General features: G+C 50.5%; 55 protein-coding genes and 1 pseudogene (2 of these 56 running past the window's edge). 44 read left to right on the top strand and 12 right to left on the bottom strand.

Annotated elements, in window-relative coordinates:
* Both thrC and HH215_RS17825 read left to right on the top strand, forming a co-directional pair.
* Positions 1–73 carry the final stretch of a threonine synthase gene (gene thrC, locus HH215_RS17830; RefSeq protein WP_169281139.1) on the top strand. Its footprint begins 1,331 nt before the window's first position, so the window shows 73 of its 1,404 coding nt (coding positions 1,332–1,404); the start codon falls outside the window, past its left edge; it ends in the stop codon at positions 71–73.
* A gap of 43 nt (positions 74–116) precedes the next feature.
* A complete protein-coding gene (locus HH215_RS17825; protein ID WP_169281138.1) occupies positions 117–1,007 on the top strand; it encodes an ROK family protein in 891 nt (296 codons plus the stop codon).
* A 356-nt stretch (positions 1,008–1,363) separates the two neighbouring features.
* On the opposite strand, the gene HH215_RS36085 is transcribed toward HH215_RS17825, so the two are convergent.
* The gene (locus HH215_RS36085; RefSeq protein WP_217362302.1) at positions 1,364–1,882 is read right to left on the bottom strand and encodes a hypothetical protein; all 519 of its coding nucleotides are present in this window, start codon (positions 1,880–1,882) and stop codon (positions 1,364–1,366) included.
* A gap of 54 nt (positions 1,883–1,936) precedes the next feature.
* Between HH215_RS36085 and HH215_RS17820 the strand changes: the two genes are divergently transcribed.
* From HH215_RS17820 to HH215_RS17810, 3 genes are all read left to right on the top strand, one after another.
* Positions 1,937–2,785: a cation diffusion facilitator family transporter gene (locus tag HH215_RS17820; protein WP_217362301.1), complete on the top strand. Its 849-nt coding sequence runs from the start codon at positions 1,937–1,939 to the stop codon at positions 2,783–2,785.
* Between the two features lie 139 nt (positions 2,786–2,924).
* On the top strand, positions 2,925–3,398 hold the full coding sequence (locus HH215_RS17815; protein WP_169281137.1) for a DinB family protein: 474 nt from the start codon (positions 2,925–2,927) through the stop codon (positions 3,396–3,398).
* A 188-nt stretch (positions 3,399–3,586) separates the two neighbouring features.
* On the top strand, positions 3,587–4,063 hold the full coding sequence (locus tag HH215_RS17810) for a C40 family peptidase (RefSeq protein ID WP_169281136.1): 477 nt from the start codon (positions 3,587–3,589) through the stop codon (positions 4,061–4,063).
* A 68-nt stretch (positions 4,064–4,131) separates the two neighbouring features.
* Here HH215_RS17810 and HH215_RS36430 read toward each other — a convergent pair whose 3' ends face one another.
* The 4 genes from HH215_RS36430 to HH215_RS17790 all read right to left on the bottom strand — a co-directional run bounded on the left by HH215_RS36430 (position 4,132) and on the right by HH215_RS17790 (position 8,035).
* A complete protein-coding gene (locus tag HH215_RS36430; RefSeq protein ID WP_254450524.1) occupies positions 4,132–4,896 on the bottom strand; it encodes a DUF4358 domain-containing protein in 765 nt (254 codons plus the stop codon).
* 92 nt (positions 4,897–4,988) lie between these two features.
* Complete coding sequence (locus tag HH215_RS17800) at positions 4,989–6,143, bottom strand: DHHW family protein (protein ID WP_254450523.1); 1,155 nt, start codon at positions 6,141–6,143, stop codon at positions 4,989–4,991.
* An 11-nt stretch (positions 6,144–6,154) separates the two neighbouring features.
* Positions 6,155–7,543: an MBOAT family O-acyltransferase gene (locus HH215_RS17795; protein WP_169281135.1), complete on the bottom strand. Its 1,389-nt coding sequence runs from the start codon at positions 7,541–7,543 to the stop codon at positions 6,155–6,157.
* Between the two features lie 6 nt (positions 7,544–7,549).
* Entirely contained in the window at positions 7,550–8,035 is a 486-nt protein-coding gene (locus HH215_RS17790; RefSeq protein ID WP_254450522.1) for a DUF4358 domain-containing protein, read from the bottom strand.
* Between the two features lie 259 nt (positions 8,036–8,294).
* Here HH215_RS17790 and HH215_RS17785 point away from each other — a divergent pair, with 259 nt between their 5' ends.
* The 18 genes and pseudogenes from HH215_RS17785 (at position 8,295) to HH215_RS17700 (ending at position 24,936) form a co-directional block, all read left to right on the top strand.
* Positions 8,295–8,879, top strand: a complete 585-nt coding sequence (locus HH215_RS17785) for a TerD family protein (protein ID WP_169281134.1) — start codon at positions 8,295–8,297, stop codon at positions 8,877–8,879.
* 47 nt (positions 8,880–8,926) lie between these two features.
* Entirely contained in the window at positions 8,927–9,502 is a 576-nt protein-coding gene (locus HH215_RS17780) for a TerD family protein (protein ID WP_169281133.1), read from the top strand.
* Between the two features lie 76 nt (positions 9,503–9,578).
* A complete protein-coding gene (locus HH215_RS17775) occupies positions 9,579–10,157 on the top strand; it encodes a TerD family protein (RefSeq protein WP_169281132.1) in 579 nt (192 codons plus the stop codon).
* Positions 10,158–10,170: 13 nt separating this feature from the next.
* Positions 10,171–10,752 (top strand): TerD family protein, encoded by a 582-nt coding sequence (locus tag HH215_RS17770; protein WP_169281131.1) that lies wholly within the window; start codon positions 10,171–10,173, stop codon positions 10,750–10,752.
* A 28-nt stretch (positions 10,753–10,780) separates the two neighbouring features.
* On the top strand, positions 10,781–12,076 hold the full coding sequence (locus tag HH215_RS17765) for a TerD family protein (RefSeq protein WP_169281130.1): 1,296 nt from the start codon (positions 10,781–10,783) through the stop codon (positions 12,074–12,076).
* 107 nt (positions 12,077–12,183) lie between these two features.
* A complete protein-coding gene (locus tag HH215_RS17760) occupies positions 12,184–12,930 on the top strand; it encodes a DUF475 domain-containing protein (protein WP_169284448.1) in 747 nt (248 codons plus the stop codon).
* Between the two features lie 149 nt (positions 12,931–13,079).
* Positions 13,080–14,287, top strand: a pseudogene (locus tag HH215_RS17755) (HpcH/HpaI aldolase/citrate lyase family protein).
* Positions 14,226–15,632: a phosphoribosyltransferase family protein gene (locus HH215_RS17750; protein WP_169281129.1), complete on the top strand. Its 1,407-nt coding sequence runs from the start codon at positions 14,226–14,228 to the stop codon at positions 15,630–15,632. Before HH215_RS17755 ends, HH215_RS17750 begins: the two are co-directional and overlap by 62 nt.
* Positions 15,633–16,781: a cysteine protease StiP family protein gene (locus HH215_RS17745; RefSeq protein ID WP_169281128.1), complete on the top strand. Its 1,149-nt coding sequence runs from the start codon at positions 15,633–15,635 to the stop codon at positions 16,779–16,781. It begins immediately after the preceding gene.
* Complete coding sequence (locus HH215_RS17740) at positions 16,778–17,590, top strand: HAD hydrolase family protein (RefSeq protein ID WP_169281127.1); 813 nt, start codon at positions 16,778–16,780, stop codon at positions 17,588–17,590. Before HH215_RS17745 ends, HH215_RS17740 begins: the two co-directional genes overlap by 4 nt.
* Entirely contained in the window at positions 17,587–18,609 is a 1,023-nt protein-coding gene (locus HH215_RS17735) for an ATP-grasp domain-containing protein (RefSeq protein ID WP_169281126.1), read from the top strand. Before HH215_RS17740 ends, HH215_RS17735 begins: the two co-directional genes overlap by 4 nt.
* A 105-nt stretch (positions 18,610–18,714) precedes the next feature.
* Positions 18,715–19,455, top strand: a complete 741-nt coding sequence (locus HH215_RS17730; protein WP_169281125.1) for a DUF456 domain-containing protein — start codon at positions 18,715–18,717, stop codon at positions 19,453–19,455.
* A gap of 21 nt (positions 19,456–19,476) precedes the next feature.
* A complete protein-coding gene (locus tag HH215_RS17725; RefSeq protein ID WP_169281124.1) occupies positions 19,477–20,574 on the top strand; it encodes a toxic anion resistance protein in 1,098 nt (365 codons plus the stop codon).
* A 366-nt stretch (positions 20,575–20,940) separates the two neighbouring features.
* Positions 20,941–21,528 (top strand): hypothetical protein, encoded by a 588-nt coding sequence (locus HH215_RS17720; RefSeq protein ID WP_169281123.1) that lies wholly within the window; start codon positions 20,941–20,943, stop codon positions 21,526–21,528.
* Positions 21,529–21,590: 62 nt separating this feature from the next.
* Positions 21,591–22,271 (top strand): TIGR00266 family protein, encoded by a 681-nt coding sequence (locus tag HH215_RS17715; protein ID WP_169281122.1) that lies wholly within the window; start codon positions 21,591–21,593, stop codon positions 22,269–22,271.
* A gap of 101 nt (positions 22,272–22,372) precedes the next feature.
* A complete protein-coding gene (locus HH215_RS17710; RefSeq protein WP_169281121.1) occupies positions 22,373–22,915 on the top strand; it encodes an RNA polymerase sigma factor in 543 nt (180 codons plus the stop codon).
* A 180-nt stretch (positions 22,916–23,095) separates the two neighbouring features.
* Entirely contained in the window at positions 23,096–23,899 is an 804-nt protein-coding gene (locus HH215_RS17705; RefSeq protein ID WP_169284447.1) for an alpha/beta fold hydrolase, read from the top strand.
* Between the two features lie 32 nt (positions 23,900–23,931).
* Complete coding sequence (locus HH215_RS17700) at positions 23,932–24,936, top strand: sensor domain-containing diguanylate cyclase (RefSeq protein ID WP_169281120.1); 1,005 nt, start codon at positions 23,932–23,934, stop codon at positions 24,934–24,936.
* A 32-nt stretch (positions 24,937–24,968) separates the two neighbouring features.
* Here HH215_RS17700 and chrA read toward each other — a convergent pair whose 3' ends face one another.
* From chrA to HH215_RS17680, 4 genes are all read right to left on the bottom strand, one after another.
* Complete coding sequence (gene chrA / locus HH215_RS17695) at positions 24,969–25,508, bottom strand: chromate efflux transporter ChrA (RefSeq protein ID WP_169281119.1); 540 nt, start codon at positions 25,506–25,508, stop codon at positions 24,969–24,971.
* The gene (chrB, locus tag HH215_RS17690; protein WP_169281118.1) at positions 25,505–26,110 is read right to left on the bottom strand and encodes a chromate efflux transporter ChrB; all 606 of its coding nucleotides are present in this window, start codon (positions 26,108–26,110) and stop codon (positions 25,505–25,507) included. The genes chrA and chrB overlap by 4 nt, the downstream gene beginning before the upstream one ends.
* 1 nt (position 26,111) lies before the next feature.
* Complete coding sequence (gene chrS / locus HH215_RS17685; RefSeq protein WP_169281117.1) at positions 26,112–26,564, bottom strand: chromate efflux transcriptional regulator ChrS; 453 nt, start codon at positions 26,562–26,564, stop codon at positions 26,112–26,114.
* 248 nt (positions 26,565–26,812) lie between these two features.
* Positions 26,813–30,166: a DEAD/DEAH box helicase gene (locus HH215_RS17680; protein WP_169281116.1), complete on the bottom strand. Its 3,354-nt coding sequence runs from the start codon at positions 30,164–30,166 to the stop codon at positions 26,813–26,815.
* Between the two features lie 162 nt (positions 30,167–30,328).
* On the opposite strand from HH215_RS17680, the gene HH215_RS17675 reads away from it, so the two are divergent.
* On the top strand, positions 30,329–33,067 hold the full coding sequence (locus tag HH215_RS17675; RefSeq protein WP_169281115.1) for a hypothetical protein: 2,739 nt from the start codon (positions 30,329–30,331) through the stop codon (positions 33,065–33,067).
* Between the two features lie 525 nt (positions 33,068–33,592).
* Here the strand turns inward: HH215_RS17675 and HH215_RS17670 are convergent.
* Positions 33,593–33,913, bottom strand: coding sequence for an ArsR/SmtB family transcription factor (locus HH215_RS17670; protein ID WP_254450521.1), 321 nt, complete (start codon positions 33,911–33,913; stop codon positions 33,593–33,595).
* Positions 33,914–34,643: 730 nt separating this feature from the next.
* Positions 34,644–35,804: an ROK family transcriptional regulator gene (locus HH215_RS17665; protein ID WP_169281113.1), complete on the bottom strand. Its 1,161-nt coding sequence runs from the start codon at positions 35,802–35,804 to the stop codon at positions 34,644–34,646.
* A gap of 163 nt (positions 35,805–35,967) precedes the next feature.
* Between HH215_RS17665 and xylA the strand changes: the two genes are divergently transcribed.
* From xylA to HH215_RS17615, 10 genes are all read left to right on the top strand, one after another.
* On the top strand, positions 35,968–37,284 hold the full coding sequence (gene xylA / locus HH215_RS17660; protein ID WP_169281112.1) for a xylose isomerase: 1,317 nt from the start codon (positions 35,968–35,970) through the stop codon (positions 37,282–37,284).
* Positions 37,285–37,378: 94 nt separating this feature from the next.
* Positions 37,379–38,875, top strand: a complete 1,497-nt coding sequence (gene xylB, locus HH215_RS17655; RefSeq protein WP_169281111.1) for a xylulokinase — start codon at positions 37,379–37,381, stop codon at positions 38,873–38,875.
* 189 nt (positions 38,876–39,064) lie between these two features.
* Positions 39,065–39,847: an ABC transporter ATP-binding protein gene (locus HH215_RS17650; RefSeq protein WP_169281110.1), complete on the top strand. Its 783-nt coding sequence runs from the start codon at positions 39,065–39,067 to the stop codon at positions 39,845–39,847.
* Complete coding sequence (locus HH215_RS17645; RefSeq protein WP_169281109.1) at positions 39,844–41,142, top strand: ABC transporter permease; 1,299 nt, start codon at positions 39,844–39,846, stop codon at positions 41,140–41,142. Before HH215_RS17650 ends, HH215_RS17645 begins: the two co-directional genes overlap by 4 nt.
* 69 nt (positions 41,143–41,211) lie before the next feature.
* Entirely contained in the window at positions 41,212–41,586 is a 375-nt protein-coding gene (locus HH215_RS17640) for a hypothetical protein (RefSeq protein ID WP_169281108.1), read from the top strand.
* Positions 41,587–42,227: 641 nt separating this feature from the next.
* Positions 42,228–43,247, top strand: a complete 1,020-nt coding sequence (locus HH215_RS17635) for a LacI family DNA-binding transcriptional regulator (protein WP_169281107.1) — start codon at positions 42,228–42,230, stop codon at positions 43,245–43,247.
* A gap of 136 nt (positions 43,248–43,383) precedes the next feature.
* Positions 43,384–45,486, top strand: a complete 2,103-nt coding sequence (locus tag HH215_RS17630) for an amylo-alpha-1,6-glucosidase (RefSeq protein WP_169281106.1) — start codon at positions 43,384–43,386, stop codon at positions 45,484–45,486.
* Between the two features lie 155 nt (positions 45,487–45,641).
* A complete protein-coding gene (locus HH215_RS17625; protein WP_169281105.1) occupies positions 45,642–46,955 on the top strand; it encodes an ABC transporter substrate-binding protein in 1,314 nt (437 codons plus the stop codon).
* Positions 46,956–47,119: 164 nt separating this feature from the next.
* Entirely contained in the window at positions 47,120–48,016 is an 897-nt protein-coding gene (locus HH215_RS17620) for a carbohydrate ABC transporter permease (protein WP_169281104.1), read from the top strand.
* A gap of 13 nt (positions 48,017–48,029) precedes the next feature.
* Positions 48,030–48,854 carry a carbohydrate ABC transporter permease gene (locus HH215_RS17615; protein WP_169281103.1) on the top strand — a complete coding sequence of 275 codons (825 nt, stop codon included), beginning with the start codon at positions 48,030–48,032 and terminating at the stop codon, positions 48,852–48,854.
* A gap of 58 nt (positions 48,855–48,912) precedes the next feature.
* On the opposite strand, the gene HH215_RS17610 is transcribed toward HH215_RS17615, so the two are convergent.
* Entirely contained in the window at positions 48,913–50,169 is a 1,257-nt protein-coding gene (locus HH215_RS17610) for a BaiN/RdsA family NAD(P)/FAD-dependent oxidoreductase (protein ID WP_169281102.1), read from the bottom strand.
* A gap of 202 nt (positions 50,170–50,371) precedes the next feature.
* Between HH215_RS17610 and HH215_RS17605 the strand changes: the two genes are divergently transcribed.
* The 10 genes from HH215_RS17605 to HH215_RS17565 form a co-directional block, all read left to right on the top strand.
* A complete protein-coding gene (locus HH215_RS17605) occupies positions 50,372–52,048 on the top strand; it encodes an ATP-binding protein (RefSeq protein ID WP_169281101.1) in 1,677 nt (558 codons plus the stop codon).
* A gap of 55 nt (positions 52,049–52,103) precedes the next feature.
* Positions 52,104–52,229: a spore protein gene (locus HH215_RS36080; RefSeq protein WP_217362300.1), complete on the top strand. Its 126-nt coding sequence runs from the start codon at positions 52,104–52,106 to the stop codon at positions 52,227–52,229.
* 42 nt (positions 52,230–52,271) lie between these two features.
* A complete protein-coding gene (locus HH215_RS17600; protein WP_169281100.1) occupies positions 52,272–52,655 on the top strand; it encodes a DUF3905 domain-containing protein in 384 nt (127 codons plus the stop codon).
* Positions 52,652–52,795, top strand: a complete 144-nt coding sequence (locus HH215_RS17595) for a hypothetical protein (protein WP_169281099.1) — start codon at positions 52,652–52,654, stop codon at positions 52,793–52,795. Before HH215_RS17600 ends, HH215_RS17595 begins: the two co-directional genes overlap by 4 nt.
* A gap of 60 nt (positions 52,796–52,855) precedes the next feature.
* Positions 52,856–53,290, top strand: coding sequence for a BrxA/BrxB family bacilliredoxin (locus HH215_RS17590; protein WP_169281098.1), 435 nt, complete (start codon positions 52,856–52,858; stop codon positions 53,288–53,290).
* Positions 53,291–53,367: 77 nt separating this feature from the next.
* Positions 53,368–54,177, top strand: coding sequence for an NAD(+) synthase (nadE, locus tag HH215_RS17585; RefSeq protein WP_169281097.1), 810 nt, complete (start codon positions 53,368–53,370; stop codon positions 54,175–54,177).
* Positions 54,178–54,186: 9 nt separating this feature from the next.
* Positions 54,187–54,576, top strand: a complete 390-nt coding sequence (gene acpS / locus HH215_RS17580; protein ID WP_169281096.1) for a holo-ACP synthase — start codon at positions 54,187–54,189, stop codon at positions 54,574–54,576.
* A gap of 154 nt (positions 54,577–54,730) precedes the next feature.
* Positions 54,731–55,600, top strand: coding sequence for a helix-turn-helix domain-containing protein (locus HH215_RS17575; RefSeq protein WP_169281095.1), 870 nt, complete (start codon positions 54,731–54,733; stop codon positions 55,598–55,600).
* A gap of 38 nt (positions 55,601–55,638) precedes the next feature.
* On the top strand, positions 55,639–56,721 hold the full coding sequence (gene mutY, locus HH215_RS17570) for an A/G-specific adenine glycosylase (RefSeq protein ID WP_169284446.1): 1,083 nt from the start codon (positions 55,639–55,641) through the stop codon (positions 56,719–56,721).
* Positions 56,722–57,157: 436 nt separating this feature from the next.
* Positions 57,158–57,671, top strand: partial view of an S-layer homology domain-containing protein gene (locus tag HH215_RS17565; RefSeq protein ID WP_169281094.1) — the beginning only. It continues 5,375 nt past the right edge of the window; 514 of the gene's 5,889 nt are visible here — the first part of the coding sequence; the start codon lies at positions 57,158–57,160; its stop codon lies off the right edge, out of view.

Raw genomic sequence — 57,671 nt, 5'->3', positions numbered from 1 at the left:
TCAAGTCGTCGTAGAGAATGCGAAAGCGGAAATCGCGACGCAATTGGAAGGCTTCTATCGGGTAACCCAGTAGGTTTTGAATTTCGGATTTCGTTAAAGATCAGGAGGAAAACAAGTTGTTAATCGGAGCTGTCGAAGCGGGCGGAACAAAGTTTGTTTGCGGGTTAGGGAACGAAAAAGGCGAAGTGTTGGATCGAGTCAGCTTCCCGACGGAAAATCCGGAGAAGACGCTGGCGCGAGTCATTGAATATTATCGGGATAAGCAAGTCGAAGCGCTTGGAATCGGCTCGTTCGGTCCGATCAATATCGATCGGAGCAGTCCGCAGTACGGTCACGTCACGACGACTCCGAAGCCGGGCTGGGTGAACTATCCCGTGTTATCCGAACTTAAGAAATCGTTCGATATTCCGATTGGATGGGATACGGACGTTAATGCGGCGGCATTAGGCGAAGCGACTTGGGGAGCGGCCAAAGGGCTTGATAGCTGCTTGTATTACACGATCGGAACGGGAGTTGGCGTGGGCGTATTCGCGGAAGGCCGCATGGTTCATGGACTAGTGCATCCCGAGGGTGGTCATGTGTTAACTCGTCGTCACCCTGACGATACCTATGAGGGTAAATGCCCTTATCACGGAGATTGCTTGGAAGGGATGGCGGCGGGACCGGCGCTCGAGGCGAGATGGAAGGTTAAAGGAAGCGAGCTTCCGGCCGATCATCCGGCTTGGGAGATGGAGGCTTTCTATATCGGACAAGCTCTCGTGAGCGCAATACTGCTGCTATCGCCTAAGAAAATCATTCTAGGCGGAGGCGTCATGCATCAGTTGCAATTGTTCCCGCTTATCCGGGAGCAAGTCAGAGCCAACTTGAAGGGCTATGTGGCTACTCCCGCGCTGGAAATCGGAGGCATCGACGAGTACATCGTTCCGCCGACTCTAGGGGACAATGCAGGTTTATGCGGTTCGATCGCGCTCGGGTTAAGGGCTTACGAGGAAGCGCGGCAATCATAATCGGCATGATTAGGCTCAATACACCAAACGGTAACTTGATGAAGCTGTCCCATAAGGATTTATGGGGCCGCTTCTTTTTTATGCAATCCCGGCCGCCTCCTTACCCATCAACTTCCTTTCAACACCGACACTAAGTGTAAAAAAGGCATTTAGATTGAGATGAGTTTTACCGGAAAAATAAGTAAGTGTAAATCATGCAACTAGTTTGAACGATAGCTCGGAAAAAGCTCGATTAACCGCCTACTAGTTGTATATTTTACATTTAGATTTGGATAAAGCACAGTTTATGTGAATCTAAGTGTACATTTTCCACTTCGTGACTAAATAACGTGCCTTCATACTTAGCTGATAGATCGCTACAGGGATTTACCGTCGTATAAACGAGGATTGGTTCGTATAGTCGTGTCTCCATGACAGATCACCTCCAAATGCCCACAACATATTATGGGAATGTTATTGACAACGGAGTGAAAATATAACAATATAATATATGAGCATGTATTCATATGTATGAGATAAGCGAGGTTGATCACATGAATAACAATCGAAAACCCGGATACTCGAGCGACAAAGCTGACAGCAGCAGACACGATAATGATCACATCGACCACGATCACGCCAGCCACGATCACGCCAGCCACGATCACACCGACCACGATCACGCCAGCCACGATCACGCCAGCCACGATCACGCCGATCATGATCATGCCAGTCACGATCACACCGATCATGACCACGAACACGATCACGCCGATCACGATCACAGCCAAAAGCACGGTCACGCCGATCACGATCACAACCATTCGCACGAGCATTCTCGCGGCAGACACGCCCATTCCCACGCTGGGCACGACCATAGCCATCATCATCATCATGGGCTAGGAGGCCATCATCACCATGATGCCGGCCGCGAGGGGAACAAACGGGGGTTGACGATCGCCCTTATCATAACGGCAGGTATCATGTTGCTTGAGTTCTTCGGCGGACTTATTACGAACAGCTTGGCTTTATTATCCGATTCCGGTCACATGCTTAGCGATGCCAGTTCGTTGGCGTTGAGCTTGGTCGCCATTTGGTTCGCGACGAAGCCGGCTTCGCCAAGCAAAACTTACGGATTTTACCGGTTCGAAATTTTAGCCGCTCTATTCAACGGAGTTACGCTATTCGTCATTGCGGGATTTATCATGTGGGAAGCCGTTCAGCGGTTTAACGCTCCTCCGGAGGTGTCGAGCCTATCGATGATCTTAATCGCGTCGGTCGGGCTTATCGCGAATCTAGCGAGCGCGTTCGCGTTAATGAAACAAGGCGACGTCAAGAACAACGTAAATCTAAGAAGCGCTTATCTTCACGTCATCGGGGATGCGCTCGGTTCCGTCGGAGCGGTATTGGCCGGCATTATCATGCTTGCATTCAATTGGTATGTGGCCGATCCGATTATTAGCGTGCTGGTGTCTTTGCTGATCCTAAAGAGCGCTTGGGGGGTCATCAAGCATACGGTGCATATCCTCATGGAGGGAACGCCGATTACGGTGAACCAGGAGGAAGTGAAATCGACGTTAACCGAAATCAAGGGCGTCATAGACGTACACGATCTCCACATCTGGACGATTACTTCGGGTTTGGATTCGCTGAGCTGCCATCTTCTTGTTGAAGATGATACGGATAATCAGCATATTTTGCAGCAGGCTATTCGCCTCGTCGAGGAACGGTTTAAGATTCAACATACGACGATTCAAATCGAAACCTCGATGATCAATCATACTGAGCTAAAGGTATAGCGGCCAACCGGCAACCGGCCAGCCGACCAACCATTCGACGATCCAAAGCTCGAAAGCCCGCAAAATCCTTGTTTGAATAAGAAGCCGATGATTATACAATGAAGGTAAGCAGGTATCTCTTTATTCAGGGGGAATCGGGTTGAAAATGATGTTCGAATATAATTGGCAGGTTCGGGAAGAGTGGTACGAATGGTGCAAGAACATCACGGAGGAAGAACTGCTGAAGGTTCGCACGGGCGGAGTCGGAGGCATTTTGCATACGTTATTTCATATTGTCGACGTAGAATGGAGCTGGATTCGGGAAATTCAAGGGCTTCCCGATTTTCAAGAAAGCTTCGAGGAATATAGCAGCTTGGAGAGGATACGACAGCTGGACGAATCGTTCAGGAAAGAGGTTCGTCCGTTCATCGAGTCGTGGGACGGAAGCTTGGAAAACCGGATTCACATGGAACGCTTAAGAGACGGATCGGAGTTCCGACTAACCTGGGGAGAAGTACTGAGACACGTCATCGCGCACGAAATCCACCATGTCGGACAGCTATCCGTATGGGCTCGAGAAATTGGCGGAATCCCCGTGTCAGCTAACCTGATTAGGCGCGGGTTAAGCGGATAAGTACCCCTTTGCGGCTCGGATGTAACAAAATTAACGTTTTCTAACTTAATTCTAAGAAAGCCGAAAATGCACGATGGAGTCAACGTTTGCGTTCTCCTTGGAAAATTATCGGCGATTCCGAGTGTGATATATTAATCTCCGACAACGATGGATCGCATGCATCCAGAGAAGCAGGAGGATACGCACTCATGAATAAGAAACTTACGATAAAATTATTGCTCGCTTGCAGCTTGGTCGTTACCGGTTTGTTCGGCTCCATGATCGCCGCTTCGCCGAAAGCAAGCGCGGCTACGCAACAGTCGTTGGATTTGGTCGCGTACGGCAAAGAACATCTCGGAACGCCTTATCAATACGGAGCCGAAGCGGGCGTTACATATGCTTTCGATTGCTCCTCGTACGTTCAGTATGTGTTCGATCAATTCGGAATCGAGTTGCCTCGCACTTCGATATCTCAAGCCTATACCGGCGAGAAGGTCGACAAGGCTTATCTGAGCGTTGGAGATCTGGTGTTCTTCAGAACGGGCGGTAACGGAATCAGTCACGTGGCGATCTACGCGGGCGACGGTAAAATCCTTCATGCTAGCAGCAGTCAAGGCGTGACCGTATCGAACATGAATTCGAGCTATTGGACGAAAAATTACGTGACGGCGCGTCGCGTACTATAGCGGAAAAAGCAAGCGGGATCCGAGCATAATCGGATCCCGCTTTTTTAATGGTCAGCTATGAAAATAGCTCATTTCTTATCGAAGGCGGCTTGGAAAGCTTTCTCCAGATCGTCGGCGCTTTCGGAGATCACGAACAATACGTAATTGCCTTTCGTGGCGACTTTATAGTTTTTGGCGTTTTCGTACTGGTCCGGCAGGTATTGCTCAAAGCTTTTTTGGACAGCCTCCGCGCGTTTCTTGATCCCCTTTTTAACGGCGGCGATATCTTTGGCGTTCTTTACTTTGAAGATGGCGATTTCGTTTGTTTTGACGTTCATCATAGGCATCTTGGCTGAGAATTCCGCGAGAATCTTCGTATCTATGCCGTACAATTCTTTTAGTTGGTCTGCATCGATATCCATCAGGGACGGTTGTTCGACCTGCTTCAGCATTCCGTCCAAGAGATCCTTCGTTGCCGGTGCCGGATCTTTGCTCGGTTCCGGTTTTTTGCTCGGTTCGGGTTTCTTGCTCGGTTCAGGTTTCTTGGTGGGTTCTGGCTTTTTAGTAGCTTCAGGCGCCTTGCTGGCTTCAGGTGTCTTAGTTGGCTCCGGAGATTTGCCGGCTTCCGCGCTTTCGCTTGGTTCAGGGCTTCCGCTCGCTTCCGAGCTAGGACTCGCGGATTCGCTTGGACTTGCTTCCGGACTAGAGCCAGGACTTGATTCGCCGCTATGGGTTGCTTCGCTAGTCGAAGTAGGTACGTTGTTGTTATTGTTGGCTGAATTGCCGGAGCAAGCCGTTAGCAAGCTCCCGAGTAGTGCGGTAACTAGAAGGAATGTCATGGCGCTTTTTTTCATGGCGTAAAATCTCCTTGGTGTCTATGCGTTATCGTATTACTTATTTTCAGACGGAGCTTGTCTCCGAAATGTTGCAGTAGGAACCCGATTCATTAATCGTCGATTTTTAGAATTTCGCCGTTCTCGACGAAGGTGGCAGTATTGAACATCATCAATACGTCCGTAATTCCGTTCTCTTTCATATAATCGCCGATATTGCCGTTGTAATAACGAATGTCTATCATATCGATTTGCGATACGTGTTGAGTAAGGAACGGAATAAAGCTGTGAGCGTAAGAGTCTTTCAAAACGAGCAGTTTCCCTTGGTCGGCGGTTTGCGGGTCGAGACTTGTCTTGATCGTGGTAAGGGCATGTACCCCGCCGAGGAAATACGAATACTGGTCTTTCTTCCCTAGGAAGCTATCATCGTATAAACCCGTCACCGTCGTGTCCGTATCGGCGATGTAAATTTCCGTGCTTACAGGTTTCTTCGGGATATAAGCTTGGATCGAATCCGGCTTTAATCCGCTAAATTGACTACGGGTATGATAACTTCCCAAGAACGATTCGCTCACGGTTTCGATCCTGAACTGATCTTTGCTCAGCGGCTGCCACCCCATCTGCTCAGCGTAAGCTGCATAGGCATAATAAGCGCCGAGCGTTGTCCAATGGTGATCCGTCCGGTAATAGAGATCTTCCGAAGCATGCGGACGAAGAAAATCGAAGCCGTCCATGAACGTGACGTCTTGCCCGATACGGTCGGCAATCCAATGATTTACCTTAGCTTCGGAGTAGAACGGAGCTTTCCACGGCAATCGTTCCGGATACATGCCGATAGATGTTGGAGCGAGCATGAACGTCATGTCGACTTCAGGATGGCTTGCGGCGAATCGTTTTACGGCTTCGGCATATTTTTGAAGCTCCGCATAGTCCGGCTTAGCGAATTTTTCGAACAAGTATCCGTCTTCGCCTTTATAAATCCCGTTGTTCTCCTGCTGCAGGCGCAGCTGTTCCAACGAGGACTTCACCCACACCCAATCGTCGCGATAAGGAAAATGATCCGTTACGTACTTCTCGGCGTCTTCCGCGAATGCCTTGGATACCAGGTTGTCCCAAGTAAAACGGGGAGCATTCTGCAAGTATCGATTCTCGAGCTCCGAGAACTTAACGGTAGGGTGCAGAAGAAAGGCGGCGGACATCAGAAACAGCACGGAGACGAATCCCCCGACGAGTAAGCGGTCAGTCCTCCGATTATTGTTCATCATCATCGTTAAACCCCTTAAAAACGGAAATATAAGAACGGATTAAAGGTCGCATCGACCAAGTAAGCGACGGATAGGAAAAACAAGACTCCGCACCACGCGAGATTCAGCATCGGATTTCTGCCTCCCGGTTCTGAAGCGGATTTCCTAGGCAACGAAGCAACGATGAGCACGATGATCAAGATCGCGTTCGTGTAAGCGAAATATATCGTGACATCGTCCCAAAGCGGCCGACCTGACAGCCCGATCATCGCTTGCAGATAGCTTCCTACTTTAGGAAGCTCTTCGAAAGCGAACAGCACCCATCCGATAAGGATCAACACGATCGCGTAGGCATGTCTGACCCAACGAGGCATGCGGTCGAGTCGCTTCAGCACCCACCATTTCTCGAGAATCAGAATGACGCCGAAGTATAAGCCCCACAATAGGAAATTCCAGCTCGCCCCGTGCCAGATGCCGGTAAGCAGCCAGACGATGAGGATGTTCCGCAGTTGAACGCCTAGACCTCGCCGGTTACCTCCTAGCGGGATGTAGACGTAATCCCGGAACCAACTGCTGAGCGAAATATGCCATCTCCGCCAGAAGTCCGTAATACTCTGCGCGGTATAGGGCTTGTTAAAGTTCTCGTTAAATCGGAAACCGAACATCATTCCCAGGCCGATCGCCATGTCCGAATAACCGCTGAAATCGAAATAAATCTGAAACGCGAACGCGATAATGCCTAGCCAAGCCGTTAATACGGCCAAAGAACCGGTATCCGTACTCGAGATGGAATTCCACAGCAAACCGATATTGTTCGCCAGTAATACCTTCTTTGCCAATCCGATGATGAACCGTCGAACGCCTTCGGCGAATATCTCGATGTTGACGGAACGCTTGCGCAGTTGTTCGGACACCGTCTTGTAATGAACGATAGGCCCCGCGACCAATTGCGGGAACAAGGCGACGAACGTAGCGAAGTCGATCCAATTGCGCTGGGCTTTAGCCGTTCCTCTATAGATATCTACGATGTAGGACATGGATTGAAATGTGTAGAAAGAGATTCCGATCGGGAGAGCAAGCTCCGTTAACGGAATACTTGAGCCGAACAGATCGTTCACGTTGTTAATGAGAAAATCCGCGTATTTGAAATAAGACAACAACGCAAGGTTAATCGCAATGGAGAACACGACGATCGCTTTGCGTTGAATCGCGCTCCGTTTCGGGTTGCTAAGAAGCAACCCGAAAACGTAATCCGTTACGGTGGATATGAGCATAATAACGATGTACACCGGTTCGCCCCATGCGTAGAAGACGAGGCTAGTTAAGAATAGGACGAGATTCTTGATTCTCCACGGCGATACGTAATACAGCAGCAGGACGGCGGGCAAGAATAAGAATAGGAACAGCAGGTTGCTGAATACCATGTTCGCTTACTTGGACCCGAAGAAGCTTTCGAAGGCTTTGACGAAATCGTCCGCTTTATCGGAAATAACGAAGAATACGTAGTTTCCTTTGGTTACCAGCTTGTAATTTTGAGCGATTTCGTACTGGTCCGGGAGATAAGTTTCGAAATGTTTTTGCACGTCCGCCGCGCGCTGTTTGATCGCCATTTCGACTTTGGCAACGTCTTTGGCATTCTTGACTTTAATAATTGCGATTTCATTCGTCTTCACGTTCATAAGCGGCGTTCTGATCGAGTAGGCCTCGAGCAATGCCGGGTCCAAGCGATATAGCTGTTCCACGAGACCGGATTCCAACTCCATCAATTTCGGTTGTTCGATTTGCTGCAGCATTTGATCGGCCATTGCTTTGGGAGGAACCTTGGATTCGATCGCGGCTTGGTTATCGTTACTCGAGCATGCGCTCAAGGCCAAACTTAGTACGACGGTTATAATAAGAACGAACGTTCTTTTCATGATTTTGCACTCTCCTAGAGGTTTTGTGGCGCGAATTCGACAAGTGTACTGACGCAACGATCGACAAGAAGGTTACAGTTCGATTGCGATTCCCAATTATTGATAGGCTAGGTGGAATTGGTTTATAATTTAGTTGTCCGCTTTCTTGAAACCTTTTTGTCGGATTGTCGTAAATTATGTTAGTCGGTGGATGATAGATTCATAGAATCCATTACGAAGAAGCAACACGATCGAATTATTGAAGGGAGACCCCATTGAAATGACGATTTCTCTAGTAAAAGGACAGAAAATCGATTTAACGAAGGGCAATGCCGGACTTAGCAAGCTAATCGTTGGTCTCGGATGGAATCCAGTGGAGAAGAAGAGTTTCTTCGGCTCCAAGAAAGTGGATATTGACTGCGATGCTTCCGCCCTCCTGCTGGACGAGAACGGCAAGCTTCAAGGGAAAAACCTTGTTTGCTTCCACAACTTGAAGAGTCCGGACGGCTCGGTCGTTCACTCGGGCGATAATCGCACGGGAGAAGGCGACGGAGACGACGAGCAAATTCATATCGATCTGGTTCGCCTTCCCGCGAATATCCACAAGATCCTTATGGTCGTTAACATTTACGATTGCGTTAATCGCAAGCAGGATTTCGGAATGATCTCCTCCGCGTACATTCGCGTGCTGAATCAATCGAATGAACAAGAGCTCGTTCGCTTTAACTTAACGGACAACTATTCCGGTAAAACGGCGCTCGTCGTCGGAGAAATTTACCGTCATGGCGGCGAATGGAAGTTTAACGCGATCGGCGAAGGCACGGATGCGCCGCACATTGATATATTGGCTCGCAGTTACCAATAATAATTCGTCGAATGACGATAAAAAAATCATGAGAAGAGGTAGTTAACATGTCAATCAGCTTATCTAAAGGTCAGAAAATCGATTTAACGAAAACAAACCCGGGCCTTACTAAAGTTCTAGTCGGACTAGGTTGGGATACGAACAAGTATGATGGAGGAAAAGCGTTCGACTTAGACGCTTCCATCTTCTGCCTGAATTCTGCCGGCAAAGCGGCTTCCGAAAAAGATTTCGTATTCTACAACAACACCCAGAACCCAAGCGGTTCCGTCATTCATACCGGCGATAACTTGACGGGCGAAGGCGATGGAGACGATGAGCAAGTTAAAGTAAATCTTGCGACCGTGCCTCCGGAAACGGAAAAAATCGCATTCTGCATTACGATCCACGAAGCTGCGGAAAGATCGCAAAACTTCGGTCAAGTGACGAACGCTTTCGTTCGTATCGTTAACGAAGACACGGGAGCGGAATTGATCCGTTACGACTTGGGAGAAGATTTCTCCGTTGAAACGGCTGTCGTCGTAGGCGAATTGTATCGCCATAGCGGCGAATGGAAATTCAACGCTGTCGGCAGCGGCTACAAAGAAGGTCTTGCCGGATTGTGCAAAGATTACGGTTTGATGTAATTTGTAAAACGCTGAGCGTGGAGGACCGCTTTTCATTCGGATTGCGGTCCTTTTTTAATTAGAGGAGGAACGTCCCATGGCTGTAAATTTGTCCAAAGGTCAGAAAGTCGATTTAACCAAAACCAATCCGGGTCTCGTTAAAGTGAAAGTCGGTCTAGGCTGGGATACGAACAAATACGACGGCGGAAGTTCCTTCGACCTAGATGCGACCGCCTTTTGCTTGAATGGTTCCGGTAAAGTGAACTCGGATAGCGATTTTATTTACTATAATAACAAGAGCAATACGAACGGAGCGATCCAGCTATCCGGCGATAATCAAACCGGCGAAGGCGCGGGAGACGACGAGTCCCTGACGATCGATCTGAATCAAGTTCCCGCCAATATCGAGAAGGTAGCTTTCTGCATCACGATCCACGATGCCGCGTCGCGCAATCAGAATTTCGGACAAGTAGCTAACGCATTCGTCCGTATTCTCAAGGACGGAACGAACGAAGAGCTTATTCGGTACGATCTGGGAGAAGATTTCTCGATCGAGACTGCGGTCGTCGTAGCGGAATTGTATCGCCATAACGGAGAATGGAAATTCAGCGCCGTAGGAAGCGGCTATCGGGACGGATTAGCGGGTCTTTGCCGCGATTTCGGAGTACAAGTATAGGAGGGTTTACATCATGACGATCAGCTTATCCAAAGGCCAAAGAATCGATTTGACGAAAACGAATCCAGGTCTGCAGCGCGCGGTTATCGGACTTGGATGGGACACTAACAAATATACGGGCGGAGAAGCGTTCGATTTGGACGCATCGGCTTTCCTGCTTAACCAGAGCGGAAAAGCAAGCGGGATCGAGGATTTCGTATTTTATAATAACTTATCCGTATATTCCGGTGCAGTCGTGCACACCGGCGATAACCGCGACGGTCTGGGAGACGGGGACGACGAGCAAATCAAGCTCGACTTCGGTAAAATTCCTCAAACGGTGCATCGCATAGGAATTACGGTTACGATTCACGACGCGAATCAGCGCAGCCAAAATTTCGGACAAGTGTCCAACGCGTTCGTGCGTTTAGTGGACGAGCAAACCGGCACCGAAATTCTTCGGTACGACCTTGGCGAGGACTTCTCGGTGGAGACGGCCGTCGTCGTCTGCGAGCTTTACCGTCACGGACCGGATTGGAAATTTCAAGCGGTCGGCTCGGGTTTCTCGGGCGGATTAGCGGCGCTGGCCGCCAACTACGGTCTTGATGCCAAGTAAGTAAAACCCAAATGGAGGATTTGAACCGATGTCTTTATCCATCATCAAAGGTCAGAAAACGGATATAACCAAAAATAACCCGTCTTTAAGCCGAATTATTGTCGGGATGGGTTGGAATTCTACATCAGGAGTCGACTTGGATTTCTCTGTTTTCGTACTTCAAGCAAATGGAAAAGTAAGATCGGATCAGGATTTGATCTTTTATTCCAATCCGTCCGGAGCGAACGGCTCGGTTCAAATCGTTGGAGAAGGCCGAAAAACTTATGGGAATCAGGCAGACAAAGAGCAAGTGAATATCCAACTGGGAAGTATTCCGAAGGAGGTCGAGCGGGTTCCCTTCACTTTAACGATCTACGAGGGCGACACTCGCAGGCAAAATTTCTCTCTCGTGAACGATGCTTATATCCGGGTTGTCGACGAAACATCCGGAAATGAATTGTTTCGATATGAACTCGGAAAAAACTTTCCTGTCGAAACGGCGATTGTCGTGGGGGAATTATATAGATATAACAACGACTGGAAGTTTAACGCGATCGGTTCGGGGTACTCTGGCGGTCTGAGCGCCCTATGCAGAAGCTTCGGCGTAGACGTCTCCGAAGATGCCGCGCCGTCCCCATCGGCGCAAGCGGCATCCAAGCCTCCGGTGGTACAAGCCCCGCCGCCTACACCGCCGCCAGCAACAGTGACGCCACCTACGCCACCTACGCCTCCGCCGTCTTCGATTCGACTGGATAAGATCGAGCTTCGCAAGAAGGGCGAGGTCATTAACCTTCAGAAGAACGCCGGTTCACTGGGGGAGATTCTGGTTAACTTGAACTGGAATCGCAAGAAAACCGGAGGCGGATTATTCAAAGCCGCAACCGGTATCGACCTGGATTTAGGCTGTTTGTACGAACTGAAGGACGGTACGAAAGGCGGCGTTCAAGCGCTGGGCAACGCTTTCGGTGACTTGAACCGTCCGCCGTACGTCTCGCTTGACGGCGATGATCGAACCGGGGCATTGGCCGGGGGCGAGAACCTGCGAATAAACGGCTCGAAGGTGGCCGAGATAGAAAGAATCGTCATCTTCGCCTTTATTTATGAAGGGGTAGCGAATTGGTCGCAAGCGGATGGGGTCGTCACCATTAAGCAATCCGGCGGGCCGGACATCGAAGTGAGGATGGACGAGTACAACAACAGCAAGGGCCTATGCGCGATTGCGATGATCAAGAACGTGAACAATCAAACGTTTAGCATTGAGAGATTGGTTCAATTTTTTGATGATCAGCAAAAGCTGGACGTAGCCTATAATTGGGGTTTACGTTGGGCGAAGGGCAGGAAGTAAGGCGCTTCAAGCATTTAATCTAGCAAAACTTGGCAGGGGGAGCTTTCATCGTGGATTTTTTTAGTAGTATTTATGATAGTTTTGCCAGTTTCTTTGACTGGAACCATATGAGCGAGCTCTTGTCGCAACCGGAAACATGGGGCGTTATCGGTACGCTGATCATTATTGAAGGCTTGCTCTCCGCCGACAATGCGTTGGTATTAGCCGTAATGGTTAAACATCTCCCGAAAGAACAACAGAAAAAGGCATTGTTCTACGGTCTTCTGGGAGCTTACGTATTCCGGTTCATTGCGATCGGCATAGGGATATATCTTGTAAAAATAACGTGGGTTTCCATACTCGGCGGACTTTACTTGCTCTGGATCGCGTGCAGCAACCTGTTCGACTTACAATTCGCTATGGCTAGAGTCGGCGGCGTTCCGCTTATTCCTTACATTAGACGGAAGCCGAAAGCGGAAGATGAAGAAGAGGAAGGCAGCAACAAAGGTTACGGCTTCTGGCGCACTGTACTTGCCGTAGAGATGGTAGATATTGCTTTTAGTATCGATAGCGTTATCGCGGCTTTCGGTATCAGCCAAGAAGTGTGGGTATTGCTCTTGGGGGGTATGCTCGGAGTATTAATGATGAGGGGCGTAGCGCAAATCTTCCTCAAATTAATCGAGAAGTTCCCTGAGCTTGAGAAAGCGGCATTTATTCTGATTATCGTTATTGGATTGAAGATGATCGCTTTCGCGTTCGGCGTTCATGTTCCGAAAGCGTTGTTCTTCTCCAGTCTCATTGCCATATTGGGCGGCGCGGTGCTTCTAAGCATTTACAGAAGGAAGAAACAAGAAGCGGCAAGTTCGGCCAAGTAAATATTATCCCGTCCGCAATGAATAATCGTAGGAACAGGAATATCCCTCATGAACGAATGGGGGATATTTTTTAGAACTATTTCTGGGATTATTTTCTAGAACCGGAAAGTCCGTAATCTCGTGCAAGAAGCATTAAGGAGGGTGAGTCGATGCGATATTTTGACTATCTGAGCCCAGAACAGGAAAACGATATTTTTCACTACGTTCCAATGGAGTTCAGCAATCGTGATGATAAGGAGATGCTCTCCTACGCGGTCGGAGCGGCGCTGTATATGCCGGCGATCAGGCCGACCATTGCGGAGGACATCGTCAATAAGAAAATCAAAGGGCTCGTATCCATGGTAATCGATCTGGAAGACGCCGTGGGCGACAACGAAGTTCATCAAGCGGAGATCAGCTTGAGCCAGACGATGGTTAAGCTGGAATCCTTCATAGATAGAGGCGTGCTGCTGCTTCGAGAGCTGCCGCTCATCTTCGTTCGAGTGCGCTCGGCCGAACAATTCGCGAGATTGCTTCATGCATTGGAGGAGCAATTGCCGCTCATTACGGGCTTTGCGTTTCCTAAGTTCACGGCAGCTTCGGGCGAAGTTTATTTTCGGATATTGGAACAGTACAATAGGGGAAGTCTCCGGATGCTCCAATGTTATACGGGATGCCGATCTTGGAAACGACCGACGTTATTTTCAGAGAAAGCCGCCTGAACTCGTTGCTGGACATACAATCTCTATTGACGAAATACAAGCCTTACGTGCTTAACGTCCGAATCGGGGCGACCGATTTTTCCAGCATATTCGGCTTACGTCGAAATCCGGATATGACGATCTACGATATCGGCGTGATCCGCGACTGCATTTCGGACATCATCAATATTTTCGGAAGAGAAGGCAATAGCTTCGTGATCTCGGGCCCGGTTTGGGAATATTTCAAGAGCGGTCGGGTTCTGAAGCCTCAATTAAGGGAAACTCCCTTCGAGGAAATGATGGGCGAAGACGGCTTGCGATTGCGAATGTCCTATATCGATCGATATGTTGATGGATTGATCCGCGAAGTCGCGTATGATAAGGAAAACGGCATTATCGGCAAGACGATTATCCACCCGACCCATCTGTTGCCGGTTCAGTCGCTCTACGTCGTGACCCACGAAGAATACATCGATGCCGTGAGTATTATCTCGAACAGCCAAGGCGACCGCGGGGTCATGAAAAGTCAGTACGAGAACAAAATGAACGAAATCAAGCCTCATCTTAACTGGTCTAACCGGATTATGAATCGATCAAAGATTTTCGGGGTGCTACATGAAAAACACAACTTCACATGCTTACTCGCAGACACGCAAAGAACCGGAGCGCTTGTATAAAATATTGGACGAGCTGCAAGTCGGAGTGACGGTCACTTCGAATCCTTATGGCCTGGAGCTCGATCATCTGTTTCGGATGGCGGCTAGAATCAATAAGAAACGCGGATTCTTATTCGTCAGTAAGTTGCTTGGCAAACATTTGCCGGTTCAGCCCTCTCTTTCGCTCGCTTCGGGAGCGGTATTGGGATGCTTGTACGAGTCTATGATTCTCGGGCGGGAGTCTGCCGCGGTTTCCGTGCAACTATTGCAAGAGGCATTCCAAGATTCCGAGAAAGCAGATGCTTTGTACGAGCGATTAATGGATAATAAAATCAACGTCGACGAACCTACTTTGTTCATCGGCTTCGCGGAGACGGCGACCGCTCTTGGTCATAGCATGTTCGATGCTTTTAAGGGAAACGTATCCTTCCTTACGACGACGAGGGAGCAGATCGAGCACTTGTCCTCGCTAATCAATTTCGAAGAAGAGCATTCCCATGCCATGTCGCACCGGTGTTATGCCTTAGATCCGGAACTGTTCCGTAAGGCGGATCGAATCGTACTTGTCGACGACGAGATTACGACGGGCAATACTTCCTTGAATATTATTAAGGAGTTATTCGAACAATTCGGTCACGAAGACTATGTCGTAGCCAGTTTGTTGGATTGGCGATCCGAGGCGGACAGGAATCGGTTCGCGAAGCTGGAGCAGGAGCTCGGCATTCGAATCCGCTGCTTGTCTCTTATCGAAGGATCGATAACGATTGAAGGAAGTCCACTGGACGAGCAAGCCCGATTGCCGGCTTCGGTGGTTCAAGATACGGAAGTTACGATACGTAAGTTGGATGTTTCCCGATATTTTATGCATCTTGATCGTCCCCCTGTTGCGGACAATAAAGACGTTTCTTATCTATCGAACACGGGCCGGTTCGGTATGACCGCTGCGCAAGGAGAGTTACTCGATCGGGAAATCGAGCAGGCCTCGAAACAATTGGTGGCGCAGAGAACGGGTAAGAGAGTTATTTGCATGGGTACCGGCGAGTTTATGTATATTCCGATGCGGATTGCCGATCTCATGGGCAACGAGGTCTATTATCAATCAACGACGAGGAGTCCGATTCATCCGATGCAGAGGGAGCAATACGCGGTTTCCTCCGCTTATAAGTATGAATCCGTGGATGATGCGTCGGTCGCGAATTATATGTACAATTTATCGCCCGGACAATACGATGAAGCATTTGTTTTCGTCGAACGGGAGTATGACGAGGAGAAGGGGAAATCATTCGAACAGGCGCTCGCCCGAATCGGCATTCCCATCGTCAACCTTGTTTTCTTCAGCAAGTCGCAATCCGAGGAGGGCATGTAAATGAGTACCTCGCAACCGATATTCGCAGGACATCTAGCCTCGCCTTCTTCGATGGGCAGTTACAAGCCCGATGACGCCATCTTCCTCTTAAAAGATTTGAGCAGCTTAGCTTTGGAACGCGGTACGGAAGACCGGGAAGAAGCCATTCAGTCGGGCACTCACTATTCGGAGATGCTCCCGACGGAATATCGCCCCTCGGAGGCATATATCCGGCTCTTTCATGAATCGCTTGAAGCGACGGCGAAGAGAGTCGCGGAAGCGGTGGCCAGCGTGGCCGAGCAGATCGTGGCCAAGAGGGGGACGGCAATCGTCCTCGTATCGTTAGCCAGAGCGGGAACGCCGATCGGCGTGTTGATTAAACGATATATTAAAGCGTATTTCGGCGTTGATCTTGCCCACTATAGCATTTCGATCATAAGAGGCAAAGGAATCGACGAGAACGCCCTAAAATATATTTTGCGTACCCATCCGCAAGCGGAAATTCAATTCATAGACGGTTGGACGGGCAAAGGCGCGATTCGCAAAGTGCTCATCCAAGCTTGCGCCACCTTTCAAGACAAACTCGGCATGAAATTGAACGATGACCTGGCCGTGCTCGCGGATCCAGGTAGCTGCTCGGCGACTTACGGAACGCGCGAAGATTTTCTGATTCCGAGCGCTTGCCTGAACGCGACCGTGTCGGGATTGATCAGCCGGACCGTCTTGCGGGACGACTTGATCGGGCCTGACGATTATCATGGCGCGAAGTATTATCGGGAATGGGAGAAAGACGATTTATCGAATGCGTACATCGAGGCGATCATTCCCTATTTCGATGAGGTAAAGGAAGCGGCGCGGGCTCATGCCAACCGTCTTCTAGCTGCGGAAGGAGATCCCGTCACTTGGCAAGGAGAGCAGGACATTCGTAGAATTCAGAAGGATTACGGCATTGCCGATATCAATCTGATCAAGCCAGGCGTAGGGGAAACGACTCGCGTGCTCTTGCGAAGGGTACCTTGGAAAATACTCGTTAACGATCCGAACAACCCGAATCTGGCTCCGATTCTTCACCTAGCGAGAGAACGCGGCGTGCCGGTCGAGGCGTACCCGGATTTAACTTATTCGTGCTGCGGGATCATCAAGCCTTTGGCGAAGGGAGAATCGGAATGATTTTTGCCTGCGATTTGGACCAAACGCTTATCTATTCCCGCAATTCTATGGGGCCTATCGAGGAGGATGAACTCGTTCCCGTAGAAACCTATGACGGCGACTATCGTTCGTTCATGACCCGCACCGCCAATCTTTATCTTCAGCGTCTCAGCCAGAACATTCTATTCGTACCGACAACGACCAGAATTTACGAGCAATACAACCGAATATTCGGGTTGACCGAAGCTTATTCGATCCCATCGCGATATGCCATCGTTAGCAACGGAGGCAAAGTGCTTGTCGACGGGAAGCCGGATGCGGACTGGGAGCATCGGGTACGTCAAGCGGTACTTGCCAAATGCGCTCCTCATCTAGAGGTCAAAGCAATATTCGACCGATTGGTTTCCGAGGATTGGGTATTGAAGGATCGCTATTGCGATGACTTGTTCTATTCCGTGATCGTAAGGCGCGATCTTCTCCCCGCGGAATTAATGGAAGAGCTTGAATCGCGATTGCGAGATTTGGGGTGGAGTAGTTCGCTCCAAGGCCGTAAAATCTATCTCGTTCCGGATCATGTCAGCAAAGGCTCGGCGGTTCGATACGTGAAGGAGTTGTCCGGCTCGTCGTTCGTGTTCGCGGCAGGGGATAGCTTGCTCGATGAAAGCATGCTAGAGTTAGCCGATGAAGCCATGGCTCCGAACCATGGCGAGCTCTATCGGAAATACGGCGTTCATAAGCATATCGGCTTTACGGAAAACTCCGGGATACGGGCTTCCGACGAGATACTGGCTAGGCTGACGAATCGAATGGAGGTAAGGAAGGCGTTATGACGAACATTTACTTAAACCGCTGGTTTTCCGTTTCCTACCACTACATGAACATGATCCGCGACAATCCGGACGGCGGGCAATTCAAATTTTACGGCACGCATCCGGACACGAATCATCTGAGCTTGCAGGCATGCGATTACTCCGAGCAGGAACCTGTTCTGCACGGCACCGAATACGTCGATTACGCCGTAGATTTTTGCCGTCGCCATGAAATCGATATTTTTATCCCGCGTCTCAAAATGCTCGAAATCGCTAAGGAAGCCGAGAGGTTCGACGCGATCGGAACGAAGGTTATGGTCTGCCGCGATATTCCGTTGCTGGAGAGCATGCTGGATAAGGATAAATTTTATGAGACGTTGGAAGGAACGGGCGTCGTTCCGATTCCGGAATATGATGTCGTGGAGACCGCTCAGCAGTTCAAGGATGCCTATGAGGCTCTCGTCCGGAACGGACATCGGGTATGCTTCAAGCCGACGAATTCCGAGGGGGGCCTTGGCTTTCGCATCATCGACAATCATATGAACGCTCTTGATAACCTCTATGGATGGGTTAGTTTATCTATTCCGTTCGATCAGGCTTATAACACATTGTCCGCGGTAGAAAAGTTTCCGAAGCTGATGGTTATGGAATTGTTGGAAGAAGACGAATTCAGCATCGACTGCCTATCGGATTCGAATGGCAAGCTGATCGTGGCGGTCCCGAGAAGAAAGTCCACGGGAAGAATTTACGTGCTGGACGAAGTTCCCGAGCTGAACGAGATTGCGGAACGAATCGCGGAACAATGCAAAATTCCTTACGTATTTAATATTCAGGTAAAATATAACAAGGGCGTTCCCAAGCTGCTGGAGATTAATCCGAGAATGTCAGGAGGACTATTCATTACATGCCTGACCGGGGTGAACATGCCTTATCTCGCGGTGAAGACGATTCTCGGACAACCGTTCGAGCGTCCGAAACCCGTGTGGGGAATCCGAGCGAGTTATTTGGAACTTCCCATCGTTATGAAGGATAGAAGCTAACTTCCGAGATTAAATTGACGTACGCGATTGAAAACCCTAAACTTAAAGGGAATATTCAAAAGTGAAACAAGCCAATTTGATCGCATGACAGGAGGTACGTGTAATTTGCTTCGTTCGAAATGGGGGCTAGCCTCCGTAATCGTCGGTTATGTAGCGGGTCTAGTGTCGGATATTTTTCTTCCCGTCGCGGTTGCTTTGATTTTCCCGGTTCTTGGAACGATGCTCGGGTCGGTCATTCGACAGGCCGAACTTAAGGCGGCCAAGCGTTCCGCGGAGAGAGACGCCGCCATAGCGGCGGCAGCGGTTGAAGCCGCGACTAGCAATCAGCGGGTCGATCAACCGAATTCGGCGGGTCATCGGATTGCCGAAGCTTCATCGCAGTCGTCTTCATCTCAGCCTTCTTCGTCGCATCCGGATAGAGGACATGCTCACCGTGCTTCTAATCTGGGGCCGGAGTGGGATTCCGTAATGGAATATATCGGGACGATCGAGGATATGGTGTTGATCGAGGGGGAGAAGAACAACCTCGATAATGAAATCGTTCAACGTACGTTGTCGTTGCTTGTCAGGTTAAACCGTATTATTCCTCAACTGGTCGAGTTCAACAACGGGGATATCAATCATAAGATTCAGCGGCTCGTGTTGAGAGATTTGAACGGAACGATTACGCCATTCCTTAATCTGAGCGGTGAAGCCAAGCGACAGAACCGCCGGATTTTATTGAATAGCCTTAAGGACATCGACAATCAAATTACGACATACACGAGCTTTATCGAACAGAAGGATCTTATGGAATTGAAGAACAAGGCCGAGCTCATTCACCAGCGCTACGGCGCAGGCAACTAAACACTAGGGGAGGATTTACGCATGAGTACGCAAGCTATTCTGCTTAAGGATTCAGACGCGGCAAGAGTTCAACAGGAAGCGCAAGCTACGATTCAACGCATATCTTCGACCGATCCGATGCAATTGGATTCCCTGATGGACGAAATCGGAAGAATGGGTCAGAAGACGATGGAGAAAGCCGGGGCTAATCTGACCTTGCTGGAACGTCCTCTGAACGACCTGTTAGGCGGCAAACGTTCGGAAATCGCCGGCAATATCTTGAAGCTGCGCAACGAAGTCGACGACCTGAACCGCAGCAAGGATCTGTCTCTGATGCAGAAGATTCTGCGCAAGACGCCGATGAAGAACTACATTATGAAATATCAGTCGGTCAAGACCAACGTGCAGGCGATCATCTCTGCGCTGCGCAACGGCAAAGACAACTTGGAAGAAAACATCGTGCACATGCGCAACCTGAAGCAAATGTGCCTTCAAGAAATGTATAACGTGCAGCAGCGGATCGAGTTAGGCAATCAGTTGAAGTCGCTGTTCGAGCTGGAAATCGCGAAGCCGGAGAACGAAACGAGAAAAGCTCAGTTGGAGCGGGGACTGCGTAAAGTCGTAACCCGGATTCAAGCTTTGACCGAGATGATCATGCTCTACCAGCAAGCGATCGCCGGTTCGGATATTATTAACGACAATAACGACAAGCTGATCGATTCGGTAGACGCTACGATCGACAAGACGCAGCATCTGATTACCGTTTCCGCGATGATCGCGACGGCGTTGGACGACCAATTGAAGGTTATCGATGCGGTTAACGCGACCAATGACATGCTGGGCAAGCAATTCGCGGAAAATGCTCGTCTGCTGAACGAGACGACCCAGAAGACGACGGAAGCGATGACGAAGTCTTCCATGTCCATGGAGCAAATTACCCAAGCGATGAACGATCTGACATCCGCGCTTAACCGTTGCGAGGAATCGAACCGTACGATTATCGCTTCCGCGACGGAACAAACGACGCGCTTGAACGAGATCAATAAGCAAATGGGACAGCGTCTGGGCTTACCGTCAGGGACAAGCCCAGCAGCTCCGGCCGCGATTCAACAGCCGTCGGTGTCAAGCTTATTGGATTAATCCATATTTCGCGTGAAACATGCGCCGCCAGCCTCTAGCAGGGATGGCGGCTTCTTGTTTAACTGGCCATAGTCGAAAAAACAGCGAACAGGGAAGCAATGCCAGATCGGTTGTCATAAATCTCCTATCTGCCGGATAGACTATGAATATCTTTGTAAATCCGGTTTGATAGAGAGGAAGATCGATATGGTCATGAACTGGGTCATCGGAATCGGCATCCTTGTTCTTATCATCGTTGCGAGCAGCGAGAAAACGGAATCGATCATGGAGCTTGCCGAAGGAGCGGAACGGTAAAAGATTTTCAAATGCCCCCCGATTTGGTACTATACCAGTAGGTCACATCGCAAATCGGGAGGAGCAGTCTGCTTGGATTTTACTTTTGAAATCTTGGATCCCACCACGATTAATATTCGCTTTAATTACGGGGGCGAATGGTTCGAGTTTAATTTGTTTATGAGACAGAATCAGTGGATTCTTCATCCTTTCGATGCGAGTTTGCTAGGGAATCCTGATATGTGCCGTCTCGTCGTAGCGGATCTGCTGGCTCACAAGCCGTTCCAGGTCATGCTGGCGAAAGAGCGGATTATGTTATCCCAATTAAGGAGCTCGGTCGACGTGTCCGGTAACGAGGGTGCGGAACGGGTTCGCGGCGGTAGATTCGAGGACTTGGACGATGAGATAGATAAACCGGCGGATTCAATGGACGACTGGATCAGGAACCATACGTTCGAGGAAATACTCGCCATAGAGCTGCATGGAGTCGAGGATCGGCTTCGGCATTATCAGGCGTTGTTGCAGAAAATGTTCTATGAAAACTTGGGTCCGGGAAACGTAGAGTTCGATAAGGTGCAAGAGATTACGCGAATTTACAAGGATGCTGCCGGAAGACTAACCGAATTAATCGACCCGGATAGCTTTCTAAGAGATCGAAATAAGGATGGACGTCGTTTCTAAGGCAAGACGGGCTCATCTCGAGATAAATAATTTTCAGCATTCCAACGACCGGAGGACTAACGATGAAACACGAGGTAATGTACCAAGGAGCATTCGCGATGCTCAAGATTCACCTGACCGCCGGAGAAAGCGTTAAAGCCGAATCGGGCGCGATGGTATCGATGTCGCCTAATATCGACGTTAAAGGTACCGCCGATGGAGGCATCATGGCAGGGTTAGGAAGAATGCTGAGCGGAGAGACGTTCTTCTTCCAAGAGTTGTCCGCGAACAGAGGCGGAGGAGAAGTCTTGCTAGCACCGGCATCCATGGGAGATATTCAATCCGTTGAACTCGACGGGTCTTATCGTCTATTCGTGCAGAAAGACGGGTTCCTCGCAGGATCGAGCGGAATTAAGGTCAATACGAAGATGCAAAATCTGAGCCGCGGGCTGTTGTCCGGCGAAGGGTTCTTTATTATCGAGATCAGCGGAACGGGTACCGTGTTCCTATCCTCCTACGGTTCGATACATGCGATCAACCTCGAACCGGGCGAAGAGCGAATTATAGATAACGGACATTTGGTCGCTTGGCCGGATTACGTCCACTATTCCATCGAGAAGGCTTCCAAAGGCTGGTTCTCGAGTATTACGAGCGGCGAAGCGCTTGTATGTCGATTCCGAGGAGAAGGAATCGTACTCATTCAAACCCGTAATCCGGCCGGTTTCGGAAGCTGGATTAAGAAATTCATACCGGGAGCTCGCTAAACGTGTAGTTTTTGCGAAATTTTCTGTGAATTCTTTAGCAGACATGCTCACATTTGATATAATAGGGGAAATCGAGGTTCGCAGAATAGAGGTGTAGACCTATGGATATGCAGCATTCCGTGAACAGAGGGATCCCTGTTGTCTCCTATGAGCAATTATTCGAGCATTACAAAGATAAAATATTCAGTTTCGCCTGGAAAATTTTGCGCAGCAAAATGGATAGCGAAGAGGCCGTGCAAGAAACTTTTCTCAGGCTGTACGTGAACTTCGAGCGTCTAGATCCGGGGGGATCGGTATCTTCCCTCATCTTCACCACGACGAAAAATATATGCTTCGACATTCTGCGGAAGAGGAAAACGAAGCTCACGCTTGCTCATCCGATGATGAAGCACGAGGGCTGGGAGGATCAAGCGGCGGATGCGATGCGTCCCGAGGATGCGCTGATCTTGAAGGAAGCGTCCGAGAGTTTGCTGGCGGCTATCAGCAAGCTGCCCAAGGCATACCGGCTCATGGTTTATCAGCGTTACGTGCTCGACATGTCCATGGAGGAGATCGTGGAGATCAACCATGTGAAGATGAACACGGTGAAATCGCGGCTTAAGAGAGGCCGGGATTTGCTAAAGAAGCATATGGAGAAGATTTAATCGGAAGCCGTGAATTTCCGGAGTTAGCTCTGGATATTCTCGGCTTTGTTATTTGGAGCGCGTAAGAGGAAGAATCTGACGTTTTCGTGCAGAATTCGACTTTTACTGTAGATACGTTGGGGATTATGTTATAGATTAGTAGTATGTTGGCAGGGTGCTGGACAACGAGAGGTGAAGGATATTAATAAGAGCATTTTATCCCGGAACAACGTTACGATAGTGGGCAAGGGAGAGCGGCCGATGGTATTCGCGCACGGCTTCGGATGCGATCAAGAGATGTGGCGGCACGTCGCTCCGGCTTTCGAGGAGGATTACAAGGTGATCTTGTTCGATTACGTAGGCTCGGGAAAATCAAACTTGAATGATTACGATCCGGGAAGATACGGACACTTGAACGGATATGCGCAGGACGTGCTGGAGATTGCGGAATCCTTGGATCTTCGCGATGCGGTATTCGTAGGACACTCGGTGAGCGGCATGATCGGAACGTTGGCATCGATCCGTAATTCCGATTACTTCGGGCAATTGATCATGCTCGGGCCGTCGCCTCGTTATCTTAACGATCTACCCGATTACTTGGGGGGATTCGATCGAAACGATATTTTAGAGCTGCTTACGATGATGGAGATGAATTTCACGGGCTGGGCGAGTTACTTGGCGCCGATCGTCATGAATAATCCGGAGCGGGGGGAATTGGCGGTGGAACTCGAACGAACCTTCTGTTCGAGAGATCCCGCTATCGCGCGTCAATTCGCGGAAGTCACGTTCTTCTCGGACTGTCGCGAACAGCTGGAGAAGGTTACCGTTCCGTCTCTTATTCTGCAATGTTCGGAAGATAGCATCGCTCCGAAAGAAGTCGGCGATTATCTGCACGCGCATCTTAAGAACAGCACGTTAAAGCTGATGCGGGCGAAGGGCCACTATCCGCACCTAAGCCATCCGGAAGAAACGGTACAGTTGATTACGGAATATTTGACTTCATGATTCGTTAATTAGAAGGAAAGGGCTGCGGCCTTATGAATGACCAGTTGAATTACGCTCCATGCGGATTCGTTACGTTGTCGAATACCGGAATCATTACCGACGTGAACCAAACGCTGCTTGATTTACTTCAATATGAACGTATCGAATTGGTTAACCGGCATATCGAAACGATTATGACCGTCGCTAACAAAATCTTTTTTCATACCTATTTTTATCCGTACATTCAACTTCACGGTTTCGTCAACGAGATCTATCTCACGCTTAAGAACAAGAACGATCTAGAAGTGCCGGTGCTATTAAACGGAGCTCGCAAAGAACGCGACGGGGAGTCGTACATCGATTGCGTCTTAATCGAGATGCGCAAGCGGATCGAATACGAGAGAGACATGCTAAGCGCGCGGAATAAGCTGGAGGTACTGAATATAGCGAAAGATGAAGCGCTCGAGACGTTAAAAACCTTGCACGCGGAGCTCGGGAAGAAACAAGAGGAACTGATCGAGCTGAACAGAAGACTCGAGTCGCAAGCATCCACGGACGGATTAACGGGGGCCAGAAATCGAAGATTCTTTCAGGAAAGTCTGGCCGGCAGCTTATCTACGTTCCATCGATTACATATTCCGTTCTCTTTGCTGCTGCTCGATATCGATTATTTCAAACGAATCAACGATACCTACGGTCATCCCGTGGGAGACGAGATCTTGATCAAATTAGCCAAAACCTTGCAAGCCGAGTCCAGGGAAATCGATATCGTAGCCCGTTACGGGGGCGAGGAGTTCGCCATCATCTTGCCGGGCGTTGACCGGGACAATGCAACTCTCATCGCGGAGAGATGCCGACTGACGGTCGAGCAGGCGGATTGGGGCGAGTACGGGATTACGGTCAGCGTAGGCGCAGCGACCGTAACGGAAGAGGACACGGATGAAACGCTGGTCGTGAGGGCGGATCAGGCTTTGTACGCTTCGAAGAGCAGAGGCCGAAACCGGGTAACTCACTCGGACGACCGAAGCTGGCAGGAGGAAGGAGGAGGGGCAGACTAGACGTCTGCTCCTTTGTTTTGTTGCATGACGGATTAGATATAGGGAACGACAAGACCGCCGTAGATGAAGGCGCACAGGATAACGAAAGCGGGATGGATTTTGCGTTTCTCCATTGCCCACAACGCGATGGCCGCAATGATAATCGCTTGCCATAGGCCAAGGGAATCGACGGACGTCTTGCCCATTTGCCAGGTCAGAACGAGCATTAGAATAGCGATCACCGGCTGCACGAGCAACGTCATTCCTTTTACGACGGAGGACTGACGGTAACGTTGCATGATTCTGAGCAACACGATAAGAGCGACGGCGGAAGGGACTATCGTAGCCGCTAACGCAACGATTACTCCCAGGATACCCGCTACATCGTAACCTACGAATGCGGCGATTTTAGTGGCGATCGGTCCGGGAAGCGTGTTGCCCAAGGCAAGGATATTGGAGAATTGATGGTCCGAAGTCCATTGATAATGGGTGACGATCTCTTGATACATGAGCGGAATCGAAGCAGGGCCTCCGCCATATCCGAGAGCGTTCGAGAGGAAGAAACCGAGGATCAAGTCGATGATGTCATTCATGAGGCATCCCCTTCGGGTTTGTTGATTTTCGATTTGAGGCGGTCGACGAGTCGGTAATGGACGGTTCCATAGGCTAAGAACAACGTAATGACGATTGCCGGATGAATGGGCACGAGCTGAAGAAGGACGAACGATATTCCGCAGAACACGACGACCATGACTTTGCCGAGCCCCTTATAAGCTCTCTTGGCGAATTCGTAAGCCATCACGCCGAGCATAACGGAGATAACGGGCATGACGGCGACGATCATCCCCTGTACGACGGCCGAGTTGCTTAAGTACTCCACGAAGGCGAGCAAGAAGATCATAGCAACGGCGGAAGGCAAAATATGCGCAAGCACGGCGACAATCGAGCCTAGAATGCCTTTCTGTCGATAACCGAGATAAGCCGCCATCTTCGTGGCGATCGGACCGGGCAGCGCATTGGCGATGGCCAGAATCTCACCGAATTCGACGTCGTCCATCCACCGGTAACGGGTGACGGCCTCGTATCGGATCAGCGGGATGACGGATGGACCGCCGCCGTATCCGAGAATGCCCGTCTTGCTCATTGCCCATGCGAGTTGCGCGTATTGTCTATCGTTCGGCTTTGGGGCGCTCATATTATAACCTCATTCCCATACGGCTTTTATATCGGGTGATGAGAACCTGAGAGTCGACGCTTACGACGCCTTGGAGCTTATAAAGCTTGTCGTTCAGGAAAGTTTCCATCTCTTTATTGTTCGTAAACAAGCCGTGCATATGCAACTTGCTCGGACCGGTCATGTGATAGAGGCTGGTCACCGCAGGCTCGTCGGCAAGCGTATCCGCAACTTCTCTCAGGTATTTGGGCTCTACTTCCACATTAAAGAACGCGGACACGGTAATGCCGAGTTTCTCGGGGTTAATGACCGCGGTAAATCGTTCGATCACGCCTTCTTCCATGAGGGAATTGATTCGCGCTTGGATCGCTACGCGGGAGAGACCGATATCCTTGGCCAAATCCGTGTAGGAGATTCGTCCGTTGGCGTTTAAAGCTTTGATAATTTGACGGTCTATGTCATCTACTTCGTGCACGGTGCACCGCTCCTATCTATACTTCTTCTGAGTGGGATATTGAATGTTGGTTGGGTTTTTACAAAAGGAAATAATAAATTATAAATATATTTCGTTGTGTAATTATTTTATCAAATTATCTTTCTTAATCAACTGCTTGAGGCGGAAATTGTTTGCATGCTTATCTCATTGTGCGACATGAATAGAAACAATCTATACAAAAAAGCCATGAGCGCGGGCGGTTCGCGCGGCTCATGGCATTCGTGGCGTTATTGAAGCATTAGAATCTCGCGGATTTCATCCTCGGTCAAGGTAGACAAAGCCTCTTGCCCCGGTTGGATCACTTCGTCGATCAAGTTTTTCTTGCGTTGCTGCAGGGCGTACATTTTCTGTTCGACCGTGCCTTGCGTAATCAGTCTCAACACTTGTACGACGTTTTTCTGACCCATCCGGTGGGCGCGGTCGGCCGCCTGTTGTTCAACGGCGGGGTTCCACCATAGATCGTACAGGATGACGGTATCCGCACCGGTCAGGTTGAGTCCCGTGCCGCCGGCCTTCAAGGAGATGAGAAACAAATCCCGTTCGCCGTCGTTAAATCTGTTGCATAGCTCGACCCGTTCGGATGACGGGGTATGACCGTCCAAATAAAAGAGCGGTACGCCTTGATAACCAAGCTCGCGTCGGATCAGCCCCAGCATTTCCGTGAATTGAGAGAATACGAGCATTCTCTTGCCGGAGCTTCGGCATTCCTCCACGATCTCCATCAACTGCTCGAATTTCGCGGAACCGCCCTCGTAATCATCGACGAACAGCGCTGGATGACAGCAGAGCTGACGAAGCCGGGTTAAACCGGCCAATATTTTAATGCGGCTCTTCTGAAAGCCTTCTTCGTTCAAGTGCTTTAACGTTTCCTTCTGCAGTTTGGCTAGATAGGCCATGTAAAGCTTCTTCTGTTCCGGTAGCAGCTCGGAAGATTGTATGGACTCTATTTTTTCCGGAAGCTCCTTCAAGACGTCCGTCTTCAATCTCCTCAACAGGAAAGGGCGAATACGTTTCGCGACGGTTTCCCTGGTCAACTCGTTAAAGGTTCTGCGATCCTGGAACAGCTCGGGAAAGACCGCGTCGTAGATCGACCACAACTCCTCGATCGTGTTCTCCACGGGCGTCCCGGTGAGAGCGAAACGGAATCGCGCTTGGATTTCCTTCACGGCCTGCGCCGTCTGGGTGGCATGGTTCTTGAAAGCTTGGGCCTCGTCCAGGATAAGCGTATGAAAGGAAGGCTCGGCATACGACTCGACATCCCGACGCAGTAACGGATACGAAGTGATGACGACGTCCGTGTCGGATAATTGCCGAAGCGCGCGGCTTCGATCTTCCCTGCTGCCATCGGCGATCATTGTGCGGATTTCCGGAGCGAATTTCGACAGCTCGTTGTGCCAATTGTACATGAGGGACGCGGGACAAACGATAATCGCCGGGCGCTGTTCGTTTCGGATTTCGGGCAACATGGAGACGAGGTAAGCGATGCTTTGGAGCGTCTTACCTAAACCCATATCGTCTGCCAATATTCCTCCGAACCGATAATGGGCTAGCGTCCTCAGCCATTGATAGCCGTATTTCTGATAATCTCGCAGAACGGAATCCAAGTTAGCCGGTACAGGAAAATCCAAGTTGTCCGGATTTCGCATATTATCAAGCAGCTTACGGAACGATTTGCCAATCATAATGGCATTTCCTTGTTTGTCGGCATCCATCAAGTGCAGGCCGCGAACGATGGGGAGACGGAATTCGGATCCCCGCAAACCTCCTTTAGGGAGGCCGATCTCGTTCATAAACCGATTGATTTGCTGGAAATCGACGCTTTCGAGGGGCATCAACGCACCGTTAGGCAGTTTATAATACTTGCGTTTTTCCTCGATAGATTTCAGAAGATGGCGGATTTCCGTTTCGGGGACCCCTTCCAACTCGAATTTACAATCCAGCCAATCGGTCCGCTCGTCAACGTCGACCTTGATTTTCGGAGGAGCATGACCGACGAAGAGCCGGGCTTTCACCGCCGAAGTGGCGTATACCTGAAGCAGTTTCTCCAACTGCGGAATAATGCGATATAGGAATTCGTATTCATCGTCCTCGTCGTCCATGAGATATCCGCTCTCGGTTTTCGAAAATCGGCTTTGCTCCATGAGATCAAGGATTTGCCCTTCCTGCTCTCCGTCCCTCATGAGAATACGGTCGGTTCCCCGTCTATGCGCACTCCCTTCCAGCGGATTAATCAGAATATCGCCATAGTGGAATTCCAGCCCTGCCAGTAGCCGATCTCTAACGCGGTCTAAGTAAAGCTTCGCTTTTAACGGCGAACGTACGAGGCGCTCGGATACGTCCTGCGATATGCGAACGCTGCCCAGCTTCATGAGACCCGGAATCACTTGCTCCATAAAAGGCTCCATTTGTTCCGGCTGTATCGGTACTCGGCTTTGGCGCGAGGCATCCAGCATCTGCTTCAGCTCGGAAAGTCGCGCGCACTGCTCGTCCTTCAGCTTGATCAGCTTTCCTTCGGAGAGGACGAGCCCGTAAGCGTCCATAACGGTAATCCGATCCATCCCTCTCACTTCCAATCGATAGGAGCCATTATCGGCGTCCGTCTGATCTCGGTCAAAGTCGAATTGGAGTGGTACGGGTTCATCGGAAACGTGTACGCCCTCATAGGTTACGTTATCCTGCTCCATTTTGACGTTAGGAGCTTGAGCAAGTCGAGGGACAAGCGCATCCCACGAGGCAGGCGGGATCAGCAACATCCGATCGCCGCTCATGTGATTGGCATGCGCGGAATAGATGCTGGACGTTTCCCGGTACATTTTCTCGCTGCGATAGATTTCGATGAGTTGCGCGATAATGGCGTCATTGTCGGACGAGAAGCTATGCAGTGCCGGATCGTAAGCGAAGTGCTTCGAGAATTCGTACCGCTCTCTTCTATCGATTCGGTCTAGCCATTCTCTGATTTTCTTTACGACGTATAGTCGCTTATGGCCGACCTTGAGCTCGACGCCGAACATATATTTCCGGTAACCGTAGGGAAAAGGGCTGATCGTGAATTCCACGTCCACAATTTCCCTGGCGTCGTATAGGTGTTTAGCCCGGCTTAAACGGGTCGGTCTATTACCGAAAAGACCTAGCATTCCCGTGGCTAGCTCGATTTTCTCGCCGGTTAATCCTAGAGCCGATTGCGCCCTAGTCGTTGCAAACCTCGGGGTCAGAAACCCAGTTTGGGTTGCTTCCGCATTGCTGCCGTCCGACTGAAGCCGCGAAGAATAAGAACGATCCGGAGATTTGCCCGCGTTCTGGATATCGTGAATATTCAATAGGGCCGCGGCGATATGTTTGCAGTATTTGGGAGAAATATCGAACACCGGACAGTTGCATTGAGCGTCTACGTCCCCATTGTCGTCGATGAAGATTTTGATCCCATATTCGTTGTTTCCTTGAACCGTGGCACGATAAGTTGAACGATCCGAGTCGAAATCCGTGATCGTCACTTTGCCGGCCCGATAGTCGATTTCTCCTCTTTCATAGGAAAACGGTCCGCACAACAATTTGATGACCCGTTTCGTTAATTGAAAGCTCATTGCGTGATCCTGCCTTTGGATTGCATATTTGTTCACGATTCAGAATCGATATATTTTCTATGATAACAGAATTGATCGATAAGTATCGACCGGGCTTCATTTGGAATTATCTAGGAAACTTTATGGGATGAAATTCGTCTAATAGGTAAAAGGGGTGTGCGGATGAAGAAAAGACGCAGAATGTTACAGGGTGCGATTGCGTTGGCTATAGTCGTAATTCTAGTGCTGGCTGTTGTCATTCGATATGAAAAAGAAGAAAAGGAACCGAGTGTTGCTGCGGTAGCGGATCCGACAGATGTGCTCCAATCGGTGCCGGATCGTTGGGCGGAGATCAGCCAATGGAGAATGGCAAGCCCATCGTTCGAAACGAATGCGGACACGCCGTTGATTTTATATAGGAATGAGCAAAACAAGCAGGTCGTGTTTGTGCGGCAGGGCTCGATCTTCTTCGAAACTGTCGAGGGGGAAGAGGGCGCTCCGCTTATTAAGTTATCGGGACAACAGGCCTTCTACTGGGTGAATGGAGACAATCTGCTGATCGGAGTTACGTTAAAGCCGGACAATCCGGAAAGTTATTTGCGCGGAAAATGGTATGCGCTTCGAATGCAGGAGGAGACGAAACCAACGGTAATTGAAGTTGAGAATGCTTTTCAGGATCCGGAGAGCGTATTGTCGGTATCGATTGCGGACAATCCCGAGTTATTCGTGCTCGCGATAGCGGACGATGTTAAGCGTTACCGGGAATACGTATATCGGCCAGGTTATAATGAGCTCCTCCCAATAAACATGGAGACGGGGAAGGGGGGAGAGGCGGCTTATGATCGTTTTATCGAACAAAGACCTAGCGCGGCAGGGAAGCCGCTCGCCTTTCGGAAAGTGACGTCCGCTCAAGACGGATCCGGCGAAACGCTTCGATCATTGGAGGATGAGAGAGGTACGATCATCGTAGCGACGTGGGGGAGCGATAATCAAGGTTACATGAGATATCCAGGTTACCGGGCGGAGCGTCTGGTCTGGAAAACGGATGTGCTGGGCCAGCGCCACCCGTTCGTTTTGTTGAACAGCGGTGACAACGATCACAACGGTGACAAGGTCGGGCAACGAATGCTTTCTTTTCCGTTCAATGGTTCGGTTTCCGTGCTGGAAGCGGATGAAGAGTTACTTGACGAGAATTGGCGGATGGTGGATTTTCGTAGTTTCTATAGAGAAAGCGAGGGAACAATAGATACCATACGTTACGTCATGACCGGGGTACGTTATGAATCGGCTATCGTAAGGCGTCATTTTAACTCCGAATTGCCGCTTGTTCGGGAGGAGGGAGGATTGCTGACTTTCCGGGATTCGACCGGGATGAGCCGCTCGTTATCGGTATTTGATCTGCTCTTCAGTTCAGGAGAATTGAACCAGATGTGGCTCGGACAGTCGGTGAGCTTAGCCGAATTCGAGGATGAAAGCTTGGAGAGCAGGCCAACGATTAAAGAAAAGCTGCCGCAGAAAATACTGGATATCGCTTGGGGAGAAACCAATGTACCGGAAGAGGTACAGAAGGCTATGACTACCGCGGACAGCTCTGGGGAAAATTGCGTGTTCAATTGCGATCCCGACTATTGGGCTCAATTGCAAATCCGTTCGATTGACGGGGTATGGTACGTTCTGAAGGAAAAGCAATTATATCGTCTCGACGGCGATGGATTCAAATTGGTCGGTGAATTGCCTGTTACGCTGCAGCTAACGATCGGGGAAGGGGCGAACGGTTATACGGCACAGGATTACATCCGTGCGGATGGGAGTTGGTATATAGCGGATACTTTCGCGGATCGGGTTATTCGGTTGACGGATAAGTTTGAAATCGACGGAGTATTGGAGATGCCAATGCCTACCCGTTTACACGCGGATGAAGACGGTAAATTAAAGATAGAAAGCTTGAAGGGCTCGACTACGGTGGGGCTGGAGAAACTGAATATTGTTTTACAGTCGCCTGTACCTACGATTGACGGTGGAAAGAGATCCGGGGAGGGGACCGAGGTCGATGCTGCTAGCTATTATGAAGATACCGTTACGGGCAATGAGTGGATAGCCGCGTTTAACGGTAACGTGTTCATGGTATCTAAGCAGGGGAATCGAACGAAGCTTTTGCGGCATTTTATCGGGTATCCCGAGAATGGGAGGACGATTTCCAAAATTTTACCTTATGGCAAGGACATCTTCGTGTTGTTGGAGAATCGAATGGTTCGGTTCGCTAACAATGGGCAATGGAAGGAGACGATCTCATTTTACGAGGCTCCGGGCGTCTGTAACGTTTGGGCTGATGGGGAGGGTAGCTATGCCTATGATGCCAAGCAGGGGTTGGCGTATTTGGTGCACGGCTGCAGCATATACGAAATCGATCTGCAAAGGGGAACGGGGCAGCCGATTTTTACCCAAGAGGAAGCTAGATTCGGTAAACTGGCGGAGTATGGCGGGAACGTATATTTTAGCGTCGAGGGGAGCGCGGGTACTTATTCGATGGTGCCTTATCCTTATTCGAACGTGCTGGTCGCCCTTGATAAAGCGAGCGGCAACGTTACCCGGTATCGATTGGATAAAGGTTGGGTGAGCGAGAGATTAGCTGGGGATGGGGAAGGAGCCCGAAGTGAGGTCGGCGGAAAAGGGATGGGAACAGGGACGGGAACAGGGGCGGGAGCAGGAGGTAGGGGGAGCGAGAGATTAGCTGAGGATGGGGATGGGAATGGAACTGGAAGTGAGGTCGGCGGAAAAGGAACAAGAGGTACGGGGAGCAATGGAGCAGCATTCCTATGGTTCGCGTATAAGTCCTATTCCGGCGTAGTTGCCGAAAATCAAGCCCAAGCCGCCACCTTGGATTTAAGCCAAATCGCGACGGAGGCCTTAATGGTACCTTGAATAGCATCGACTCTGAGCAGAAATGGAGCAATAGTGCCGGAAAGTAAAGCTACAGAGCCAACCGGGCAAAGATGAGGCAATAGTGCCGAAAAGTAACACTACAGTGCTGAATCCTAGCATAGATGAAGCCCTTGTGCCGGAAAGTAACCTTCATGATGTGACCATCGCCGCCACGAATGAAAATGGGCGAAATCGAGCAGGGAGGTACTTTGGGCGGAAATAGAGCGGATACGCCGCTTTAAATCGAGCAGGGAGGCACTTTGGGCGGAAATAGAGCGGATACGCCGCTTTAAATCGAGCAGGGAGGCGCTTTGGGCGGAAATAGAGCGGCTTCGCCGCTTTAAATCGAGCAGGGAGGCACCGTGGGAGGAAATAGAGCGGCTACGCCGCTTTAAATCGAGCAGGGAGGCACCGTGGGAGGAAATAGAGCGGCTACGCCGCTTTAAATCGAGTAGGGAGCCACCGTGGGAGGAAATAGAGCGGCTACGCCGCTTTAAATCGAGCAGGGAGGCGCTTTGGGAGGAGTTAGTTACGGCCGGTCAAACTCGATAGCGAACGAAGGCGCTCTTTGCGGCCGGGTAGCTGTGATAGGAAGATGCGGAGATCGGGAAAGTCGTTCAAATTCAACGAGTAGAATACCCATTGCCCGCGTTTGTTTTCTCTAACTAGTCCGGCGCTCCTTAGTTTACGCAGATGTTGACTAGCGTTCGGCTGACTCGTACCTAACAGTTCAACGATATCTCCGACGCACAAATCTCGTTCCTGCAGCAGACCCAGTATAGCCAATCTCGTCCGATCGCCCAGTAATTTCAGCAGTTCCGCCATTTCAGCTAACTTATCGTTCATCGTTCCGACCTCTCTCTCCATGCGGAATAATAGCCAGTATTTAGAAGTGAATTCGTATATAACTATATAACAATTTATAGCATAAATAACTAATGAGATAAAGGCTGAAGAGCTAGAAATCGGGTTTACGGAGTGAATTTGCGGAAACAGCTCCGCGAGCGAAAATAACCCGGCCTAGCCGGGCTAAAAGAGCGAAAACAGGCACGCGAGCGAAAATAACCCGGCCTAGCCGGGCTAAATGAGAGAAAACAGGCACGCGAGCGAAAATAACCCGGCCTAGCCGGGCTAAATGAGAGAAAACAGGCACGCGAGCGAAAATAACCCGGCCTAGCCGGGCTAAAAGAGCGAAAACAGGAACGCGAGTGGAAATAACCCGACCCGGTCGGGCTAAAAGAGCGAAAACAGGCACGCGAGTGAAATTAACCCGGCCTAGCCGGGCTAAAAGAGCGAAAACAGGCACGCGAGCGAAATTAACCCGGCCTAGCCGGGCTAAAAGAGCGAAAACAAGCCCGCGAGCGAAAATAACCCGACCCAGTCGGGCTAAAAGAGCGAAAACAGGAACGCGAGCGGAAATAACCCGACCCAGTCGGGCTAAAAGAGCGAAAACAATCCCGCGAGCGGAAATAACCCGACCTAGCCGGGCTAAAAGAGCGAAAACAAGCCCGCGAGCGGAAATAACCCGACCCGGTCGGGCTAATACTCCGCGCTAGAAGCACTCACGCAGCCGATCTTAAGTCGCCTTGACCCGGGTGAAGAAGCCGGCGATGGCGACTTCTGCGGCTCCCATCATTGAGGAGCGTTCGCCCAGCTCGGCGAACAGAAGCTGCACCTTGCGCAAATGAAACCCAAGCGCGCGCTGAACGACCGTTTGGCGCAGGATACCCTCCAACCATGGGCGGGCTTGGCTCATTCGGTTGCCGATGACGACGGCATCGGGATTAAACACGTTGACGATGTTCGCGATGCCGATGCCCAAGTATTCGCCGATCCCCGAGAAGAGGTCGAGCACGTCTTGCCGTCCCGCCGAGGCAGCGGACAGCAACGCCTCCAAGTCCTCGAAGCCGAGGTCGGCAGCCTGCTCGAGCAACGCTTGCTCGGAGGCGTACATTTCCCAGCAGCCGCGGTTCCCGCACGTGCAGTTTTTGCCGTGCGCTTCGACGGATAGATGGCCCATTTCGCCGGAAAAGCCGGATGCGCCCTTGTAAAGAGACTTCTGCAGAATTAGACCTGTACCGATGCCGATCCCGACGCTGACGTAGATCAAGTTGTTGATGCTGCGGCCGGCTCCGTATTTCTGTTCCCCGAGCGCGCCCATGTTTGCCTCGTTGTCAATGGTGACCGGCAGGGCAAAACGTTCGGTCAACAAGCGTTGCAGCGGAACGTCACGCCATTTGAGGTTAGGGGCGAACAGGATCGTCCCCTTATCGTCGACGAGTCCCGGGACTCCGACTCCGATGCCGATAATGCCGTACGAACTAGCCGGCGCTTCTCCCATAAGCGTCTCAATGCAACCGCACAGTTGTTCCACGGCGACCTCCGGCTCCGGATGACGAAGGGAGGAGGTACGCTCCGCAACGAGGTTCCCCCGCAAGTCCGTTAACACTCCGCGGATATAGTTAACGCCTAGATCGACGCCGATCGCATAGCCCGACGTCGCGATGAATTCCAGCATAACGGGCTTGCGTCCGCCGCTGGATTGTCCCGTGCCAATCTCTTTGACCAACGAGCCGTCGATCAGATCTTGGACGAGACTGGAAACGGTCGCCTTGTTCAGCCCCGATTGTTCGGAGATTTGCGCACGGGAAAGCGGCGCCCCCCGCAAAATATATTCCAACACGATAGCCGTGTTAATTCGTTTGATTAGAGCTTGATCTCCTGTGGGTGTCGACATATTCTCGAAGCGACTCCTTATTAATAAGCTGCTGACGATTTGTATATATCATAACACAAAAAGGTTTAATAAACTTAGTTTATTGGATAGACAAACTAAGTTCAGGCATGATATGCTGTTGTCAGTTAAATAATTGATATCGCTTACAGGGAGGCTAATTCTAATGAGCAAGTTTATCAATGTTCCTAAGATTCAATACGAAGGACGCGATTCTAAAAATCCTTTCGCGTTTAAGCACTACAACTCGCAGGAAATCGTATTCGGCAAAACGATGGAGGAGCACCTCCGCTTCGCGGTCGCATACTGGCATACATTCAACGCGAACGGATCGGATCCGTTCGGCGCAGGCACGGCGGTTCGCAGTTGGGACTCTTTGTCCCCGCTGGATAAAGCGAAAGCTCGCGTAGAAGCTAACTTCGAGCTTCTCGAGAAATTAAACGTTCCCTTTTACGCGTTCCATGATGCGGATATCGCTCCGGAAGGCGCTACGTTGGCCGAGACGAACAAGAATCTCGACATTATCGTGGCTATGTTGAAGGATTATCAGAAATCGACGGGCAAGAAGCTGCTCTGGAACACGGTTAACTTGTTCACGAATCCGCGTTACGTTCATGGCGCCAGCACGACGAGCAATGCCGAAGTATTCGCATATGCCGCAGCAACGCTGAAGAAGGGACTAGAAGTCGGTAAAGAGCTAGGCGCCGAGAACTATGTATTCTGGGGCGGTCGCGAAGGATACGAATCGCTGCTGAACACGGACTTGAAGCTGGAACTCGACAACCTGGGACGGTTCTTGCACATGGCGGTCGATTACGCTCAAGAAATCGGCTTCGACGCGCAATTCCTGATCGAGCCTAAACCGAAAGAGCCTTCCAAACACCAATACGATTTCGATTCCGCTACGGCAATCGCATTCTTGCAAAGCTACGGCTTGAAGGATAAGTTCAAGCTTAACATCGAAGCGAACCACGCCACGCTTGCCGGTCATACGTTCGAGCATGAGCTGCGTACGGCGCGCATTAACGGCATGCTGGGTTCCATCGACGCCAACCAAGGCGATATGCTGCTCGGATGGGATACGGACGAGTTCCCGACGGATCTCGTTGCAACGACGCTTGCGATGTTCGAAATTCTTAAGAACGAGGGCGGAATCGGTCGCGGCGGAGTAAACTTCGATGCGAAGGTACGTCGTTCTTCCTTCGAGGACGAGGATTTGTTCTTCTCCCACATCGCCGGAATGGACACGTATGCCCGCGGCTTGAAAGCAGCCGCGAAGCTGATCGAAGAGCGCGTGCTTGACGATATCGTCGACAACCGTTACCGGAGCTTTAAAGAAGGCATCGGCGCCGAGATCGTTTCCGGCAGAGCGACGTTGAAATCGCTGGAAGCTTATGTTCTCCAAGCTCAGCCTATCCGCAACGAATCCGGTCGTTTGGAACAAATCAAAGCGACGTTGAACGATGTTATTTTCAGCGTATAATAAGACGACTCGGATAATACGGCTTTAGAGGCATAGCCATTCCGCCCCCCGGAAGGAACCGGCGGGGCGGATTTTCATATGAGGAGGAACCCCCATGAAATATGTCATTGGCGTGGATTTGGGAACGAGCGCGGTGAAGACGCTGCTTATCGGACAAGACGGATCGGTGAAAGCGGAGGCGACCCGGGAATATCCTTTATATCATGAGAAGTCCGGTTGGAGCGAGCAGGATCCCGAGGATTGGGTAACCGGCACGACGGGTTCGCTTCAAGATTTGCTTGCGAGTTCGAAAGTAAATGCTGCCGATATCGAGGGAATCAGCTTTTCCGGGCAAATGCACGGCTTAGTCCTCCTCGACGAGAATAACGAACCCGTCCGCAAGGCGATTCTGTGGAATGACACGCGCACGACCGATCAGTGCCGGGAAATCGAAAGCAAGCTCGGGGATAAGCTTCTGTCGGTTACCCGCAATCCCGCGCTAGAAGGTTTTACATTGCCTAAAATTCTATGGGTGAAACAGAACGAACCGGACGTATACCAGCGCGCGACTCAATTTTTGCTGCCGAAAGACTATCTCCGTTTACGCCTGACGGGTTCCTCCCATATGGACCTTTCGGATGCCGCGGGAACCTTAATGCTCGACGTTGCGGGCAAACATTGGAGCGCGGAAGTACTGACGGCATTCGGCATTCCTTCCGTTTTCTGTCCTCCTCTCGTAGAAGCGGGAGCATACGTGGGCAACATCTCGGCGGAAGCTTCCCGCGCGACAGGTTTATCTAGCGAGACTAAGGTGTTCGCGGGCGGAGCGGACAATGCATGCGGCGCGATCGGCGCGGGCATTCTGTCCCCCGGACTTACGTTGTGCAGTATCGGAACATCCGGCGTTATTCTTACTTATGAAGCCGATGCTTCCGCCGATTATCAAGGCAAGGTGCACTTCTTCAATCACGGCAAGGAAAACGCGTTCTACGCGATGGGAGTCACTCTTGCCGCGGGATATTCGTTAAGCTGGTTCCGCAACGCGTTCGGCAAAGGAGAATCGTTCGATGCTCTGCTTGAGGGCGTAGGCGACATTCCGGCGGGCTCGGAAGGTCTTCTATTTATGCCTTACATCGTGGGAGAGCGTACTCCGCACGCCGACGCGAAAATTCGCGGCAGTTTTATCGGGATCGACGGAAGCCATACGCGGGCGCACTTCGCGCGTGCGGTAATGGAGGGGATTACGTTTTCTTTGAACGAATCCATCGATATGTTCCGCGCGGCAGGCAAAACCGTAGACACCATCGTCTCGATCGGCGGCGGCGCGAAAAATCCGTTATGGCTGCAGATGCAAGCCGATATATTCCGCGCGAACGTCGTGTCCCTTGAGAACGAACAGGGACCCGGACTCGGGGCGGCCATGCTCGCGGCAGTCGGAAGCGGTTGGTTCCCGACGTTGGACGAGTGCGGGGAAATCTTCGTGAAGCATGCGCGCACTTACCGGCCGAACGAAGCGGCTAGCGAGCGGTACGAGCAGCTATTCCGCATCTATCAGCAGGTGTATGGATCCACGAAGGAGATTAACCATTCCTTGCACGCTTTCCGAAAGTAGATTTATCGGATAAAATGATTTTAGGATCAGGGGTGCCTCCCTTTTCCGCGAAGCCTCCGCATTTCCCGGCCGGTAACCGGGAAGGAGGCTTTTTCAACTTTTCAGCATAAACGGACCTAATTTCCACTATGTGGAACCATCAAGTTAAAATATTCGTATTAGGGGTAGTCAAGCGAGGGGGACGATAGATTGGATACTTTTACTGCGGGTTCCGGGAAAGCGCCGTTATTTCAAGCGGATATAGAAGAAGCCGGTTATGAACCCGGAAATCCGATCGTCAGGGAAGTCATCTTAACGGTAAATACTGGAGAGAGAGTCGGTCTGTTAGGGCCGAACGGTGCCGGCAAGAGTACTCTTATGAAAGGGTTGCTTGGCCAACTCCCTCACTGGAAAGGGAAAATCGCTTGGAACGGTGAGGAAGAAAGAAACTCCGTCGAAGGCGATACGTCTGCGCGAATCGCTTATATTCCCGAGCATCCGATCCTATACGAACGATTGACGCTGTGGGAACATCTCGTTCTCGTCGCGGCGGCAGGGAGTATACCGGAACAGCTTTTCCGCGAAAGGGCGGACAAGCTGTTGCGAAGATTCAGGCTGCATGCCTACAAGCATGAGTATCCCTTCCGATTTTCCAAAGGAATGCAGCAGAAAACAATGCTCATTATCGGTTTCTTGCTGCAACCGGAGCTTTACTTGGTGGACGAGCCGTTCATCGGATTGGATCCCGGTGCCGTGATGGAATTACTGGACGCGTTGGATGAGGAGAGAAGTCGCGGAGCCGCGGTTTTGCTAACGACGCACGTGCTTGATTCGGCTGAACGATTGTGCGATCGATTCGTTCTTGTTCACGATGGGGGAGTAGCGGCCTCCGGCACGCTCGAGGATATTAGAGCGCAATCGGAATGCGGACCGGAAGCGAGATTGTTCGATTGTTTTCACAAGCTTACCTATTACGATGAGGCACGATTATGAATCAACTGACGCGCGCGGATGCGTTCGATCCACAACGATACGATCCTGTTCCCTTATTCATGGAACGAATGTCGGCTCACTGGCTAGCCATCTGGAGAGCATGGCGGACGGTAATGGACTGGGCAACCTGGCTCTATGTGCTGCTTCCCGGACTATTCATTTTCGTAGGCATGTATCGGGATCTGTTGCGAGATCCTCCGAAACAACTGGATGGAAGTTTAGCGGCCTTGTTTATCGTTATCCTTGCGTTCTTGCAATTAATCGGAAAGTACAGAACTTTCGCGGAGCCGGGAGACGGGTTGTTTCTTCATCGCAGAGCAAAATGGGTTCAAGGCAAGCTAGTTAGCGGATTTATATACGGTTTAGCAACTCGTTTATTGATTTCTTCCTGCTTTATCGCCATTGGCTCGCCGCTCTTGTTGCAAGTATTCGAGCTGAAGGGCAACTTCTTAATTATACTGGTCGTCTATGCATCGATTACCGGTTTCGCGTGGGTGTTGTGGAAAGACCGACTGACGCAATCGTGGAAAGGCTGGAGAAGAACGCTCGTCTTGACGGCGAGTATTCTCGTTTTTCTTTTCGTTTTTGTTTGGATCGCGTTATTGGGAAAAGAGAACTTAGTCGTACTTGGGCTAGCTTCAGTGTTAGCAGCGGGAATCGTAGGCTGGCAAATACGCTTGCGTCTGCGGATGCAGGGGACTTTCCTGCATGAAGTAGCCGTAGAACATGCCATCTATATCGCTAACGTGAAATGGATCCTTAAGGAGACGATGGACAAGAAACCCGTCCCGATGTTGCGAAAGCCGATGCTGTTCAGCCGGTCACAACCGCTAGTGAAGCATAAGGATGACACGCATAGGCTGCTCGATAGTTGGTTTAAGTCGGCTTTACGGCGAACGGATTTGTTAACGCCGCTTCTCTATTTCACGGGCGCGGGGGTCGCCGCGATAAGCTTGCCGCCGGTTCTATTGGCAATCGTAGTCTGGTTGGTATTGCCGATGCTCCTGCTTAGCATGCTGCACAGGCAATGGTCTCGCTGGTTGACCGAGCCCTATATCGCATTGTTCAAATGGCGCCCCGAGATGCTTGATCAAGCTTCAAGCCAGGCAAGAGTAAGGGGCGCAGTTCCTTCAATGACTCTATGGGCTCTTATAGTCGCAGGGAGAATAGGGCTTAACTATGGAGGAATCGCATGGCTAGCCCTCGCGATTGCGCCCATAGCGGGTTACTTCTGGCTTAAGTTCATTAACGACATATTTACGTCCGTTAACATCTATCGCCGCAAATCGGAATAATCCGGAGGCCCTATTGGAAAACCTATGCGGGATTGGATGCGTTGATCGTACTTGGAGAGGATGAGTTCGATGAAACATGCCGCCCTGATGTTCCAGTTTCCGGATGAGAATCAGGCGAGATTGGCTGGAGATACGCTAATGGAATTGGGGTATGAACCGCAGCTTCATGAGGAAGGGCGGCTGCATATTCATGTTCAGGACGAGGATTTAACTTCCGCGCTCGAGATCGTGCAATGTTATGCGGGGCAATTGATGGAGCATGCGCCGGCTGAAGTCGTCGACGTGACCGACCAAGCCTACGGCATGGACGCCATTCCGATCCCGGCGCATACCGTCAACGAGGATTGGGAAGAGGGCTATCAGGTGGCAAGCTCCGCAACGGATGAGCAAGAGGCGGGCTTCTCAACGGATGACGGTTCATACAACCATTTCAAAGCGACCTGATTTATTTTGCGGGACAAGTTTTTGTTGAAGCCCTTCTGCCGGAAGGGCTTTTTTGCGCATTTCCGTTCACCCGACATTCCTAGGATGGCGATAGCCATTTATGCTTGGCCATTCAGAATTTATATGTTTCACAGAATTCATAGTTGAAGCATCTTCGATTTGAACGTTCACCCGACATCGATTAATAACTGTGGTTAACTGGTCTTTTGCAGCCTGCAACAATCGATTGTTATTATTCTAACGGCGGCCAGCGCCGCTATTTCGTCGAAAATGAGTGTTCTGAAATTGTAACTGAACTGCACGCCGCTATGTATGTTCAACAGCCATCTTTTCGCTGGAAAACACATAAATAAGAGCGCACAGCTCCGTTAGAATTTGAAAAGTGCCTTTTTGAGCAGAATAGCGGCCGCTGGTTCCGTTAGGCTGAAACGTAAGTAGTGAACGTTGAATGCTAAGTTATTCCTAATGTGATTCCCCTATATATCCAATCCGCTATGGGGTAACTAAGGACGACAGGCGTTTTTATTGTTTTTCGTATTTTGAAATGACGCAGGTTCGAAAAGGCGCATAAAAATGCGCTTGCAATATGATCGCTCTCTGCTTTATAATGAACCCGAAACGTTTTGGAAAGGTGTCTGCAGATGGCTACCATTAAAGATATTGCTAAAAAAGCGGGTGTATCCGTCACCACGGTTTCCAGAGCACTCAACGGTTACGATGATGTTAACGAGGATACTCGTAAGAAAATCAAACAGGTCGCGTTGGAGTTATCCTACAGTCCGAATGCCGTGGCTAGGAGTTTGGTATCCAAGAAAACGCGCACGATCGGCCTTATTATTTCCGATATCAACCGTGCCGGCGCGAAAGACGCGTTTGCATACGAAGTCCTCTGCGGGATTAACGACCGCGCCGGAGACTTAAACTACGATTTGTTATTATTCAGCACTAATCCGTCCAAACAGATGGAGAAGTCCTATACGGCGCTTTGCAAGGAAAGGAACGTAGAAGGAGCGATCCTATCGGGATTGCGTCTTGACGACCCTTATTTGCAGGAGGTCATAGAGCAGAATTCGTTTCCTTGCGTGCTGATCGATATTCCTAAAACCGGAGAAAACGTTGCCCACGTTACGTCCGATAGCCGCCTAGGAGCGGTGATGGCCGTCCGGCACCTATTGGAGAACGGACATCGGCATATCGCGATGATCAATGGCCACAATCAGGCATTCGTCAGCCAAGAACGGTTCGAAGGGTACAAAGAAGCGCTAGAGCAATACGGGGAATCGGCGGATGAAGGGCTTGTTTACGACGGAAAATTTTCCGAAGACGGCGGAGCGGAAGCGATGTATCAAATTTTGATACGCAATCCCGGCGTAACGGCGGTCTTTTGCGCCAGCGATCTAATGGCGCTAGGCGCGATGCGGACGCTAGAGCGTATGGGGCGTAAAGTGCCGGACGACGTTTCGATCATCGGATTCGACGATATTACCATTTCCGCTTATTGTTCTCCTAAGCTGACTACGATCAGGCAGGATAAATACGAGCTTGGTTATCAGGCTGCCCAATTGCTGATCGATATGCTTGAGAACAGAACGGACAACCGCAAGCTGCTTCTAAACAACCAATTGATCATCAGGGAAAGCACGCGTCGTCTGCAAGAGTAGCAGCGAGCTTTTCTTTTGAAAATTTCCGAAACGTTTCGGATTTTTATTTTGTTGAATGCCGAAACGTTTCGGATAAATAAAAACGCAAAAAGAAACAGATAATAGACAAATTCAGTCACAGGATGGGGAAAACGATATGAACTACAGAGTAATCAAAAACAACGACGTTTTTCTAATGACGGATCATCACGGCGATATCCGGGGAAACAGCGCTGAGGGCGGTCTTTATATGAAGGATACCCGCTTTCTTAGCAAACTGGAGATCACTCTGAACGGTAAACGCCCTTTGCTCCTCTCTTCCGCCGCCGATGAGAATTTCGTTGCCCGCATACGGTTGACGAACGAGCATGATGAAACGGACGGAGAGGTCAAGCTATGGAGGGAATCGGTAGAACTGATCCGGGAACGTTTTATCTACGGAGAAGTATTGTACGAAACGCTCTCCATGACCAACTACTCCACTAAAGCACTGAATTTCGACGTAGGCGCCGCTTTCGACGCGGATTTCAGCGATATGTTCCTCATCCGGGGGTTTCAACCTGCGGAAGAGCTCGGAAAAGTGACGGAACGGAACATGAACAAGAAGGAATGGCATGCTGCTTATCAAGGCGTTGACGGTATTCGAAGAGACACTCGCATCGTATGGGATACGGAAGCCGATTCCATGAGCGAACAAGGGGAAGTCAACTTCGCGATAAGCTTGCAGCCGACGGAAGTGAAGAAGATTACGTTCACGGTCATTCCTTCGCTAGAAGGAAAACATCCGGTCGTGATTCCGCGCGAAGAAGCGATTGCCGAACTGCAGCGCACCTATGAGAGCTGGAACGAGAACGCTACGAAAGTGCTAAGTGATTCCAAGGTGTTAAACGGATTGTTCGATCGCGGGGTTCAAGATTTGCGGGTGCTGCTCACGGATTTCGGCTATGGACTGTTCCCGGTGGCGGGACTGCCGTGGTATGCCGTACCGTTCGGCAGGGATAGCTTGATCGCCGCCTTGCAGATGCTGCCGCTGATTCCGGACGTTGCCCGCGGCACTCTCGAGATGATGGCCGCTTACCAAGGAACGGACGTCAATCCTTGGAAAGACGAGCAACCGGGCAAAATCATGCACGAGCTGCGCAACGGAGAATTAGCCCGTTCCGGCCAGGTTCCGTTTGCCCCTTATTACGGAAGCATCGATTCGACGCCATTGTTCATTTTGTTGGCGGCGGAATACGCTCACTGGACGGGAGACACCGATACGATCGCCAAGCTTCTGCCCAATATTGAGAAAGCTTTGGAATGGATTAAGGGATACGGCGATCGCGACAAGGATGGTTGGGTAGAATACTATCAAGAATCGTCTAAAGGGATCGCCAACCAAGGGTGGAAAGATTCCGCCGATTCCGTCGTGCATGAGAGCGGAGAGTTCGCCGCGGCGCCGATAGCCTTGGTAGAAGTACAAGGATACGTGTATCAAGCGAAGCTCCGGCTTGCTCCGATTCTCGAACGGTTGGGCCGCAACGATATGGCGCAGCAACTTAGAGAAGAAGCGGAACGCCTCAAGCAAGCTTTCGATGGCGCCTTCTGGATGCCGGAAGAGAAGTTCTATGCCATTGCGCTGGATGCTAACAAAGATCAAGTTCGATCCGTCACTTCCAATCCCGGTCATTTGCTCATGAGCCACCTTGTCCCGGAGGACAAAGCACGGCTTGTGGCGCAAAGACTGGTGGCGGAAGATATGTTCGGAGGCTACGGCATTCGTACGATGTCCACCGGTTCCACCGGTTACAACCCTATGAGTTATCACGATGGAAGCGTCTGGCCGCACGACAACTCCATGACGTTGATCGGCATGAGCCGGTTAGGCTTCAAGGAAGAAGCGGCGACCGTCGTTTCCGGAATGTTGAATGCCGCCGAACACTTCGAGTATTACCGCTTGCCGGAGCTTTACTGCGGTTATGACGAATCCGTAGGCTACCCGGTATCTTACCCGGTTGCGTGTTCTCCGCAAGCGTGGGCCGCCGGAACTTCCATCGTATTGATTCAATCGATGCTCGGATTACAGCCCGACGCGTTGGCCCGGTCCATTCGGTTGGATCCGTTCCTGCCGGAAGGAATCAACCATTTGACCGTAACGGATCTGCCGGTAGCCGATGGCAGAATCTCGGTCGAACTCAAGCGCGACCATGGTTCCGAGCCGCTTCGGGTAGAAATACTCGACAATAGCAGCGGGTGCTCCATCGAGATCATCGGTTAACCCGCGCGCCACCCAAACTCGAATTGAGCGGGATAAGAAATCGCATTTTGCTGACCCTATAGCCGGAAGGTACCGCCGGTTCAATCATCGTCGGCATATGCGATTTCTTACGACCGTTTAATTATATAAACAAATAAAAGGGAGGAAGGATTTAAATGAAAAAAAGATTTTCTACCATGTTAGTTTTGATGTTGGCTCTCGCATTGGTTGTATCCGCTTGCGGAAACAATTCCAAGAACGGTGAGAGCGCTTCCCCGTCCTCATCTCCATCCAATGGCGCTTCGCAACCGCCGGCTAAAGAACCGGTTGAAGTTACTTTAGCGGGTTGGGGTTCTTCTCCGGAAGAGCAAGCTTTGCTGCAACAGGTGTTAGACGAGTTCCAAGCGAAAAATCCCGACGTCAAAGTGAAATACGAAGTTATCGCCGATCAGTACATGGACGTTATCAAAACCCGTCTAATCGGAAACGAAGCTCCCGATGTATTTTATCTGGACGCATTCGAAGCTCCGGGCCTGATCGAGAAAGACGTACTGGAGCCGTTGGACGGTTACGTAACTCCTGAATTCGACATTAACGACTTCGAAGCTCCGACGATTAACGCATTCAAATCGGCGGACGGCAAAATGTACGGTTTCCCGAAAGATACGTCTACGCTGGCGTTGTTCTATAACAAAAAGATGTTCGCCGACGCCGGCATCACTGCGCCTCCGACGACTTGGGACGAGCTGTTGTCCGTTTCCGAGAAGTTGACAAAGAAAAACGGCAAAAAAGTCGAAGTATACGGTTTGGGTCAAGCTCCCGAGCTGGCTCGTCAAATGTTCATGATCAACGCTTTCGGCGGTAAACTTGCCGACGATCAAGGCATGGCGGCGTTCGCGACTCCGGAAGCGGAGAAAGGTCTGTCCCTCGTTATTGATCAGCATACGAAAGCTAATACGGCGGGACAACCTTCCGATGTCGGCGCAGGCTGGGGCGGCGAAATGTTCGGTCAGCAAAAAGCGGCAATGGTCATCGAAGGCAACTGGGCGATCCCGTACATCCAGACTAACTTCAAAGACGTAGACTTCGGAACCGCCGAAGTCCCTACGGTTAATGGCAAAAAAGGAACGATGGCATTTACGGTCGCTTACGTTATGAATAAAAATTCCCAAAAGAAAGAAGCGGCATGGAAGCTTCTCTCTTACTTGACAGGCAAAGAAGGCATGAAAACTTGGACGAGCAAAGGCTTTGCTCTGCCGACGCGCAAATCCGTATCCGCTGAGCTTGGATATGACAAAGACGCGTTGCGCGGCGCGCTTGTAGCCGGTTCTTCCTACGCAACTCCATGGCAAGCGGGTTCTACGCTACCGACGATCATGACCAACTTCAATAATCAGTTCGTAGCGGCATACACGGGAGGTTCTTCGTTGACCGATGCAATGAAGAAAGCCCAAGAAACCGCCAATAAAGAAATCAAGGCAGCGCAATAATTCAAGTGACTTAGAAGCGAGGGACGTAAGGCCGCCATTGGCGCCTGCGTCCCAAGCTTGTCGCTTACGCGTTGGCGTGAAACGAGTGAAGCCGCAGGCGAACGCGCTCACGGCTTTAGTCATTTCACGCCCCAACACGGAAAGGCCGAAAGGAGAGCTTCAGCATGGCCAGATTGAAAGGGAAGAACAAAATCAGGGATCTATTGTCGGGCTATTCGTTCATGGCTCCCACGATCATTATACTCGGCTGTTTCTTACTGCTGCCGATCGGTTACGCCATCTATTTATCGTTTCACAAAGTGAATCTTCTCGGGACGGTAAGCTACAAATTTACCGGAACGGCTAACTTCGAGAGAATGGTGGACGATCCGCGTCTATGGATCGCGCTAAGAAACACGGCTAAGTACGCGCTCATCGTCGTACCTGCCCAGACGATTCTGTCGCTCGTGCTGGCTTCGATATTGAATATGAAGCTTCGCTACCGTAATTTTTTCAGGGTCGCTTTCTACTTACCTACGGTCACTTCATCGGCCGTGCTCGTGCTTATTTTCATGTGGATCTACAATAGTAACGGTTTGTTGAACTATTTGCTCGATTTGGTCGGTCTTCCGACTTACAACTGGCTTGGAGATCCCTCAGTCGCGCTGTTGGGCATCATGATCATGAATATATGGTCGACGGCGCCGCTGTTTATGGTAATTTATTTGGCCGCTTTGCAAGATATTCCCGAGAACCTATACGAGGCGGCGGATATCGACGGAGCGAACGGCTGGCAGAAGTTCTGGCGCATTACGGTGCCCCAGCTTAAACCCGTCACTTTCTACGTAGTCGTCATGGGGATTATCGGAACGTTTCAGTTATTCGACCAATCCTACATTTTCTCGGCAGGCTCCGGGGGACCGAACAACGCGACGCTGACCATGGTGTTGCTCATCTACCAGTACGCCTTCAAAAGCATGGATATGGGGTATGCTTCCGCTCTTGCCTTTTTGCTTGCGGTCGTCATCATGCTCATTACGCTTATCCAGCGGTTAATCTTCAAGGAAGAGCGGCTGAATTAGGAGGGGATAGGAAATGCGTTCGATCAATCGTTTCAGGCCGGTGTTCTATGTCCTGCTGAGCGTCTACGCGCTCATCACGTTTGTTCCGTTTTTATGGGCGTTGTCCGCATCGTTCAAATCATTGCCGGAGATCGTTTCCGGAGGCATACACTTCATACCGAAGCATTTTACGCTAGATAATTATCAAACCATCTTCAAGCAGGAGCCCCTGTTCTCCCGCTGGTTCTTGAACAGCGCGTTCATAGCCATATCGGTTACGATATTTAATCTGCTGTTTAATTCCATGGCAGGCTATGCGCTGGCTCGAATTCGTTTTCCGGGCAGCACGTTGATGTTCTACAGTATACTGGCCATGATCATGATTCCTGGCCAATTGACGATTATTCCGAGTTACCTGATTATCAAGGAGCTTGGCTGGTTGAACAGTTATCAGGCGATCATCGTTCCGATGGCCGCTCAAGCGACCTACATCTTCATGATGCGCCAATTTTTCATCAGCTTCCCTAAAGAGCTTGAAGAAGCCGCGGAATTGGACGGCTTGGGCAGGTTCGGGCTGTTCTTCAAAGTCGTCCTGCCTCTGGCGAAGCCGGCTCTTGCGGCGCAGACGATATTCATCTTCATGGGCGCATGGAACGAGTTCCTGAAGCCGCTCATGCTGATGTCCGATAAGTCGATGTTTACGTTGTCGGTCGGGTTGAACACGTTCAAGGGGCAGTATATCAGCTTCTGGAACTACATCATGGCGGCATCGATCATTATGACGATTCCGGCGCTGCTGATATACATTTTCTTCAATCGCTTTTTCGTTCAAGGGATTACGTTCACCGGTACCAAATAAAAAATACGGAACGCATGGCAGCGGATATCCCGCTGATCTATGCGTTCCGTATTTCGTTTTACCGAATCGCGGCATTCATGCCTGCGGAATATCCCGTGGAGAAAGCAGCCGTAATGTTATAGCCCCCCGTATACCCGTGAATATCGAGTATTTCTCCGCAAAAATACAATCCGCTCACAAGCTTGGACTCCATCGTACGCGGATCGATTTCCTTTAAATGAATTCCCCCGCCGGTTACGAAAGCATCTTCTATCGACAAAGTTCCGTATACCCTGATCGGGAATCGCTTGATCAGCTTGGCTAATTGCATCCAATCCTGTCTGGGAAGGTTATCATAGGTGAGCGATTCGGCCAGTCCCGCTTGTTGCAGCAACAGCGGGATCATTTTCTCGGGCAAACAAGCTTTAAGAATGTTTTTGATGGACTTTCGCGGCTCAAGCTCCGTTAACCTCATCGTTAGGGAATACACTTCGTCCACGCTGTTGTCCGGCATCAAATCGACGGACACTTCAATATTTCCTACCTGAAATTGCTTGAGCGCTTTGACGACGAATTGGCTGCAGCGTAGCGCGATCGGCCCAGACACGCCGAAATGGGTGAAGAGCATGTCGCCGTGGTGCTCGATGATTTTCTTTCCTTTCGGATTCCATACGGACAAGGAAACGTCCCTAAGGGAAAGGCCTTGAAGCTCTTTGCTCGTAATGAACGGTTCGTTGGACGTTAACGGAACCTCCGTCGGAAATAGCTCCGTAATCGTATGTCCCGCTTTTACCGCCCAAGGGTACCCGTCTCCCGTTGAACCGGTTTGAGGCACGGATTTGCCGCCGGAGGCGACGATGACGGCATTGCCGTCTATCGCTTCGCCCGATCTGAGGCGAACGCCGGCCACGCGGTTGTCCTCGTAAATGATCGTATCCACAGGAGAGTTAAGCTTGATCTCTACGCCTTGCTTGCGGATCTGCCCGACGAGGGTGTCTACGACGGTCTTCGCTCTATCCGTAACGGGGAACATTCGCCCGTTATCTTCTTCCTTAAGCTTGATTCCGAGGTTCTCGAAGAAAGCGATAATATCTTTGTTGTTGAAGTTGGAAAACGAGCTGTATAAGAATCTCCCGTTACCGGGAATATGTTTGATCAACTCATCGTCTTCCTTATTATTGGTCACGTTACATCTGCCGCCTCCGGAAATTCCGAGCTTACGCCCCAGCTTCTCCCCTTTATCGAGCAGAAGGACTTTAGCGCCTTGTTTGCTTGCCGCGATGCTGGCCATTAGACCGGCAGATCCGCCGCCTATTACGATTACGTCGTAGTTCATCTATAAAACTCCCGATTTTTTGTTTTTATTTAGATTCTAACACATCCGCGCGCGCTCCATACCTCATCCATACCTGCTCAATTCCTGCTCTTGCAACCTAAGCCTATTATTGTAACCTATGGTGAGATGTGTTTTAATCTAAGTGATTATATAAGTGGGAAATTGTGTATATGCCGATCCATACTTGCTGGGGGTTCACTGGATGTGGAAAGAGACGCTACTACAAGTCCTAATTGCTTTTCTGCCCGTGTTTATCTTCATGGTTTGGTACTCAAAGCCTGAAAGAACCCGATACACCCACATAGCGCTGGGTTTGGCTTGCTGCGTAGGCATGTTACTGAACATGAATTTTTCTATGGTTAGCGAGCACGGCGTTTATTTCGATCTACGTAATATTCCTTTCATTATCGGTTCGCTGTATGGAGGCATCCCCGTTGCCACGGTTTTGCTGGTCGTCTATCTCGTGACGAAGCTCAACCAGATTACCTATCATTGGGAATATATCATATTAGCGTTTTTTATTATTATATATATTCCGATATTATTTTCTCGTATTCCCATCTTTCAATCCAAAAATAGAAAAGGCAAGTTTATTAACGTCGCCCTCTTGTGCGTGATTCTTATTTTGATTCAAAATGCTGCCTACGTCTCTAGCATTCCGAATTTGAATTGGGACGTAGCCTCCAAGGTTCTGGTTTTTTCATCGTTCTTCGGACTGTTACTATTAGCGGTAACCTTTATGTGCGTTCATTTCGCCGAGCTTTCCTATGAACGGATTCAATTGCAAATACAGCTTCACGAAGTGTCCATGAAGTACCGAAATGAAATGCGGAGGCTGCAGCAATTTATCGATAATACTCCGTTGATGGTCGTCTTCTGCGATATTAACGGAAAGATTACGCACGTTAACGATATGGCGTTGAAATTCGTTACTCCGCTTGGACGGAACGATATTCTGGCTCAGGATTTTTCTTTCTTCTTGGACAAAATGGACGTGCGATTCGAGAAGAGTCCGGTAAAGCGCGTCCTGCAAGGAGAAGACAAGCTCATCGAGATCGTCATGTTGCACGGGCGAACGTTCTATACCGTTACTTGTCCGATTAATGGAATGTCGGCGCAAGGGACGGACGGCGTGTTGTTCATCGGTCACGACGTGACGGAGCTTCAGAGGTTGAAGGACGAGGTTAACAAGATGGAGCGACTAAGCTTAGTCGGCCAGATGGCGGCGAGCATCACGCATGAAATCCGTAATCCGATGGCCGTCATCAGAGGTTTCGTACAATTGCTTAATGAACGAAGCCCATCCGAGCATCAGTCCTATTTTCGTATCGTTCTGGACGAATTGGATCGGGCTAACGCTATTATTAACGATTTTCTGTCCTTGGCGCAAAATAGAATCGTCGAGAAGGAACCGTCCAACCTCAACGAGCTGCTTAACGACTTGCTTCCATTGATCTGGGCGGATGCCAATCTGCGCGGACAAATGATCGAATTGCGGCTCGGAGAGGGCATGGAAAATCTCGAGATGAATAGCAAAGAAGTCAAGCAGCTTGTTCTGAACCTAGCCCGCAACGGCATGGAGGCGATGAGCGATAAGGGCGTTCTGCGAATAGAGACCTTGGATTTCGAGGATACGGTGCAGCTTCGCGTTACGGATAATGGAGTCGGCATTCCTCCGGAGAAACTGGAACGGCTATTCGAACCGTTCTACACGACTAAGACGAACGGAACGGGCTTGGGGCTGGCTTTATGCTTAAGCATCGTTGAACGCCATAACGGGAAAATTCACGTCGAATCGACGGTCGGGCAAGGGACGACTTTCGTTGTTTCTTTCTACAAACCGGGAAGTATGATTAGCGATGTTCGCAAGCACGGATAAGAGGCTATAAATGGGTTACACTACGGGGGATACATCCAATGAGGAGGATGCTTCCATGCCAAGAGAGCAAGGGTCTTCGAAGTCCGTACGGAAAGCAGCCAATCGCGACAGGAAAGACCGATCCCCGTTATCCCCCGGATTCGACAAGAAATTGGACGGACCTAATCGTCCGTCGACTTGAACCGTTATTAGCGCGAGCGAGGATACTAACTCCTACGAGGGCATGAAGCCCGCGGGAGGGCGTGACGATTCGGACTTGGATCCGTTCGAAATCGAATTTCGGGCGGAGTTCCGCGACGACCGGGGGCCGCGGGAGCCGTTCGTGAATGCCCATGGAGTCGTGATCGGAGATCACGATTACGAGTCGGAGAATTCGCCTCTTGAACAGTGGAATACCGAAACGGATCCGTTCGTCATGGCGGGAGCGCAATGGGTGCATCCTTACAAAGATATCGGATTCCGGACCCCGGAAAATCGAGATTTATTCGAGCGGGGAATTGCGCCTTCTTCCGGGATATTCATGCACCCGACCCATTCCGCGGACGGATCTTTCGATCCGGATGACGACGGGCATTTGCTGGTGCCGGAAGTGTTGGACGAGCCATGAATCCGGGCGAGGCGCGGCCGGGATGCCAAGCGGTCGTTCCGCGCAGCATCCTGTCGCCGCACCCGATGATCTTCCGAACGGGCATATCGAGGGAGCAGCTAAGCAATGATTTTGACGGAGCTTGCGGCGGCGCTGTATAATAAGATATAGCGGAATCATCAAACCGCCAATTATGAGATCCGGAAAGCGAGGCGCCTCCTATGTCGATGTCTTTCGAAAGATATATGTTGGATATGGTTCAACCGATGCGCGATGATTTGACTCGGCTCGGCATTCAAGAATTAAGAACGCCCGAAGAAGTGGAAGCGAAGCTTCCTAAGGCAGCGGGTACCGCATTAGTCGTAATTAACTCCGTTTGCGGATGCGCTGCAGGACAGTGCCGTCCCGGCGTAGCGGACGCGTTGCATCATGACGTGCTCCCGGACCACCTGTTTACGGTATTTGCAGGTCAAGACAAGGAAGCAACGGCGAAAGCGCGCGAGTACTTCCTGCCTTATCCGCCTTCTTCCCCATCCATTGCCCTCTTGAAGGACGGAGAACTCGTTCATTTTATCGAAAGGCACCAAATCGAGAACCGCAGCGCTGGAGACATCGCCGCAGATCTTACGGCCGCCTTCGACCGTCATTGCCGGTAATTCATTCATCCCGGGGGCTTAAGCCATTGCGGTTAAGCCAACGGGATATTTTTGTTGCTTACGGGAGGGTAATCGAAATGACGATCCAGCAAGAGATTATTGCGAAGTTAGGCGTAAAGCCGACAATCGACGTGGATCAGGAAATCGAACGTCGAGTTAACTTTCTGAAAGATTACGTCAAGCAAGCGGGAGCGACGGGGTTGCTGATAGCGATCAGCGGCGGCGTGGATAGCGCGGTGGCCGTAGGTCTGTGTAAACGCGCAACGGACGAGCTCTCTCGGGAAACGGGCAAAGAGTACATGACGCTCGGCGTATTCCAGCCTTACGGGGAGCAAGAGGACATCCACCACAGCTACGAGGTGGCCGAAGCCTTCAACCTGAAGCATAAGGTAGAGACGAACATCGAGGAAGCCGTGGACGAAATCGCGCTCGAAACCGAATATGCGTTTAAAGCTCTCGAAATTCATCGCCATATTAGCCGTGGAGGCAAAGGGAACGTGAAAGCGCGCACCCGTATGGTCGTCCAGTATGCTCTAGCCTTCGATTTGAATTTGCTTGTCGTGGGAACGGATCATGCTTCGGAAGCGCTAACGGGTTTCTTCACGAAGTGGGGAGACGGCGCCGTGGATATTACGCCTCTCAGCAGCTTGAATAAACGTCAAGTGCGCGAATTAGCCAGACGGTTGGGAGTGCCCGCCAGCGTCGTAGACAAAGCGCCGACCGCCGGTCTATGGCAAGGGCAGACGGATGAGGATGAGCTCGGGGTGACATACGAGGATAACAGCTCGTACCTGGAAGGCAAGGAAATCGATCCCAAAGCCCGCGAAATCCTCGAGAAGCATTACTTGCGCACGCAACATAAACGGCAGCATATTCCGGGAATTTAAGCGATCGGCATGATCGTCGGTATCGGATTGGACGTTGTCGAGCTTGCGCGGATGGATAGACTGCTCGCGGGACCGGGCAGCCGGAAGTTCGTCGATCGGGTGCTTACCTCCCGGGAGAGCGAAGGCTGGGGTTCATTGCAGCCGCGTCGCGCGTTAGAGTATATCAGCGGCAGATTCGCGGCCAAGGAAGCCGTCGTGAAGGCGATCGGTTGCGGAATCGGAACCTTGGTCGGATTTAAGGATATCGAAGTGCTTCCGGACAAATGGGGAAAGCCCGTTTGCTCCCTATCCGTGGCGTCGATCGAGCGGCTCGGCTGGGCGGAAGAATCTTATCGGATACATATCGCGATAACCCATGAACGTTCTCTCGCGGCCGCTACGGCGATAATCGAAAAGTAAGAAAGACGACAGTCCGGTGTAGTCACAGCTGGGCTGTTATTTATTGGGTCTGGGTTAATGAAATGGTAATTTACGCTTTACTTGACCTGACGTATAATGGAATATATGTTAAAAACGGACGAAGGTTTCTTTATCCAGATAATGGGGCGTAGAGATGACGACGAATTACTTAACTATCATGATGAAACATTTCGAGCACATGAATATAGAGGTTGCCGCCGCGGCGGCAACGGTACTGGATTCCGTTTCGCTCAAAGAGCGGGAAGATACTTACGATTGCCACAGATTCCTTTACGTTAAAGAAGGCGAGGGCAAGCTGATCGCTCAAGACAGAGAGATTCCGCTAGCCAAAGGGACATTATGCATTTTATTATCGGGAATGCCGCATCGGATCGTTCTGGAGCCGGATCGGACGATCACGTTTCAATGGTGTCATTTCCGCAGCAGCTATGAGGATCGCGATTTGTACCGTACGCTTCAGATTCCGATTTATCTTCATTTAGGGGACGAGCATCAAAGCGAATCTTCCGCATTATTCGAGCGCTTGTTCGAAGAGATAGCGCGGGACGGGCTGACTTCAAGACTCAAGATTAAAGCGACCATGTTAGAACTGATCAGCATTTATTTGGACAATCTATCCCTTAACGACAATGGCGCGCCGACGGAAGAGATGCAGAAAATCGACCTGGTGCTGAAATATATCGATGATCACTTGGCTGACAATATTACGATAGAGAACTTAGCGAAACAAGTCTATTTGCACCCGAATTATTTTATCGTATTTTTCAAAGGGATATTAGGTTCTTCGCCTATTCAGTATGTTAATCTTCGCCGGATGGAAATCGCGAAGGGACTGCTTCTTCAGCCCGATTGCAACGTGTCCTCGGTGGCGAGCAAGGTCGGGATGCAAATCTACTATTTCTCCAGGATGTTCAAGGCACATACGGGTTTGACCCCCAGCAGATATCGTAAACAAGCGGCATCGGTATCGAATGTTCAGGCAACCAGAGGAGAGGATCATTGAACGTGGGTATCGACATCGATAATAAACGTTATTTCAGCATGGAATTGCTTAAGTGGTATCAGAAGGAGCAGCGCGACTTGCCTTGGCGGAGAAGCCGGGACCCTTATCACATATGGGTATCGGAAATCATGCTTCAGCAAACCCGCGTAGACACGGTTATTCCTTACTTCAATCGGTTCGTGGATCGGTTTCCCTCGCTCCAAGAATTAGCGGCGGCGCCGGAGGACGAGGTGCTTAAGCACTGGGAAGGGCTTGGTTATTATTCCAGGGCGCGCAACCTTCAGACGGCCGTCCGCGAAGTCGTCGAGAAGTACGGAAGTCAGGTGCCTTCCGGCAAGAAGGAAATTTCCGGGCTGAAAGGGGTAGGTCCCTATACGGCGGGAGCGATACTCAGCATCGCCTACAATCAGCCTGAGCCTGCGGTGGACGGCAACGTCATGCGCGTGCTGTCCAGGTATTTCTGCTTAGAGGACGACATTGCGCGTCCGTCCACGAGAATAAGCATGGAAGGGCTCGCGCAAGAGCTTATTCCCGCGGGAGAAGCGGCGGACTTTAATCAAGCGTTAATGGAGCTCGGAGCGATGGTGTGTACGCCGAAATCTCCAACGTGCTCCGAGTGCCCGGTTACGGCTATGTGTCTGGGTCGGCAGCAGGGGCGGGAGAAGGAGCTTCCCCTGAAGACGAAGGCTAAGAAAGCAAGACCCGTTTTCCGATTTGCGGCATTGGTGGAGGGGACGGGAGCCAACGCCGGTAAAGTGTTGGTCAGGCAAAGACCGGATACCGGTTTATTGGCGAAAATGTGGGAGTTACCCCATATCGAAGTAGCGGATGCGGACGAATGGGAGATCATGTCGACGGGGAAGGCCAAGCTGGAGGAAGCCGCCCTGGAGGATGGAGTACGCCTCCGGGTAACGGAGCAGGTTGTCGGAGAAGCTCAGCATATTTTCACGCATCTTGTGTGGAATATCAGAGTGCTGGCGGCTACGGCAACGGAAGAGACGTACGTGGCGGATCGAACGTCGTACGCATGGGTCGGACCGGAACAGTTCGAAAGTTACGTATGGCCTAACGTGTTCAGGAAATTATTAACGGAATACTTTATTCATGCCATAAATGAATAATCTAGTTAAGAAGCTGTCCGGCGTTGTGAAGTGCACCCCCTAAAGTATTCATCGGTTTACACCTGGGGTGTTTTCCAATGTCTACTTTAAGGGGTGTACTTCAGGATTCCCTGACGGTTTTTCTTACCCTATTCATTTTAGAGAGGTAAAAGGATTCACGCTCTGCTTGTCCATTATCCCTTTCGTTCAGAAGCTGTTTGTTGGCATGATCCTCGAAAGATCCTTTAGCCACGATCGTACTATGGTTAAAGCCGAAGAAATCAACGGGCAATTGCAGGAAGGCCGCGTAAACAAGGAAAGACGCCTATGGCGTCTTTCTTGTTGAAAAATGTTGTCGGTTTACCGCTATTTAACCTTAGGCATTTAGTATTTAGTCGAACGGGTCTCGGCAGCGGCGACGTTCTGCTAAATATGTGGAGCGAAAGGCGGAAGGGTAATGGAAAGGAATATGATCGGTTGGGGAAAACGAATTATTGTTAGTTTGCTTGTTTGTACATTGCTTGCACAGTTCATGCCGATTCCCGGTCAGTCGAATGCGGCAATGGCAATGACTGCGGAAGAGCTATTCGCGGCAGTGGATAAATCCGCAAGCTCGTTGTCCGCTAAGACGGATATCTCCGGCCATTGGGCGGAAAGCACGATCCGGGTTTGGCTGCAAGAAGATTTGGTTAGCGGCCTGCCGGGTGGCAGCTTTCATCCCGACAGCAAGGTTATCCGGGCAGAATTGGTAGCGATGATAAACCGTGCTTTTCAATTCACAAAGGCGGCATCAAGCTCGTTCGCGGACGTATCTTCCGCGAAGTGGTATGCCCTAGACGTTGCGCGGGCGAAAGAGGCAGGCTACATGCAAGGGTCTGGGAAAGAATTGTTCCGGCCGGAAGCATCCGTTACGAGGGAAGAGGCTGCGGTTATTATCGCGCGGTTGCTTAAGCTGGACACGGGAAGTCAAT

Source organism: Cohnella herbarum, assembly GCF_012849095.1.
In the GTDB taxonomy this organism is placed as follows: Bacteria; Bacillota; Bacilli; order Paenibacillales; family Paenibacillaceae; genus Cohnella; species Cohnella herbarum.
This window is presented reverse-complemented; position numbering and strand designations above follow the sequence as displayed.

Bases quoted from the DNA above. Each gene is read 5' to 3' on its own strand.
- HH215_RS36085 (WP_217362302.1), bottom strand. From the start codon at position 1,882: ATGATGATGATGATGGCTATGGTCGTGCCCAGCGTGGGAATGGGCGTG.
- HH215_RS17810 (WP_169281136.1), top strand. From the start codon at position 3,587: ATGAATAAGAAACTTACGATAAAATTATTGCTCGCTTGCAGCTTGGTC.
- HH215_RS36430 (WP_254450524.1), bottom strand. From the start codon at position 4,896: ATGAAAAAAAGCGCCATGACATTCCTTCTAGTTACCGCACTACTCGGG.
- HH215_RS17800 (WP_254450523.1), bottom strand. From the start codon at position 6,143: ATGATGATGAACAATAATCGGAGGACTGACCGCTTACTCGTCGGGGGA.
- HH215_RS17795 (WP_169281135.1), bottom strand. From the start codon at position 7,543: ATGGTATTCAGCAACCTGCTGTTCCTATTCTTATTCTTGCCCGCCGTC.
- HH215_RS17790 (WP_254450522.1), bottom strand. From the start codon at position 8,035: ATGAAAAGAACGTTCGTTCTTATTATAACCGTCGTACTAAGTTTGGCC.
- HH215_RS17785 (WP_169281134.1), top strand. From the start codon at position 8,295: ATGACGATTTCTCTAGTAAAAGGACAGAAAATCGATTTAACGAAGGGC.
- HH215_RS17780 (WP_169281133.1), top strand. From the start codon at position 8,927: ATGTCAATCAGCTTATCTAAAGGTCAGAAAATCGATTTAACGAAAACA.
- HH215_RS17775 (WP_169281132.1), top strand. From the start codon at position 9,579: ATGGCTGTAAATTTGTCCAAAGGTCAGAAAGTCGATTTAACCAAAACC.
- HH215_RS17770 (WP_169281131.1), top strand. From the start codon at position 10,171: ATGACGATCAGCTTATCCAAAGGCCAAAGAATCGATTTGACGAAAACG.
- HH215_RS17765 (WP_169281130.1), top strand. From the start codon at position 10,781: ATGTCTTTATCCATCATCAAAGGTCAGAAAACGGATATAACCAAAAAT.
- HH215_RS17760 (WP_169284448.1), top strand. From the start codon at position 12,184: ATGAGCGAGCTCTTGTCGCAACCGGAAACATGGGGCGTTATCGGTACG.
- HH215_RS17750 (WP_169281129.1), top strand. From the start codon at position 14,226: ATGAAAAACACAACTTCACATGCTTACTCGCAGACACGCAAAGAACCG.
- HH215_RS17745 (WP_169281128.1), top strand. From the start codon at position 15,633: ATGAGTACCTCGCAACCGATATTCGCAGGACATCTAGCCTCGCCTTCT.
- HH215_RS17740 (WP_169281127.1), top strand. From the start codon at position 16,778: ATGATTTTTGCCTGCGATTTGGACCAAACGCTTATCTATTCCCGCAAT.
- HH215_RS17735 (WP_169281126.1), top strand. From the start codon at position 17,587: ATGACGAACATTTACTTAAACCGCTGGTTTTCCGTTTCCTACCACTAC.
- HH215_RS17725 (WP_169281124.1), top strand. From the start codon at position 19,477: ATGAGTACGCAAGCTATTCTGCTTAAGGATTCAGACGCGGCAAGAGTT.
- HH215_RS17715 (WP_169281122.1), top strand. From the start codon at position 21,591: ATGAAACACGAGGTAATGTACCAAGGAGCATTCGCGATGCTCAAGATT.
- HH215_RS17710 (WP_169281121.1), top strand. From the start codon at position 22,373: ATGGATATGCAGCATTCCGTGAACAGAGGGATCCCTGTTGTCTCCTAT.
- HH215_RS17700 (WP_169281120.1), top strand. From the start codon at position 23,932: ATGAATGACCAGTTGAATTACGCTCCATGCGGATTCGTTACGTTGTCG.
- chrA (WP_169281119.1), bottom strand. From the start codon at position 25,508: ATGAATGACATCATCGACTTGATCCTCGGTTTCTTCCTCTCGAACGCT.
- chrB (WP_169281118.1), bottom strand. From the start codon at position 26,110: ATGAGCGCCCCAAAGCCGAACGATAGACAATACGCGCAACTCGCATGG.
- HH215_RS17680 (WP_169281116.1), bottom strand. From the start codon at position 30,166: ATGAGCTTTCAATTAACGAAACGGGTCATCAAATTGTTGTGCGGACCG.
- HH215_RS17675 (WP_169281115.1), top strand. From the start codon at position 30,329: ATGAAGAAAAGACGCAGAATGTTACAGGGTGCGATTGCGTTGGCTATA.
- HH215_RS17670 (WP_254450521.1), bottom strand. From the start codon at position 33,913: ATGAACGATAAGTTAGCTGAAATGGCGGAACTGCTGAAATTACTGGGC.
- HH215_RS17665 (WP_169281113.1), bottom strand. From the start codon at position 35,804: ATGTCGACACCCACAGGAGATCAAGCTCTAATCAAACGAATTAACACG.
- xylA (WP_169281112.1), top strand. From the start codon at position 35,968: ATGAGCAAGTTTATCAATGTTCCTAAGATTCAATACGAAGGACGCGAT.
- xylB (WP_169281111.1), top strand. From the start codon at position 37,379: ATGAAATATGTCATTGGCGTGGATTTGGGAACGAGCGCGGTGAAGACG.
- HH215_RS17645 (WP_169281109.1), top strand. From the start codon at position 39,844: ATGAATCAACTGACGCGCGCGGATGCGTTCGATCCACAACGATACGAT.
- HH215_RS17640 (WP_169281108.1), top strand. From the start codon at position 41,212: ATGAAACATGCCGCCCTGATGTTCCAGTTTCCGGATGAGAATCAGGCG.
- HH215_RS17635 (WP_169281107.1), top strand. From the start codon at position 42,228: ATGGCTACCATTAAAGATATTGCTAAAAAAGCGGGTGTATCCGTCACC.
- HH215_RS17630 (WP_169281106.1), top strand. From the start codon at position 43,384: ATGAACTACAGAGTAATCAAAAACAACGACGTTTTTCTAATGACGGAT.
- HH215_RS17625 (WP_169281105.1), top strand. From the start codon at position 45,642: ATGAAAAAAAGATTTTCTACCATGTTAGTTTTGATGTTGGCTCTCGCA.
- HH215_RS17620 (WP_169281104.1), top strand. From the start codon at position 47,120: ATGGCCAGATTGAAAGGGAAGAACAAAATCAGGGATCTATTGTCGGGC.
- HH215_RS17615 (WP_169281103.1), top strand. From the start codon at position 48,030: ATGCGTTCGATCAATCGTTTCAGGCCGGTGTTCTATGTCCTGCTGAGC.
- HH215_RS17610 (WP_169281102.1), bottom strand. From the start codon at position 50,169: ATGAACTACGACGTAATCGTAATAGGCGGCGGATCTGCCGGTCTAATG.
- HH215_RS17605 (WP_169281101.1), top strand. From the start codon at position 50,372: ATGTGGAAAGAGACGCTACTACAAGTCCTAATTGCTTTTCTGCCCGTG.
- HH215_RS36080 (WP_217362300.1), top strand. From the start codon at position 52,104: ATGCCAAGAGAGCAAGGGTCTTCGAAGTCCGTACGGAAAGCAGCCAAT.
- HH215_RS17600 (WP_169281100.1), top strand. From the start codon at position 52,272: ATGAAGCCCGCGGGAGGGCGTGACGATTCGGACTTGGATCCGTTCGAA.
- HH215_RS17595 (WP_169281099.1), top strand. From the start codon at position 52,652: ATGAATCCGGGCGAGGCGCGGCCGGGATGCCAAGCGGTCGTTCCGCGC.
- HH215_RS17590 (WP_169281098.1), top strand. From the start codon at position 52,856: ATGTCGATGTCTTTCGAAAGATATATGTTGGATATGGTTCAACCGATG.
- nadE (WP_169281097.1), top strand. From the start codon at position 53,368: ATGACGATCCAGCAAGAGATTATTGCGAAGTTAGGCGTAAAGCCGACA.
- acpS (WP_169281096.1), top strand. From the start codon at position 54,187: ATGATCGTCGGTATCGGATTGGACGTTGTCGAGCTTGCGCGGATGGAT.
- HH215_RS17575 (WP_169281095.1), top strand. From the start codon at position 54,731: ATGACGACGAATTACTTAACTATCATGATGAAACATTTCGAGCACATG.
- mutY (WP_169284446.1), top strand. From the start codon at position 55,639: ATGGAATTGCTTAAGTGGTATCAGAAGGAGCAGCGCGACTTGCCTTGG.